Annotated in this window: 52 protein-coding genes (2 of these 52 running past the window's edge); 29 read left to right on the plus strand and 23 right to left on the minus strand. The window is 45.6% G+C overall.

The features are described 5' to 3' along the window. Positions 1 to 298, minus strand: the 5' portion of a protein-coding gene (locus ABD744_RS01460) for an NUDIX hydrolase (RefSeq protein WP_344794711.1). 275 nt of this gene lie to the left of the window's left edge; only the first 298 of its 573 coding nucleotides appear in the window; it begins with the start codon at positions 296 to 298; the stop codon falls past the left edge of the window. A gap of 136 nt (positions 299 to 434) precedes the next feature. On the opposite strand from ABD744_RS01460, the gene ABD744_RS01465 reads away from it, so the two are divergent. The 4 genes from ABD744_RS01465 to purT all read left to right on the plus strand — a co-directional run bounded on the left by ABD744_RS01465 (position 435) and on the right by purT (position 3129). Next, positions 435 to 1052, plus strand: a complete 618-nt coding sequence (locus tag ABD744_RS01465; RefSeq protein ID WP_344794713.1) for a CoA pyrophosphatase — start codon at positions 435 to 437, stop codon at positions 1050 to 1052. Between the two features lie 20 nt (positions 1053 to 1072). Beyond that, positions 1073 to 1597, plus strand: a complete 525-nt coding sequence (locus ABD744_RS01470) for a gamma carbonic anhydrase family protein (RefSeq protein ID WP_344794714.1) — start codon at positions 1073 to 1075, stop codon at positions 1595 to 1597. Between the two features lie 98 nt (positions 1598 to 1695). Continuing rightward, complete coding sequence (locus ABD744_RS01475) at positions 1696 to 1893, plus strand: DUF1289 domain-containing protein (RefSeq protein ID WP_344794716.1); 198 nt, start codon at positions 1696 to 1698, stop codon at positions 1891 to 1893. Between the two features lie 51 nt (positions 1894 to 1944). Beyond that, positions 1945 to 3129 carry a formate-dependent phosphoribosylglycinamide formyltransferase gene (gene purT / locus ABD744_RS01480; protein WP_344794718.1) on the plus strand — a complete coding sequence of 395 codons (1185 nt, stop codon included), beginning with the start codon at positions 1945 to 1947 and terminating at the stop codon, positions 3127 to 3129. A gap of 95 nt (positions 3130 to 3224) precedes the next feature. Here the strand turns inward: purT and ABD744_RS01485 are convergent, their stop codons facing one another. Both ABD744_RS01485 and ABD744_RS01490 read right to left on the minus strand, forming a co-directional pair. Continuing rightward, on the minus strand, positions 3225 to 4064 hold the full coding sequence (locus ABD744_RS01485; protein ID WP_344794720.1) for an SDR family oxidoreductase: 840 nt from the start codon (positions 4062 to 4064) through the stop codon (positions 3225 to 3227). 112 nt (positions 4065 to 4176) lie between these two features. Beyond that, the gene (locus ABD744_RS01490) at positions 4177 to 4599 is read right to left on the minus strand and encodes a CBS domain-containing protein (RefSeq protein ID WP_344794722.1); all 423 of its coding nucleotides are present in this window, start codon (positions 4597 to 4599) and stop codon (positions 4177 to 4179) included. Between the two features lie 180 nt (positions 4600 to 4779). On the opposite strand from ABD744_RS01490, the gene ABD744_RS01495 reads away from it, so the two are divergent. Both ABD744_RS01495 and trmH read left to right on the plus strand, forming a co-directional pair. Next, complete coding sequence (locus ABD744_RS01495; RefSeq protein WP_344794724.1) at positions 4780 to 5514, plus strand: hypothetical protein; 735 nt, start codon at positions 4780 to 4782, stop codon at positions 5512 to 5514. A gap of 114 nt (positions 5515 to 5628) precedes the next feature. After that, positions 5629 to 6321, plus strand: a complete 693-nt coding sequence (gene trmH / locus ABD744_RS01500; RefSeq protein ID WP_344794726.1) for a tRNA (guanosine(18)-2'-O)-methyltransferase TrmH — start codon at positions 5629 to 5631, stop codon at positions 6319 to 6321. Between the two features lie 69 nt (positions 6322 to 6390). Here the strand turns inward: trmH and ABD744_RS01505 are convergent, their stop codons facing one another. The 4 genes from ABD744_RS01505 to ABD744_RS01520 all read right to left on the minus strand — a co-directional run bounded on the left by ABD744_RS01505 (position 6391) and on the right by ABD744_RS01520 (position 9432). Further along, positions 6391 to 7086: an START domain-containing protein gene (locus ABD744_RS01505; RefSeq protein ID WP_344794728.1), complete on the minus strand. Its 696-nt coding sequence runs from the start codon at positions 7084 to 7086 to the stop codon at positions 6391 to 6393. 114 nt (positions 7087 to 7200) lie between these two features. Then, positions 7201 to 7902, minus strand: a complete 702-nt coding sequence (locus tag ABD744_RS01510; RefSeq protein ID WP_344794730.1) for an START domain-containing protein — start codon at positions 7900 to 7902, stop codon at positions 7201 to 7203. A gap of 113 nt (positions 7903 to 8015) precedes the next feature. Next, positions 8016 to 8678: an NUDIX hydrolase gene (locus tag ABD744_RS01515; RefSeq protein WP_344794732.1), complete on the minus strand. Its 663-nt coding sequence runs from the start codon at positions 8676 to 8678 to the stop codon at positions 8016 to 8018. Positions 8679 to 8685: 7 nt separating this feature from the next. Then, positions 8686 to 9432 carry a glycerophosphodiester phosphodiesterase family protein gene (locus tag ABD744_RS01520; RefSeq protein ID WP_344794734.1) on the minus strand — a complete coding sequence of 249 codons (747 nt, stop codon included), beginning with the start codon at positions 9430 to 9432 and terminating at the stop codon, positions 8686 to 8688. Between the two features lie 155 nt (positions 9433 to 9587). On the opposite strand from ABD744_RS01520, the gene ABD744_RS01525 reads away from it, so the two are divergent. Beyond that, a complete protein-coding gene (locus tag ABD744_RS01525; RefSeq protein ID WP_344794736.1) occupies positions 9588 to 10115 on the plus strand; it encodes a sel1 repeat family protein in 528 nt (175 codons plus the stop codon). A 120-nt stretch (positions 10116 to 10235) separates the two neighbouring features. Here the strand turns inward: ABD744_RS01525 and ABD744_RS01530 are convergent, their stop codons facing one another. Beyond that, a complete protein-coding gene (locus tag ABD744_RS01530; protein WP_344794738.1) occupies positions 10236 to 10559 on the minus strand; it encodes a hypothetical protein in 324 nt (107 codons plus the stop codon). Between the two features lie 425 nt (positions 10560 to 10984). Here ABD744_RS01530 and purE point away from each other — a divergent pair, with 425 nt between their 5' ends. Both purE and ABD744_RS01540 read left to right on the plus strand, forming a co-directional pair. Next, positions 10985 to 11476, plus strand: coding sequence for a 5-(carboxyamino)imidazole ribonucleotide mutase (gene purE / locus ABD744_RS01535; protein WP_344794740.1), 492 nt, complete (start codon positions 10985 to 10987; stop codon positions 11474 to 11476). 49 nt (positions 11477 to 11525) lie between these two features. After that, positions 11526 to 12653: a 5-(carboxyamino)imidazole ribonucleotide synthase gene (locus ABD744_RS01540; RefSeq protein ID WP_344794742.1), complete on the plus strand. Its 1128-nt coding sequence runs from the start codon at positions 11526 to 11528 to the stop codon at positions 12651 to 12653. 72 nt (positions 12654 to 12725) lie between these two features. Here ABD744_RS01540 and ABD744_RS01545 read toward each other — a convergent pair whose 3' ends face one another. The 3 genes from ABD744_RS01545 to ABD744_RS01555 all read right to left on the minus strand — a co-directional run bounded on the left by ABD744_RS01545 (position 12726) and on the right by ABD744_RS01555 (position 15621). Then, a complete protein-coding gene (locus ABD744_RS01545) occupies positions 12726 to 13916 on the minus strand; it encodes a GGDEF domain-containing protein (protein ID WP_344794744.1) in 1191 nt (396 codons plus the stop codon). Positions 13917 to 14029: 113 nt separating this feature from the next. Further along, entirely contained in the window at positions 14030 to 14308 is a 279-nt protein-coding gene (locus ABD744_RS01550) for a hypothetical protein (protein WP_344794746.1), read from the minus strand. A 125-nt stretch (positions 14309 to 14433) separates the two neighbouring features. Then, complete coding sequence (locus ABD744_RS01555; RefSeq protein WP_344794748.1) at positions 14434 to 15621, minus strand: DesA family fatty acid desaturase; 1188 nt, start codon at positions 15619 to 15621, stop codon at positions 14434 to 14436. 138 nt (positions 15622 to 15759) lie between these two features. Between ABD744_RS01555 and ABD744_RS01560 the strand changes: the two genes are divergently transcribed. Continuing rightward, positions 15760 to 16497 carry a pseudouridine synthase gene (locus ABD744_RS01560; RefSeq protein WP_344794750.1) on the plus strand — a complete coding sequence of 246 codons (738 nt, stop codon included), beginning with the start codon at positions 15760 to 15762 and terminating at the stop codon, positions 16495 to 16497. Here ABD744_RS01560 and ABD744_RS01565 read toward each other — a convergent pair. Continuing rightward, positions 16406 to 17308 carry an MBL fold metallo-hydrolase gene (locus tag ABD744_RS01565; RefSeq protein WP_344794752.1) on the minus strand — a complete coding sequence of 301 codons (903 nt, stop codon included), beginning with the start codon at positions 17306 to 17308 and terminating at the stop codon, positions 16406 to 16408. The genes ABD744_RS01560 and ABD744_RS01565 overlap by 92 nt on opposite strands. Before the next feature lie 126 nt (positions 17309 to 17434). Between ABD744_RS01565 and ABD744_RS01570 the strand changes: the two genes are divergently transcribed. Next, positions 17435 to 18490, plus strand: coding sequence for a sensor domain-containing diguanylate cyclase (locus ABD744_RS01570; RefSeq protein WP_344794754.1), 1056 nt, complete (start codon positions 17435 to 17437; stop codon positions 18488 to 18490). Between the two features lie 131 nt (positions 18491 to 18621). Here ABD744_RS01570 and ABD744_RS01575 read toward each other — a convergent pair whose 3' ends face one another. From ABD744_RS01575 to ABD744_RS01585, 3 genes are read right to left on the minus strand one after another with little or no spacing between them, the layout of a single operon-like run. Beyond that, on the minus strand, positions 18622 to 21465 hold the full coding sequence (locus ABD744_RS01575) for a hypothetical protein (RefSeq protein ID WP_344794756.1): 2844 nt from the start codon (positions 21463 to 21465) through the stop codon (positions 18622 to 18624). Further along, a complete protein-coding gene (locus ABD744_RS01580; protein ID WP_344794759.1) occupies positions 21465 to 22094 on the minus strand; it encodes a condensin complex protein MksE in 630 nt (209 codons plus the stop codon). Before ABD744_RS01580 ends, ABD744_RS01575 begins: the two co-directional genes overlap by 1 nt. A gap of 46 nt (positions 22095 to 22140) precedes the next feature. Further along, entirely contained in the window at positions 22141 to 23418 is a 1278-nt protein-coding gene (locus ABD744_RS01585; RefSeq protein WP_344794761.1) for a hypothetical protein, read from the minus strand. A gap of 593 nt (positions 23419 to 24011) precedes the next feature. Here ABD744_RS01585 and fadB point away from each other — a divergent pair. The 4 genes from fadB (at position 24012) to yaaA (ending at position 31188) form a co-directional block, all read left to right on the plus strand. Then, the gene (gene fadB / locus ABD744_RS01590) at positions 24012 to 26156 is read left to right on the plus strand and encodes a fatty acid oxidation complex subunit alpha FadB (RefSeq protein WP_344794763.1); all 2145 of its coding nucleotides are present in this window, start codon (positions 24012 to 24014) and stop codon (positions 26154 to 26156) included. A gap of 32 nt (positions 26157 to 26188) precedes the next feature. Continuing rightward, on the plus strand, positions 26189 to 27364 hold the full coding sequence (fadA, locus tag ABD744_RS01595; protein WP_344794765.1) for an acetyl-CoA C-acyltransferase FadA: 1176 nt from the start codon (positions 26189 to 26191) through the stop codon (positions 27362 to 27364). 165 nt (positions 27365 to 27529) lie between these two features. Beyond that, on the plus strand, positions 27530 to 30220 hold the full coding sequence (topA, locus tag ABD744_RS01600) for a type I DNA topoisomerase (protein ID WP_344794767.1): 2691 nt from the start codon (positions 27530 to 27532) through the stop codon (positions 30218 to 30220). A 173-nt stretch (positions 30221 to 30393) separates the two neighbouring features. Next, positions 30394 to 31188: a peroxide stress protein YaaA gene (gene yaaA, locus ABD744_RS01605; RefSeq protein WP_344794769.1), complete on the plus strand. Its 795-nt coding sequence runs from the start codon at positions 30394 to 30396 to the stop codon at positions 31186 to 31188. Between the two features lie 75 nt (positions 31189 to 31263). On the opposite strand, the gene ABD744_RS01610 is transcribed toward yaaA, so the two are convergent. After that, positions 31264 to 33411, minus strand: coding sequence for a carboxy terminal-processing peptidase (locus ABD744_RS01610; RefSeq protein ID WP_344794771.1), 2148 nt, complete (start codon positions 33409 to 33411; stop codon positions 31264 to 31266). 142 nt (positions 33412 to 33553) lie between these two features. On the opposite strand from ABD744_RS01610, the gene ABD744_RS01615 reads away from it, so the two are divergent. The 9 genes from ABD744_RS01615 (at position 33554) to choV (ending at position 42906) form a co-directional block, all read left to right on the plus strand. Continuing rightward, complete coding sequence (locus ABD744_RS01615; RefSeq protein ID WP_344794773.1) at positions 33554 to 33847, plus strand: hypothetical protein; 294 nt, start codon at positions 33554 to 33556, stop codon at positions 33845 to 33847. A gap of 81 nt (positions 33848 to 33928) precedes the next feature. Beyond that, positions 33929 to 34456, plus strand: a complete 528-nt coding sequence (locus tag ABD744_RS01620) for a DUF6586 family protein (protein ID WP_344794775.1) — start codon at positions 33929 to 33931, stop codon at positions 34454 to 34456. 137 nt (positions 34457 to 34593) lie between these two features. Beyond that, entirely contained in the window at positions 34594 to 34830 is a 237-nt protein-coding gene (locus ABD744_RS01625) for a hypothetical protein (RefSeq protein ID WP_344794777.1), read from the plus strand. Between the two features lie 88 nt (positions 34831 to 34918). Further along, positions 34919 to 36316, plus strand: coding sequence for a prephenate-dependent tRNA uridine(34) hydroxylase TrhP (gene trhP / locus ABD744_RS01630; RefSeq protein WP_344794779.1), 1398 nt, complete (start codon positions 34919 to 34921; stop codon positions 36314 to 36316). Positions 36317 to 36635: 319 nt separating this feature from the next. Then, positions 36636 to 38099 carry a betaine-aldehyde dehydrogenase gene (gene betB, locus ABD744_RS01635; protein ID WP_344794781.1) on the plus strand — a complete coding sequence of 488 codons (1464 nt, stop codon included), beginning with the start codon at positions 36636 to 36638 and terminating at the stop codon, positions 38097 to 38099. Between the two features lie 65 nt (positions 38100 to 38164). Continuing rightward, complete coding sequence (gene betA / locus ABD744_RS01640) at positions 38165 to 39850, plus strand: choline dehydrogenase (RefSeq protein WP_344794783.1); 1686 nt, start codon at positions 38165 to 38167, stop codon at positions 39848 to 39850. A gap of 14 nt (positions 39851 to 39864) precedes the next feature. Further along, positions 39865 to 40797: a choline ABC transporter substrate-binding protein gene (locus ABD744_RS01645; RefSeq protein ID WP_344794785.1), complete on the plus strand. Its 933-nt coding sequence runs from the start codon at positions 39865 to 39867 to the stop codon at positions 40795 to 40797. 78 nt (positions 40798 to 40875) lie between these two features. Beyond that, positions 40876 to 41709 (plus strand): choline ABC transporter permease subunit, encoded by an 834-nt coding sequence (choW, locus tag ABD744_RS01650; protein ID WP_344794787.1) that lies wholly within the window; start codon positions 40876 to 40878, stop codon positions 41707 to 41709. Positions 41710 to 41727: 18 nt separating this feature from the next. Continuing rightward, the gene (choV, locus tag ABD744_RS01655; protein WP_344794789.1) at positions 41728 to 42906 is read left to right on the plus strand and encodes a choline ABC transporter ATP-binding protein; all 1179 of its coding nucleotides are present in this window, start codon (positions 41728 to 41730) and stop codon (positions 42904 to 42906) included. 69 nt (positions 42907 to 42975) lie between these two features. Here choV and ABD744_RS01660 read toward each other — a convergent pair whose 3' ends face one another. Together ABD744_RS01660 and ABD744_RS01665 are read right to left on the minus strand one after the other, a co-directional pair. Next, positions 42976 to 46092: an efflux RND transporter permease subunit gene (locus tag ABD744_RS01660; protein WP_344794791.1), complete on the minus strand. Its 3117-nt coding sequence runs from the start codon at positions 46090 to 46092 to the stop codon at positions 42976 to 42978. 15 nt (positions 46093 to 46107) lie between these two features. Further along, on the minus strand, positions 46108 to 47247 hold the full coding sequence (locus ABD744_RS01665) for an efflux RND transporter periplasmic adaptor subunit (RefSeq protein ID WP_344794794.1): 1140 nt from the start codon (positions 47245 to 47247) through the stop codon (positions 46108 to 46110). A gap of 170 nt (positions 47248 to 47417) precedes the next feature. Here ABD744_RS01665 and dinB point away from each other — a divergent pair, with 170 nt between their 5' ends. Beyond that, positions 47418 to 48593 (plus strand): DNA polymerase IV, encoded by a 1176-nt coding sequence (gene dinB, locus ABD744_RS01670; RefSeq protein ID WP_344794796.1) that lies wholly within the window; start codon positions 47418 to 47420, stop codon positions 48591 to 48593. On the opposite strand, the gene ABD744_RS01675 is transcribed toward dinB, so the two are convergent. The 3 genes from ABD744_RS01675 to ABD744_RS01685 all read right to left on the minus strand — a co-directional run bounded on the left by ABD744_RS01675 (position 48590) and on the right by ABD744_RS01685 (position 52592). Beyond that, positions 48590 to 49666 (minus strand): class I SAM-dependent methyltransferase, encoded by a 1077-nt coding sequence (locus ABD744_RS01675; protein WP_344794799.1) that lies wholly within the window; start codon positions 49664 to 49666, stop codon positions 48590 to 48592. The genes dinB and ABD744_RS01675 overlap by 4 nt on opposite strands. Beyond that, a complete protein-coding gene (gene rsuA, locus ABD744_RS01680) occupies positions 49666 to 50355 on the minus strand; it encodes a 16S rRNA pseudouridine(516) synthase RsuA (RefSeq protein ID WP_344794801.1) in 690 nt (229 codons plus the stop codon). Before rsuA ends, ABD744_RS01675 begins: the two co-directional genes overlap by 1 nt. A gap of 149 nt (positions 50356 to 50504) precedes the next feature. Beyond that, complete coding sequence (locus ABD744_RS01685) at positions 50505 to 52592, minus strand: sensor domain-containing diguanylate cyclase (protein ID WP_344794803.1); 2088 nt, start codon at positions 52590 to 52592, stop codon at positions 50505 to 50507. 155 nt (positions 52593 to 52747) lie between these two features. Here ABD744_RS01685 and tcdA point away from each other — a divergent pair, with 155 nt between their 5' ends. Beyond that, complete coding sequence (gene tcdA / locus ABD744_RS01690) at positions 52748 to 53551, plus strand: tRNA cyclic N6-threonylcarbamoyladenosine(37) synthase TcdA (RefSeq protein ID WP_344794805.1); 804 nt, start codon at positions 52748 to 52750, stop codon at positions 53549 to 53551. 33 nt (positions 53552 to 53584) lie between these two features. Then, entirely contained in the window at positions 53585 to 54193 is a 609-nt protein-coding gene (locus ABD744_RS01695; RefSeq protein WP_344794807.1) for a flavin reductase family protein, read from the plus strand. A gap of 168 nt (positions 54194 to 54361) precedes the next feature. Here the strand turns inward: ABD744_RS01695 and ABD744_RS01700 are convergent, their stop codons facing one another. Further along, entirely contained in the window at positions 54362 to 54910 is a 549-nt protein-coding gene (locus ABD744_RS01700) for a hemerythrin domain-containing protein (protein WP_344794809.1), read from the minus strand. Then, complete coding sequence (locus tag ABD744_RS01705; RefSeq protein ID WP_344794811.1) at positions 54910 to 56130, minus strand: methyltransferase; 1221 nt, start codon at positions 56128 to 56130, stop codon at positions 54910 to 54912. Before ABD744_RS01705 ends, ABD744_RS01700 begins: the two co-directional genes overlap by 1 nt. 249 nt (positions 56131 to 56379) lie before the next feature. Here ABD744_RS01705 and ABD744_RS01710 point away from each other — a divergent pair, with 249 nt between their 5' ends. After that, complete coding sequence (locus ABD744_RS01710) at positions 56380 to 56835, plus strand: Tse2 family ADP-ribosyltransferase toxin (protein WP_344794812.1); 456 nt, start codon at positions 56380 to 56382, stop codon at positions 56833 to 56835. Then, on the plus strand, positions 56835 to 56949 hold the 5' portion of the coding sequence (locus ABD744_RS01715; RefSeq protein ID WP_344794813.1) for a hypothetical protein. It continues 101 nt past the right edge of the window; 115 of the gene's 216 nt are visible here — the first part of the coding sequence; its start codon is at positions 56835 to 56837; the stop codon falls past the right edge of the window. Before ABD744_RS01710 ends, ABD744_RS01715 begins: the two co-directional genes overlap by 1 nt.

The following is a 56949-nucleotide window of genomic DNA, read 5'->3' on the forward strand; positions in this document are numbered from 1 at the left end:
ACAAATGACTTAGCTCGACGGAAGCGTTGGCTTCTTCCTGAGTTTCCCTGATTGCAGCCTGAGGCGTGGTTTCTTTGTTTTCCATAAACCCTGCCGGTAGGGTCCAGTATCCAAGCCTGGGTTCGATGGCTCGTTTGCAAAGTAAAACTTTGTTGCCGAACACCGGAAGTGTGCCTGCCACAATTTTAGGGTTCTGATAGTGGATGGTATGGCAAGAGGTGCATACGTCTCTTAGTTTGTTGTCCATGTCAGGGATTAACCGAGTAACCGGTGCACCGCAATCACTGCAAAACTTCATTTGAGAGCCTAGTTATAGTAGTTTGTTTATGGCGTTTACTTTAAAACCTTGGTTTAACGTTAATATATTAATTGTACATGTTGAATGAATACAACGCAGAATTGATGCGAATTTTTATACAGGGTGAGGTTGTCTGTTGTCTGAACTGAATTTATCTCCGGAGTTATGCCAGCGTTTGGCCAGTCATACGCCTTCTGATATGGCGTTAGATTTGCCTGAGGCGGCGGTTTTGGTTGCGGTCACGAACAGCCCGGACGAACCTGAGGTGATTTTGACCCGGCGGGCAAAACATATGAACAGCCATGCAGGGCAGGTGGCTTTCCCTGGCGGTAAAAAAGATGAAACGGACATTGACCTGTACTCCACAGCGTTAAGGGAAGCCGAAGAAGAAATTGCTTTGCCCAGGAATACGGTTAAGCCCATTGGTCGATTAAGTCAGGTGGTTTCCAGGCAAGGCATTCTGGTGACACCTTTTATTGCCTCGGTTTCTAGTAACGTTGAACTGATCCCAAACAAAGAGGAGTTGGATGCCATATTTAATGTGCCGCTTTCCTTTTTTTTAGAAAACCTTCCTGATCGATATGACAGAATCCGGCATCCTAAAGGCAGTTTGTATATCCCCTGTTTCTTTTATGACGATTATGAAATTTGGGGGTTAAGCTCATTGATTTTGGTCGAGCTGTTAAATGTCGGCTTTGACGCCGACTATGATGTTTGGAGCAAGCCTGAAGCTGTTGAAATACGTTATTTATAAAAAAAGGAAAATAAACCGTTATGTTGTATGAGCTTGGTGACTTAAAGCCCGTCTTGAAAGACCCGAATGTGTTTGTGGCAGAGAATGCAACTGTCATTGGTAATGTCGTTCTTGAGGCGAGCTCAAGCGTTTGGTTCAATGTGGTGATTCGTGGCGATAATGAATTGATCCACGTGGGTGAAGAGTCGAATATTCAGGACGGTAGTGTGTTACATACCGATCCAGGGCACCCGATGACATTAGGGCGTGGTGTGACGGTCGGTCATAAGGCGATGCTTCACGGTTGTTCAATTGGCGATTTCAGTTTAATCGGGATTAATGCTGTGGTGCTAAATGGCGCTAAGATTGGGAAACATTGCTTGATTGGTGCAAACGCTCTGGTGCCTGAAGGCATGGTCATTCCAGATAACTCGCTTGTGATTGGTTCGCCTGCAAAAATCAAACGGGAACTTTCCGTCAACCAGCAGAAGATGCTGGAAATCAGTGCTGATCACTACGTTAAGAATGCAGATCGTTACCGTCGTTTTCTTAAGCCCATCGCATAACTGCATTAGTAGCTACCGATCGTCGGGCGTTTTGGCTATCAATTGATCAAAGGGTTCAGTAGAATGCAGCAAAATTTTTCTAATTTTTTGGGTTGTGCATGTCTCAAACTGTAAAAAACGTGGTTACTTCTCCTTGCGTCAGTATCTGTTACCTTGATGAACAGGATATATGTCAGGGATGTTTTCGTTCCGGCGAAGAAATTTCTCACTGGGGTGATTACTCCAACGAACAACGAATGAAGGTTATGGAAAAAGTTCGGGAAAGAGAAAAGTCTTCGTTTAACTTCATTGGTTAAGTATTTTTTTATATTTCTCTTGTCGATTTTCAATTGGTTAAGGAATGAATAATGGTTTCAATCGGAACGCCTTTAAGTCGTCGCCCAACCAGAGTTTTAATGTGCGGTTGTGGGGAGTTAGGTAAAGAAGTAGTGATTGAGCTTCAGCGATACGGGGTTGAGGTCATTGGTGTTGATCGTTATGAAAACGCGCCTGCGATGCAGGTGGCTCATCGGTCTCATGTTATTAACATGTTAGATGCTGATGCATTAAAGTCGGTGATTGAGCTGGAGAAGCCTGATTTAATTGTGCCGGAAATTGAAGCCATTGCAACTCAGGCATTGGTGGAACTAGAGCAGGAAGGTTATCACGTCGTGCCAACAGCGCGAGCGGCTCAACTGACCATGAACCGGGAAGGTATTCGCCGGTTAGCTGCGGAAGAGCTAGGGTTGGCGACATCACCATACCGGTTTGCGGATACCAAAGAAGATTACCTGACTGCGGTGCAGGAAATAGGTATGCCATGCGTGGTGAAACCTATTATGAGTTCCTCAGGCAAAGGCCAGTCTGTGATCAAGACCGCAGATGATGTCGATGAGGCGTGGGATTACGCGCAGGAAGGAGGTCGTGCTGGTAAAGGTCGGATCATCGTTGAAGGGTTTGTTGATTTTGAATACGAAATTACACTGTTGACTGTTCGACATCGTGACGGCGTGAGCTTTTGTGAGCCGGTGGGGCATATTCAGAAAGACGGCGATTATCGTGAATCCTGGCAGCCGCAACAGATGTCAGAAACGGCGTTGTCCGCTTCTAAGCATATTGCAGAGCAAGTAACCGAGGCTTTGGGTGGTCGAGGTGTTTTTGGGGTTGAGCTATTTGTCCAAGGAGATCAGGTTTACTTCAGTGAAGTTTCTCCAAGACCTCATGATACAGGACTGGTCACCTTGATTTCTCAGGATTTATCGCAGTTTGCACTACATGCCAGAGCTATTTTAGGGCTGCCTATCCCTTCCATTCGTCAAAACGGATCTTCCGCCTCTTGTGCGATGCTGGTGGAAGGCGAGTCGGATGCGGTTATGTTCAGTGGGTTGGATAACGCACTGTCAGAACCGGATACGCAACTTCGTTTGTTTGGTAAGCCGGAAGTTTCCGGTAAACGACGGATGGGGGTTACTTTGGCGATGGGCAATGACATTGAACATGCCAGAGAGAAAGCGAGAACCGCTTGCGGAAAAATATCTGCAGAGTTGAACTGATAGGCGTCCTGTGAGTGCTTCGTTACTTGAGTGCTCAGTGGCTGGATTCGGGAAAGAAATCAAAAAGAGGCACTCGCCTCTTTTTTTCGGCCGATTCAGAGTTGGTTAAGTCCGAATTTTTTACATAGGATTTGATCCAATAGTTTCGTGGGCAGTAAACGCTTCATTAATGGAAACGCAGTACTGCCATTGCCAATGTATTGAATTGGTTTGGGAGTGTTGGTGAAGCACCCGTCGATCAACTTATCGCAAAATTCATCCGTTGGCGTTGGGTTGTCTTGGGAAGCATTGGCCCGCTTCATGATTTGTTGGTAAATCGACTGGTATAACTTAAAGTTTTGCTTGTTCTTTTCAGTACCGGCGGCAGCATTATCACCAAAGCTGGACTCGATTGCGCCCGGTCGAACGTCCACGACGTTGATATTGAAGGGGGATAACTCCATTCGCATCGCATCCGTTAAACAGTGCACCGCCGCTTTACTGGCGCAGTAAGCGCCTGAAAAAGGCGTGGTGAGTATGCCGGATACCGAACCTATGTTGACAATCAGCCCTGCTTTTTTGGTGATCATGTCCTTTGAAAAGGCCTGAACCACCCGCACAATTCCCGTGACATTCGTGCTTAACTGTTTTTCCAAGTCTTCCATTGGCAACTCAGCCATTGGTCCCATCGCTGCATACCCTGCGTTATTAATGATGGCTTGAATTTCAGTGTTTTGATCCGACAGGGTTTGCACTAGCTCGTCGATGGATTGTTGGCTTGTGACGTCCAGTGAAAAAGTTGAAATGCCAGTATTTTGTAACTCTGAGAGTTTTTCTTTGTTTCTCGCAGTAGCGAGAACGTTATGCCCTTGCTCATGGAGCTTTTTTGCCAAACAGGCGCCGATACCACTGGAGCAGCCGGTAATTAATACGGTTTGATATGGGTGGCTTGTCATGATTTCTGTCTTCCCTAACTCAAGTCGTGAAAATAAGTGTATGGCTCAATGAAGTGAATCTTATAATGTCCACTGCATTGAGGCCAGTAAAGGAAGTCAGGAAGTCATGTCTTTATATGTGGGTTGATCGCATTTTTTTAATGTGTTGTTTCAGCGCCGTTAATACGTCCGTTCTGCTAATCAATCCCAAGTACTTTTCATTTTCTATGACAGGGTAAATTCGTGGCCGGTTTGCTTTCATCTGTTGGGCAAGATCAATGATACTCATTTCTGGTGAAACGGTAATGGTGTCCGTTTTCATGACGTCTGCGACGCTGGCGTCGGAGTAGCCATAAAAACTTTCATTCAGAATTTTACCGATGCAATCCTGTTCTGACAGAAATCCAATCAAATGCATGTGACTGTCGACCACAGGCAGGCCGGTTAATTTGTTTTTGCATAAAGCCGTGGTGGCGACAATCAATGGAGTATCTTTCGTGAGCGGTAAAATACTTTCATCCATGCAAGATCTGACTTTAATTGATTCGATACTCATGTTGTGTTCCTTGATTACGAGTGTTGGCACTTGTCTACATTTTCAGTATAGACAGCAATTTTTTGAGTCGATTGATATAAGTCGATTTTCTTTACGCTAAATTACTTAATTTGCCTAGATACTTATTAAATCTGGTATAAACTATTGTTATGGCAGCGTTTATTTGAGTGTTTTTTGATAATGAGTTCAGATTTTGAAGTAGTATTTCAGGGGAAAGTACTGATCGGTGCTGATGAGCAGCAGGTCCGAAAGAATATCGCTCGGATGTTCAAAGCGGATGATGCCAAATTGGCGACGTTGTTTTCTGGCCGTACAGTGGTCATTAAAACTGGCTTGGACGAAGCGACGGCTAAGAAGTACATTCAGGCAATGAAAAAAGCGGGCGCAAATGCAGAAATTCGCTCCAAGGTAAAAGAGACTCCGAAACCGGCACCGCAGAATCCCGCGTCATTTGGCGCAAAAGACTTCAGTAAGCCTTCGCTGACGTCAGTGGCTCAAGCCAAAAGTGAGCAGCAGGCTGAGAGAGAGCAAAGAAAGCAGGAAACCCAGCAACCCGAGGAACCGCCTATCGGCATTCCCGTGCCGGAAATCGAAGAAGCTTCCGCAGAAGAAGTGGAAAAAGCAATGGCCAGCTTGGTTGAGTCTCAAAAAGCCAACAGTCAGCCTGCAGAAACGGAAGCATCATCGCTTACTTCTCAATCTTCAGAGCAGAAAGCATCTGCCTCACCTAAAAGTGATGACTTGACGATTGCCCCGGTTGGCAGCCTGATATTACCTGATTCTAAAAAAGAAGCACCGGCACCTCCCAGTACCGACCATTTGAAAATTAATCCAATGGAAGGTTACTTGGTTGAGCCTGAGCCAGAAAAACCCGTGAAAGTGCCAGATACAAGCCACTTGAAAATTAAAGAATAAAGCCTGATCTGAGCTGCTGATCAACTGTCTTTGCTACATATTGTTGCTTAGAGTCGGCAAGGGCTTTTGCTTTCGTTATAATGCGCGCTTTTTTAATGGATAGTGAGCTTTATTATGACGCCAGAACGTTTTGAGAAACTACAAAAGACACTACGTCGTCGCCAACCGGATTTACGAGTTCTCACCGATCACGTGCATAAGCCTCATAATATTGCTGCGATTGTTCGAACTTGTGATGCTATGGGCATTGCGCATTTGCACATGGTTTGGCCTCACGATCAATTTGGCCACTACGGTAAAACCGCATCTGGTAGTGATCGTTGGGTAACGGTTCATCCTCACCAAACCTCTTTGGAAGCCATACAACAACAAAAGAAAGAGGGCCGTAAAGTCATCGCGGCTCATTTCTCCGATCGGGCCATTGATTTCAGAGATTACGATTACACTCAGCCTACGACGCTGCTGTTAGGTCAGGAGCTGTTCGGCGTATCTGATGAGTCGGCTGACTTATGTGATGAACATGTGGTCATTCCGATGCAGGGGATGGTTGAGTCATTCAATGTATCCGTTGCGGCTGCCATTATTTTGAGTGAGGCTCAGCGCCAGCGTCAACAGGCAGGGATGTTTGATGAGCTACGTTTAGATCAAAAAGAATATGAAACAACACTGTTCCAGTGGGCTCACCCTCAGGTGGCCAAATTCTGTGATAAAAAGAACTTACCTTATCCTCCGCTGGATGAAGACGGTGACATTGAAAACGCCGCTCAATGGTCGCAAAGTGTGCGTGAATTACCTCAATCAGAATAGCTTTGGCTGAGTGGATGGATACAAAAAAACGGGCTGATCAGCCCGTTTTTTGTCTGGAAGGGTATTGGTTCAGAAATTCTGAACCGCCCAGTGGCTTGGAACGCCGTTTTGGTCGTAACCGATTTTAGACGTTTGGTACTGTTCTTCTGTGGTTAATTCTCTTAGGCTTTTTAACGTCTCAAACGGTAAGTCGACAATCAAAGAGTTAACCAGCCAAGAAGGCAAAGTTCCGGCCGGGTCTGCGTGTTGAGTCCATAAAATAGAAACTTGTTCATCATTGATTTGTTTCAGTTGGTATGTTCCGTGGGAGTCCGTTACACGCACATTACCTGTTTCTGGCACCATGCCTTCTACGGCGGTGACCTCAATGGTCCATTCCTTGTAGTCTTTGGAATAGCTATAAACGTCGCGAATTACTACGTCCCGGTCACTGACCAGAATGGGCATGTCGCTTACCTGATAAACGAATACGTCCAGAAACGAGTTCTGTTGAATGATTTCTGCGCTTGAGCACTGATGTACCCAGCGAGTGAACGATTTTGGGTCCTGAAAGATGGCCAGTACGGTATCGATTTTGCCATCAATGGTCATTTGGGCCTGAAATTCGCGGAAGTCAGAGTGTGAAACCGCACGCGATAAAATGGAGATCCCGTCTTCTTCTTTTTCCAGAGACCACTCGGATTCATTGGCAAGCAGGTGTTGAGAGAAAAAGATGAAAAGTGTTGCTAGAAAGAACGCTCTGTTTCTTCCGGGTAGAAAGCCCATGCTGTAATCCTTTTATTATTAGACAGGCTAATTTATAGGATTTTCAGGGCGGGTTAAAGTAGAAACCAGACAACTTGAATAAAAACGGGACACTTTGTTCCCGTTTCTTTGTCATTACATAGCGGCGAAACTTTTTGAAAGCGCGCTTTGAGATCGAGATATTTGCTTACGTTGAGCTGATTCGATCAAGCCTCTGACGGATTTAAAAGGAAACTCTTCATGCAGAGATTTTTTCAACCACGCTGGAATTTTTCCACCCGGGTTTAAACGGTGTTCCAGAATGATCGTGGAATGGGTTTGGGAGGTTTTAGTCAGTGTGATACTGGCTTCAAATTGCTCAGGAACGATTAACGTTGTGTCTTCCGGGGTCATTGTTGGCATCAGTTTTAAATTGAGAACAAACTGGCCAAGGTCGTTAAAACTGCGACTGATTTCTATGACGCCATGGCGGTCTTTTAACGGGAAAGGATAATCGCGGATATAATAAGTATATTGGTGCGCGCTTTCTTTTTGATTGATTGTTTTGGCTGTTTGACAGCGGAACAACCAATCGCTGCATGCTTCCGGGTCTTCAATCGCATCAACAATAGCTTCTAACGGTGCAGGTATTACCGCTTCAATTCTGGTCGCATAAGTGTGTTCTGAGTTGTCCGAGGTATAGAGCAGAATATTGTCTTGTTCTTTCGTCAGCTTCCACTCTGAGTCGGCGAAAACGGCGCCGGATAAACTGGCACACATAAGTGTAAAAGGAAGCAGGATTCTTGAAGGGTGGAGGGATAGCAGGGCTGTTGCTCTTTTTATTATTGACTTCAACATGGTTGTGTTCACTTCAACTAAGAATAAAGTATTAGTAATACTAGCACCTAAAAACTGTTAGAACGACATGCGATGAATTTAGTTAAGTTCGTTTTTGTAACAGGTTGAAATACTTAGAAGAAGTATAGACGCAGTTTTTTACGGAAACTAAATTTTCGCTTCCCTTGATGTTGAATAATGTGACACAGCTCATCAATCATCATCAGTGATAGCCCCCATATTTTATTTTTCTTGAAGACGTAGCTGGGCAATCTAATGCTGTATTTAAACTGACCAATAGCAATCAGGGGCCAATGAAAATGGGTTCGATTGTGTTGGGTAAAAAGAGAACAGGGCAACCAATAATATTGTTCGGCTTCGTGATTGAGGCGAATGTTGGTCTTCATTGGGTCATTCGCGGCGATAAAAAACACCCAAGGCTTTATTTTCATTAGTTTTTTTCTTGAGTGGGTGCGAGTTAAAACGTCAGAAAGCCTGCCCAAACATTGATGTTTCGATAACTGGATGCCTGTTTCTTCCGTCGTCTCTCGAATGGCTGTAGTCAAAGAGTTTTGATCTCGGGTGGATTTTTTCCCTCCGGGAAACGCCATGTGGCCCGACCAAGGGTCTTGTTCGTTGACGGAACGTTGGATCATTAATACTTCCAGTTTATGGGATGCTGTTTCCCTGAAAATGATCGCAACTGAAGCCTGGTTAGCGGGCGATATTGGGTGTTTTTTATAGGGATAGTTCTGAAGACCATCCCTCATGTTTTGGGCTGAAAATTCCTGGCTCATAATGGCTCTAATGAATATGTTGAAATAAATCTGCAGGGCAATCTGAGAAAATTCCATCTATTTGCATGGCTTTGAGTTGTCTGGCCCGGAATGGATCATTCACTGTGAAGGCCCGAACATCTAAATGCAGCCTATGGGCGGTGTGAATGAATGCACTGGTAATTTGCTGATGATCAATGTGAACAGCACTGCATCCCAGGCTTTTAGCAAAAACAGACCAACCATAAAATCGCTTTTCAATGTTTAAGGCCCGGTAACAGCTGGGCCACATAAATTGTGCCATCTTAAGAGCCACGACATCAAAACTCGATATAATTAATCGTTCCGGTTTAATAAGGTGTTGCTTTAGATAGTTAATAACAATTCTGGTGGTGCTAATTGAGTTCTTAAAACGGGGCTTGATCTCAATGTTCAGTGTCAGGTCCGGGTGTTTATTAGCAAACTTTACCAAATCGTTAAGGTGGGGAATGCCTTGTCCGGTAAAATCCGGATGAAACCAACTGCCGGCGTCGAGTTGTTTTATTGTGTGCCATTGTTTGTCTGACACTGCGCCCTGGGCAGTTGTGCATCGGTTTAGAGTGTTGTCATGAAAGATGACCGCATGTTGATCCGCCGTTAACATAACGTCTACCTCAATGCATCTCACCCCCAGTTGGTAGGCAAGTTCAATGGATGCCATTGTATTTTCTGGTGCGTAAGCGGCTGCGCCTCGGTGCCCTATGATAAAGGGGGTATAACGTTTGGTGTCGACCATGACGGTTCTGTCCTTTTCTTTGGTGTTTAAGGCAGTGTAAAATTATTAGATTGGCACGTCATTAAAATGTTACCTGAAGGGGTGCTGCCTGAATTATGAATCGCTTGTGTGAGCTTAGTGATTCAATGTTGTTAGGTAAATGAGTAGGTAAACTTATGGGATGTTCTTCTCGCTCTGATTCTCCAGTACCGGATGAACCGTTATCAATGTCGTGGCCTTGGTTGGTTGCTGCCGTGTTTTTTATCGCCAATCAGTTATTCCATTCTGTTTACGCTAAAAGTTCAGAAAAAAGGCACCATAGAGTCATGAGGTTGTTTCGCTTTTGTGCTGACCGGAAGCATACCCAGGCGTGCTCAGTGTATGGCCACCTTTTATTGTTTCGGGGGGAAACCGATTGGCATAAGCAGCACGGGTTGGGTTATTTACAGGTAGCTGCTGGCCAGGGAGAGGAAAAAGCGGCCTTACAGTACGCCTCCGCAATGATCGAACAACAGTACGGAGTGCCCTGTGATGATAAGTTAGTGATTCGGCTGTTAAAGCAGGCGGCATTGAACGCGAATGTACTCGCGGCTCAAAAGTTGTTGGACTTCCTGGCAGATCGAGGTCTGACTGATCAAATCAGTGCTCAGGAAGTCGAACGTATTTCTCTGGTGGCTGATCTGGCCGAACTTAATATCCGTTAACACATTACGAGCGCTTTTAATTCGAATTCATTCTGTTCGGGTTCATGTCGTAACGGTTGATCTAGCAGCGGTTGATCTAGTGCTGGTTGATTTAGCACTGGCTGATGTCATTTAAGCAAATTAAGTGGGTGTTTCTGAAAGTCTTTGCTCTAAATGCTGGGCGGATTTTATATAGCCGGATAAATAGAGAATGTCCGAAATCACCTGATGAATTTCCTTTCGGGACACTTCGGACACTTCCCCCAAATGTTGATGATTAGAAAGTACCAAGAGAACTTGTGTGGTCAGTTGCGTTGCTTCTTTGCCCGTAAATTCACCGGTATGCTTACCTGTGATGTATAAATCCTGAAAGATTAAATCTGCATTAAAAGCTTTAGACTGATTGCCGTCGATGCAAAGCTTGGGGAGCCCTTTCTCAACTATGATTCGAGTTGTCGCCTGCATGGTTTAAGTCCTCGGTGGAAAGATGTATAGAGACGTCGTTTGATCGTAATTACAACTCACTGCTCACTGCTTTCGTTGGTGCTTAACTTAAAGTAAAGGCCACAACGGTTTTGTTGTAGGCTGTTATGTTACCTCTGTCAATGTCTCTGGTCGGTGTTGATCTGCTTTCGGAGTCAGTTTAACCAATGAAAGTGCCTGGATCTTGAGTTAGCGCAATAGATTTAACGGAAATTTGATATTTTTGGATATTGAATAGATGACGATGTGGTCAGCTATTTGGCAAAAGTAAAGATCTTTTTTTCATTTTTCTTGGATAAATGGACGAAAGGCACTCTTTTTCGAGGAAAAGCGGGACATACTAAGAGCTGTTCTCTATAATAGCCCGCCTTATTTTTAGACGACCATTGGTAATAAAGGTAACGTGTATGAAACCTCTAGTAGGCGTCATTATGGGCTCCAAATCGGATTGGAGTACTATGGAGCATACAGTGTCTATGCTTGAACAGCTCAAAGTACCGTACGAAGTAGAAGTCGTTTCTGCTCACCGAACTCCGGACAAACTCATGACGTATGCTGAGACAGCGGAAGGTCGTGGTTTGCGAGTGATCATTGCAGGTGCTGGTGGTGCTGCACATTTACCTGGTATGGCTGCTTCTAAGACTAATTTACCGGTATTGGGTGTTCCGGTTCAGTCTCAGGCTTTAAGTGGTAAAGACTCTCTGTTATCAATCGTTCAAATGCCCGCTGGTGTTCCGGTAGGTACGCTGGCAATCGGAAAGGCTGGCGCTGCCAACTCTGCAATTTTGGCTGCACAAATGCTTCAGTTTGAAAATGAAGAAATTCGAACGGCTGTAGCTGAGTTTCGTAAGACTCAAACAGAAACTGTGTTAGCAAACCCAGATCCTCGACCTGAATAGTTCAGGTTGTTTGCCGGGTTATTTGAATCGAGTGAGTGAGGCATAGGTAATGAAGATTGGTGTTCTTGGTGGTGGCCAACTGGGTAGGATGATGGCGTTGGCCGGATATCCTATGGGGTTAGAGTTCGGTCTTTATGACCCTACTGAGGATTCATGCGGTGGTCAGGTTGCACCATTGTATACGTCACCTTTTGAAATCACTGACACATTGAAAAAATTCGTTGATGAGCACGATGTGTTCACTTATGAGTTTGAAAATGTACCGCTTGAATTGGCTGAATACATTGCTCAGCGTAAACCCTTGTTTCCAGGTAAAGACGCGCTTTTTTACAGTCAGCATCGTTTGACTGAAAAAAATCTGTTTAAGTCGCTTGATATTCCGGTCACTGCGTTCAGTAAAGTGGATGACAGAGCGTCGTTATTGGCTGCGGGAGACATCGTTGGTATTCCGTTCATTTTGAAGACTACGACACTGGGTTATGACGGAAAAGGTCAATATCGGGTGATGTCTCAGGGTGAGTTAAATGAACTGGCGGATAAGTTGTTTCCTGAAGAAGGGGATGCTTGCCAGGATACGGTTTACGGTGGCGTCAGCGAATACATTGCTGAGGCGTTTGTAAATTTCACCCGAGAACTGTCCATCGTATGTGTACGTGATCAGAAGGGGGATTGTAAATATTACTCACCGGCTGAAAATGATCACAGAGACGGAATTTTACATCTGAGCGTTGCTCCTGCAGAAGGTCTTTCTGATGAGCACTTAGAGTGTCTTCAGGGTTATGCTAAAAAATTACTGGAAAAACTCAATTATGTTGGCGTTCTTTCCATCGAGTTTTTCGATACACCGGAGGGATTGGTGGTGAATGAGTTTGCTCCGCGTGTGCATAACTCAGGCCATTGGTCGATGGAAGGCTCCATTACCGGTCAGTTCGAGAACCATATTCGCGCAATCGCTGGTCTGCCTTTAGGTGATACTGACAATCGCTCAGTCAGTGCTATGTATAATTTGGTGGGTCATGATATTGACCGTGCAGCGCTGAACCTGTCGGATGTCCATGTGCACTGGTATGGCAAAGAGATCAAGCCTAAGCGTAAGGTCGGTCATGTGAATATTTTGGCAGAGAGTTATTCGGCGCTGAAGAACAAAATCACTGAGGTTGATAAGCTGGTTAAGTGATGGTCTTATCTTTCCGTGACAAAAAAGAGAGCCGCTGCTCTCTTTTTTTGTTTTCGTTATTTTAGAGAAGGGTTAGCAAGTCCGGTTTCTGCCGCTTTTTTTTGCTTCATATAACTTTTCATCCGCTTTATGCACGATGTCATAGCAGTCCAGCGTGTTGTCCGGTGTCATGGTGGCCACGCCGGCGCTGATTGTTACTTTGTCAAAGGGGCTGTCCTCTGCGTGTTTAAAGTTCTTTTCAGTAATGGCTTTACGGGTTCTTTCGGCAAGCATTACAGCGTCGTCGTGAGAGGCGTTGCTGAGAATAACTACAAACTCTTCTCCCCCGTAGCGAGCGACCAGGTCTTCCGCCCGGGTTGCTTGACTGGAGATGGTATTTGAGATTTCTTGAAGTAAGGCGTCGCCCATCTGATGGCCAAACTGGTCGTTGTATTTTTTAAAGTGATCTACGTCGATCAAAATACAGGATAAGGGGTGTTGTCGCCGCAGGCAGCGGTTCCACTCACGTATTAGGGTGTTATCAAAACTTCTTCGGTTAGCAATTCCGGTTAACGGATCGCTTAGCGTCTGTTGTGTTAAAAACTCTTTGGTGCGAGTAAGTTCGAGATTACTCTCTTCCAAACGAGCGTTTTTTTGTTGCAGCGATAAAAGCAGTTCCTGATTGGTGTTTTCCAGGTTTAAAGCGTCATTCACCAAATTGGAGAAGTTGTTTCCGAGAATAATCAATACGGCCAAAAACATGATGCATAACAACCCCAGCGTAATATTGAACTCGTTCCCGGATAAAATGTTCATCACAATGGCAGGAATAAAAATCAAACATACGAAAATTTTTTGAGCGTATTTGGAAGGGGATAAACTCAAACTCCCGCCCATAGCAATGGCAGAGGCAATCCAGATCATTAACAAACTGTATGCTTCGTCGGTGTACAGGCAAAACAGTAAGAAGCTGGCACCCCAAACTGCCGCCGTGAAGGAGGAGCCGAAAATGAACTGTCTCATGCTGTCTTTATGGTCTTTCTGTAAATAACTCTTGGTAGCCAGAGCCTGTCTGACGTTGTGATATCTGATTAATGAGGCTGAAAACACTATAGAGAACCAAATAAGGATGGTTTCCCAAGGCACTTTCGTCCACAGTAAAACCAATAAAATACTGCTGGTTAATATGGTTGCGGGGATGGACTTGAGTGAGTTGCTGTAGAGCTGATAAATGCGTTTGTATTCTGGTGCGTTTTCATTATCTGAGAGACTATCAGCATTCATGATTTACATCCTGTAATCATCTGATGAAGTTCAACATCAAGTTGAGACTGCCCGGCTTGAATTATTATTTTAGGTCGGGTGGAACCTGTTGATAACCAAGCAATCTGTTAATTTTATTCGCCGTGATCTGTTTTTTCCTTAAACTGATCCAGTGGGCCATGCTTTCTTTCGAAGATTTTCCAAGAGACATAGTAGGGGATGAAGTATGCCGCAAGCAAGGCTACAAAAGCACGAGAAGCGATTGGCTTCAGGTCGTCTTCGGTCAGGCCTGCTAACGAGGGCAGTAAAACTGCACCTATAAGAAAAAGTCCCCATAAAATAATGCCGTATATCTTAAAGAACTTTAATAGTTTTGCTCGAAGTATGTGTGCTTCGGCGCGTTCGTTTGTCATGGTTTTGTCCTATGCCTTATCTGCAGTAGGGATATTACCAGAAAACGAGCGGGAGTTTTATCCAGGAGAGAGCGGAAAGCTGTCTTAGTAGACCGCTTTCCATGGAGGGTTGTGTTATTACCGGGTCAGGCGGTTTTAAGTGTGTACAGGCGAAGCTGGTCTGCAAACTCTTTTAAGCCATCAATGCCGGATTGCTCAGCTTCGTGGCACCACTGTTTTAAGGCCTGAAGCAGTTCTTCACCACCGGCGGATCTTCTGGCCCAAACGGCCTGAAGTTCTTGCTTCTTTTTATAAATTTCATTTAATAAGTCGTGGGAGTCGAGTAAAGAGTCTCTTTGTTTGATTGCCTTATCGGACAGTAAGGCTTCATCGCGGCAAAGAATTTTTTTGGCTTTGCGGAACGCTTGATGCAATTCGGCATGTGCTTTGGCTTTTTCTTCTTTGATCGCAGGACGAATGACGTTTTTGGTATAGGACGACATGATCTGGAATCGGTTGTGCACTGCTGCTTTGGCAGCATCAAGATCCAGAGCTTGTTTACTCTTGTCTTTGACGGGAACAGGCGCTACTTTTCTGACGTTGGCTAAACCAAAAAACTCGAACGTTTTGATCCACATCCAGCCGATGTCGAACTCCCACTTTTTGACGGAAAGTTTTGCTGAGTTTGGATACGTATGATGGTTGTTATGAAGCTCCTCGCCGCCGATTAAAATTCCCCAGGGAGAAATGTTGGTGGCTGCATCGGAGCACTCAAAGTTGCGATAGCCCCAGAAGTGGCCAAGACCGTTGATCACGCCAGCGGCAAACACGGGCATCCACATCATTTGAATGGCCCACAGGGTGATGCCAATCGGGCCAAAAGCAAGCAGGTCAATGGCAAGCATCAGGAACACGCCTTTTAGCTTGTGTGGCGTGTAAACCTTACGTTCCAGCCAGTCATCGGGCGTTCCGTTGCCGTATCGTGCCAGAGTTTCCGGCGTTGCTGCCTGTTTATACAGTTCAGCGCCCTGAAGAAGTACTGTTTTAAGGCCTTTCACGACGGGGCTGTGAGGATCGTCTTTGGTTTCACATTTGGCGTGATGTTTGCGATGAATCGCAGTCCATTCTTTGGTACTCTGTGCTGTTGTTAACCAAATCCAGAAGCGGAAAAAATGTTGAAGGGCGGGATGCAATTCCAGTGATCTGTGTGCCGAAAAACGATGCAGGTAGACGGTGACACTGATAATGGTGATGTGGGTCATGACCAACATCGCGATAAGGAATTGCCAAACATTCGTACCTAGCAACCCTTGTTGCCAAACTTGCTCCCACATTGAATACGTCTCCAAAGAATTTTGGGGTTATTAATAATTATAAGTTATTTGCATTAATCAAAGGCAGTCTAACGATAATTATGCCTTATTTGAACCCCGTTTTAGCTTACTCGTGTACGTTTATTATTTAGGTTTAATATGTCAGAAAAAACACATTTAGACATTGTTTATCAGGATGAGCACTTAGTGGTGATTGATAAACCATCCGGACTGTTGGTTCACCGGTCAAAGATGGCGCATGGGGTGAAAGAGTTTGCACTGCAATTATTGCGGGATCAGCTAGGTCAAAAAGTCTATCCTGCCCATCGTTTGGATCGGCCAACGTCTGGTTTGCTTATTTTTGCTTTAAGTGAACAGGTTTTAGCTGAAATGACTCGCCAGTTTACCGAGTTTCAAATCACTAAAACATACCAATGTGTGGTACGTGGTTTTACTGGCGAGGGCGTCATCGATCATCCGCTTAAAGACCCGGTTGATGACCGTCGTTTGTTAAGAAAAGGCGTGACTCATGAGGCAAAAGACTCGTTGAGTGAATATCAAACACTTGAGCATTACGAAATGCCCTGGGAAATTGGCAAGTTCTCTACGTCGCGATATTCGTTAGTGTCGGTTCAGCCTAAAACCGGCCGCCGGCATCAGATCAGAAAACATATGGATCATATTGCACACCCTATCATTGGGGATACTCGTTATGGGCAGGGAGTCCATAACCGTTTGTTCCGCGACAAACTGGAATGCAACCGGTTGTTGTTGGCGGCCACCGAGCTAAACATGCTTCACCCGGTTACAGGGCAGCCTCTGCAACTGACGATTCCTCCTGCAAAGGAAATGACAGCTGTGATTCAGGCGCTTCGGGCGTTTCAGGTTGAGTGCTGAAACGGTATTGATGAAAGCAATCCGGATCTAAACTGCATACGAACTGAACGTCCTGCTCATTAGATGCCAGGGTTGCTAATTTCTGAAGGGTATGAAGGCGGTCGGCCCGACAGCAATCCATGGCGGCACTTAACAGCTTGGTCAGTGATAAACCGCCGTTATTCAGGGTGCTGCTGTCGAGTATTGCGTCCCCGCAATGAAGAAGCCAGCCTTGCTGTTTCCGGATGGCCACACCAATATGATCTCTGCTGTGGCCGGGCAGGCTGATCATCAAGACCTCATCCGACTCTGGAAAGACCGGTGAAAACTCCAGCCCTTTCCATAAACCACCAGTAAAAGAATGGAGAACCCACTTGGCGCTGTGTTGCCAGTGTTGTTTGGAGTAACGCCACTTTTCCTGAACGGTTTGTGGTGTATTGGCAGCCTCAAATTCTTTACGCATCGTATGGATGGAGGCGTTGGGAAAATCGGAGAGCCCGCCTGTTTGCAGAAAGTCCATGTGGGTTAACACGATATGGCGAACGTCATCTCGGCTGTAACCCAAACGTTCGACCTGGTTAATAGCACATTCGACTTTCAACAGAGCAGGCTGAGTGACCAGCGTTCGGTGTTTGCCGAGAGATATGTCCGTTCGTTCTATGTCTTTCCGGCCCAGGCCAGAGTCTATGAGGATCAGCCCTTTCGCCGTTTCAATCAGTAAACAGTGGGTGACTAAAAAGCGGGTTTCAGATAAACCGGCGGAAGGGTATAACAGACGCGAACTGAAAGGGTTGAGCGTGCCACAGTTCAGGTGGTGGATTTGACCAGTCATATCGAGCCTTCTCTGATTGTGCCAACATCGGCAAGAGTGTTTTCTTGAATTTATACTGCGACAGTTGAATGTTCATACTAGATTTAATAAGTAAATCTTTATTTGGATTCATACTGGGAAAGGCTGATGCGGAAAAAAAATAAAGTGGCTGAGCGGATTTCAAAGGACATTGTCAAATCCTGGCATCAAACGGTGGATATGGTGGCCCAGCTGCTGCAAGTGCCTGTTTGTATGGTGTGTTTGGTGGAAGAAGACGCATGTTCACCCATGGTGGTGAATAAATCGGAAGAAAATCCTTTTTCTCATCGTAACGTTTTTTCTTTTGATCAGGAATTTTTATGTGAGTGGGTGGTAACTAATAATAAAGAACTAATGGTTGCTGATCTCAGAAGTGAGGAGCCTTGGTCTAAGTCGATCATGAAAGATCATGATCTGGTGAGCTTCATGGGCTATCCATTGCATGCACCTAGCGGTGAAGTGGTGGGGGTTTTTTGTGTCTTAGACCGAAGCCCGAGGAAGTTTGAAGAGGCCTTGGTGGAAATATTTGCTCACTTCCATCAGCTTACCGAGTTTCAACTGGACTTGGCGTTTGAGCGACATCAACTATCCCACGCTCAGACGGTGCTGGAAAAAACCGAAGAGCTGAACAACGAATTGTCATCGAGAGACAGTCTTACCGGGGCATACAACCGAAGAACGTTACATGAGTTAGCGGTTTCCGAACTGTCCAGAACTACCCGTAAAACGGGGTGCTTTGCCCTGGTGTTACTGGATGTGGATCACTTTAAATTAATAAATGATGAGTACGGGCACCTGGCGGGTGACGCCGTATTGAAGCACCTGGTTGTGAGTCTTTCGACAATGCTGCGGCAAAGTGATTTTATTGCCCGGTTTGGTGGTGAGGAGTTTTGCCTACTTATGCCTGAGATGGACCCGTCCATGGCCTTTAATATTATTGATCGTGTTCGTAGAGAAGTTGCCAAGCAGCCTGTGTCGTATAACGGCGAAACCATATACTGCACCATCAGTCTGGGTTGTGCATTGTTTGAGTCGGGAATGATTACCACCGTAGAAGAGCTTCTGAATATGGCGGACAACGCATTGAATGAGGCGAAGCGGACAGGCAGAAACCGAGTGTGTATGGCTTCTGAAAATCAGTTTTCCGAAGCGCACAGTGCTTGATAGGTTTTCTGTTCCCGTTTTTTTAATGGTCTTTATGAAAGAAAAAAGCGCAGTGGTTGAGTACTGCGCTTTTATGAGCTGAATTGACTGAGCTTCGTGAATGAAGTTAAACGAGTAATCGTTTACTTCATTCAGGTCACTAAGTCGGCTTCTTTTGTTTGCTCTTTGTTTTCATCGTCCGGTTTGGAGTGCAGACACTCAATCCAGTCTTTTTCGTCCACTAGGTTAAGCTTACCGTCTTTGGTCGTCCGAATTGGCACTATGTAATGGCAAGAGGTCTGCGGCTTAACGCTGGCAAAGATCGGAATGAAACCAAAGTTCACTGCCATTTCAATGATTGATTTTTGGTTTTCCGGATCGATGTCAGCCGCTTCGTCGATGTAAATCGGAATTTTATACAACCCTTGTTCTTTCTCAGCCAGCAGTTGTCGAATGAAGAGCATACCGCACAACAGCTTGATGGTGATTCGGGTGCCGTTGGAGCCGGCGGAATCAATTCGGTCAAAAAATTCTGTTTCGTCGTTGCGGTTAACAACTTTGAATCGTACATCAAACAGGTCAGAAAGGGTTAGGCCGCCTTTTTCTGAGCCGGCTTTGATCAGGTAGTCTTTGGCTTCTTCAAGTTGCAGATCCGATACTTCAGAATTCTCGGACAGTCCCAGGTCGAATACAGACAGGGTGTCACCGGCTTCATAAGACTCGGACGTAGACAAAATAGTGTCGATGGCTTCCACAATATGACGACGTTCGATGATGTCAATTCGGAAGTCTTTCAGGTTGGAAATGTGCTTTTTGCCCACGCGTCGATTGAAACCGTTCATTTCATTTTTCAGGCGATCGAGGTCTTGCCGCAGTCCTTTAATGGTCGAGGCCACTTCGGTCAGTGCGACGCGAGACTGCCTTTCTACCGCTTCCCGCTCGTTGTCGAGGTTATGGAAAGCCGAGATCAATTTGTCGAGGCGGGTGTCTTCATCTTCTTCAACATCAAACTTGGTCACGCCTGAATTGAAGACCATTTTGTAGCTGTTTTCGATGTTGATGTTGGTCAGGTTCAGCTCGCGGCAGTCTTCGTTAAACTGATCCAAAGTATCGCTCAGGCTGTCCATGTCGATCTGTATGTCTTCCGGGTAGGGAATGACATAGCCGTGCCGAAGGTCGAACTGATCATCAATGCGTCGGCGAGAAGAGCTTCGCATTCTTTCCTGCTGGCGAAACAGTTGTTCGCTTTTTAATCGGATTTGGCTGCGTTGATCTGCGATCTGGCTGGATTGAACGGTAATGTCTTGCTGCTTCAGTTCAATGATGGCTTTTTCTTCTTCCAGTTGCTCTCTCAGTGAAAGCTGGTCGTCATACTGAGATACGGCGGCCTGGTAAAGTTTGAATTGTTCCAGATCTTTTTCATTTTGCTTCAGTTCTTCGTACAGTACTTCGCGTTCGGCGAGCTTGCTTTCCAAATCCTTAGCAATTTCTTCCTGCACTTCAAGTTCTTCAAGTGAGTGGCGTAATGCTTCAATTTGCTGAACGAGCGCCACTTTGTCTTCAGTGGAAGACATGTCAGGGACGGATAAATCGCTGATGTCGATGGTTGCACCAGGCAATACAATCTGATTGCCTTTGATGGATTCTGCAATTTGCTCAATGAATTGGCTGAACGCGTGCTCATCTTCCACTTGAACTTCGCCTTGAGCGGTGGTCGCAAGGCTTAGAACGTCTTGGTTGAAAAGACGGCTGATGGTGTCAACTTCATTCACGGACAGGTCTTCACGTATTCGGGAATAAAGGTTGTACTCGATGTTCTTGAGTTGACGTTCCTGCGTTTTTAATTGTCTTGCAATTTCTCGGCGGCGACTGACGATGGTGGCCAGGTTTTGACCTTTAATGCCTTGAATGCCGTGTGAAAGCTGGTCGTATTCAGCTCGGCTCTCCCGCAGGCGGCTTTCCAGCGTGGATAAACTGGTCAGCGTGAACTGTTGATCCAGGCGGGCATAATCAGCAAACCACCGTTCCAGATCCACCTGGTCAATGGCAATTTTACTCAGTTGCGAGGTAAATAACTGGTTCTGATCGGTGAGGCTGGCTTGTGTCCTGTCCAAACCGATTAACTGTTGATCAAACTCTGCTTTCGAGGTTTGAATGTGTTCGTCCCACTCGGTAAGCGCAATGTCCAGTTTAGGTTGAAGTAAGCTCAGCTTGCCCTTCAATTCAGCTCGCTTCAAACGAAGGGCTTCCAGTGACTCTACCGCATCCTGTTGAGACTCAAGCAATTCGAGCTGTTTACGGGCCCGGTTAACCTGTTCAAAAGAGGATTGCCATACTTCGTAGAAGTCGATTGAGCCGGCACTGATGGAGCGATCGAATACTCTCAGAATGAAGCGCTTAACGTCATTGGCGGACAGGTTGTGCAAGTTCAGGATTTTTCTGAAAATCTCTTTATAGATAGGGGCATCGCTGCTGTTGTTCAGGGGCACCATTCTGAGGTTGATGCGGCCGTCGTAGCGGGTTGCGCCGCCCGTTAATAACGAGTTGAGCTCTCCGGGTTTCAGCTCAATGGGGTTTAATCCCTGGTTGTTCAAATCAATGAACACTTTGCTGTATTTTTTCAGTTTGCGGTCGTCGAAATAGTCTTCTAAGTTCAGTGCCCCCTGATAAGTAAAGAACTGGTGCTCGTAGCCAGATGCAGGGCCTAATCCGGCCACACCGATAACCACTTTTCCTTCTGGTAGGTTGGCTTCCAGTAACACGAATGAACGGTCGGAACCAAAGTAGAACTTACGCGTTTCATCAATGGAGTGCCCATCCCACTCGGTTAATCGTAAGTCGTTGATCAGAGGAAATTGCAATGCATTAATGACTGACGATTTACCCGTGTTATTGGGTGCACAGATAGAAGCGGGCTGATCCAAAGGGATAACGCATTTGGTGTAACCTGCCGTATTTAATAACGCCAGTTTGGTGAGACCATAGTGTTGAGTCATTATTCGGCGTCCTCAAAAGTGGCTTGTTCGTCTTGTTTATAGGCGTCGGACAGTTCCATGACGGCATCGATGTATCGATAACAAGAGGGCAGTAAACGATGTTCTTTGCCTTGTTCTTTGGCGAAGCCCAGTCGGGCCATACGTTTTAATATTTCATTCTGAATGTCGGCGGCGCTGTTAATGTCGATTTGTTCGAACACGTTGATGTTTTTGTCGTAGAGCTGACGGCAGACGTCTTTATTCAGTGGTTGATCGAATAGGGCGCCAATCGGGTCGTAGCCTTTGTCTGCCCAATGTTCGATCAGGGTGTAAACAAGGAGGGCGATGCGTCGGGAGGTTTTGGTCATAGTGACCGTGGTATCCGGGCTGGAAAAATAAAAGTAACCGCGTGCGTCCTTAATTAAGGTATACCCAAGGCCTTTGAAGAGTTGTTCGTACTCAACATTGAACTGATCCAGCTCTTGCCATAGGGTCAGGTTGGCTTCGGTGATATGAAAGCCGGACATCAGTTTTTGGTAGATCGGGGTCATTGATCGCATCTTCGAAAGATCAATGTTGATCGCTGGTCGGGTAAATGTGTCAGTCGACTCTCGTTCGACGGAGGGTGTTTCTAATAAATCTTGATTCATACTACTGATCCGAAAGTTGCTCGGTGGCTGTATTTATTTTATATGGCTAGGAAGTTTGGCTGTTCTGCTGGTTGGCTTCGAGCGTATTGACTTCTAATTTATTGCCACCAAGGGAATGAGCAATGATTTTCATTTGCTCAAAGGTGTATTCTTTTTTGTCCGCAGGGTCTGTGAGTTCCAGCTCATCCGACTCAATCACCTGAAGGTATAAATAAAGCAGTTCGTCGGCGGGCAGCGCCGAGTACTCTTTTTTCAACCATTCAAAGTAATCCGATGTTTGAGTGGCCGGAAGCTTTTTGAAAACCTCCCTGAATTCTGGAATTTCCACTGGATTAAAGGGGGCGATTTGCTCTTCGTCCGGCAACACCACATCTTCGTCTTTAATATCAATGACATCGGCCAGGTAACTGACGATGTTTCGGTGCAAACCGAGGTTGTGCCTTGCTGCATCAGTGGAAATGACCGGCATCGCCGCATGAATCCGCTGGTCAATTCCCCGCTTACGAACGTTCGCTAAAAGTTTTGAAACGGCGCGGGTCACTTCGGTGTTTTTTCTGAGTTCATCCCGCAGTGGCATCAATAAATCGGTGCTTTTGCGCAGACAGTGCTGGCCAATTTGGTATAGCTCAAGAATTCGGGTTCGTAAATGAATGCAGGTGTTTTGTTCCCGTTTCATTTGTCCTGTGGTGTCCGCGTGCTGAATGATTTGTCGCAGCGCTTCTTCGATGTAATCCAGTGTTAACCGGAATTTACCGTAAATGTCGAGCATATCAAGCATGGGCTCGATGTATTGATCGAAGGCTTCAAGCACGGACGCATATCGCGTTTCGAGGCGAATGGATGATTTCTGTGATTTTGCTTTTTCCACCAGATTCGCAATGGCAATTTCGTTGTAGCGGAAGTGTTTAATGACGGCTCGAATTCGGTCGTCCAAACGATGAAGGTAGCGACGAACCTCGTATGCGTCTTTATCTTCTGCTGACGCCTGTACTTTTTTGATCAGGCGTTCCATGTCGTCAATTAATACTGAAATCTCTTCTGCCAGGCCCAGCTCATGTTCGTCCAGCAGGCTTTGACCAAATTCCAGAATGGGCTGGCTCAATTCATATTCACTGGACTTGGCCAGAGGAATTGCAATTTCAGATGAGACGATGCGTTGTGCTTCTTTGAATGCCTGGTCTGTGGTGAACGAAGGGTTTTGTTGTCGGATCAACCCTTGCAGCACTTGGAAAGTAAAACTGCCCGTTTCACTTCTGATGATCAAAGCCTGAATGGTCGGCCAGTGATCGTATAAACATTGAATAATTCGTTTTGGCGGTATCATGCAATCCGGTGCTTCATTTGTGTCGGTACGAATTCCGAAGTTAAGAGTTTTGTATTTGACCTGCCTATTGTTGGGGTTAATTAAAAAATTTCAATCCTCAAATCAATGGTTTTGTGTGAACGGGCATATTCAGCCATTAGCTTCGGATGAATGGTTGTTTCTGAAATGGCTGAATAGTAATCACTCGACTATGCTGATGGCACTTAAATCAGGGTTGGTTGTCTTATCAAGAGCATGATGCTGTGAAAAAAATAGTTGTTGAATAAATGGTTGATATGTCAATAAAAACCGGGGTTCAGTGATTATTTCAGGAATTGTCACCAAACCTAAAATGCGAACAAAGCATTGACATTCCGTTCGAATTTACTCATCGTGTGCCCACCAAGAATCAAACGAGCGTATGAATTGTACGGTTTTTAAGCGGTTCAGTTCGGTTGATAACACCCTGGTAAGGGAGCTGGAACTCATTGATTATCTTGAGTTTCAGCATAGAGAAGTGCTGGAGGCGGTGGTTTAACTACACGGCTTAGGTCGGTTTTACCTGCTTTCCAGTTTCGACCAAAATAGCTAAAACATAGCGTGGAGATCAGTTGATGATTTACGAAGGTAAAGCCATCACGGTTAAAGAAATCGAAGGCGGCATTTTGCAGCTAAATTTCGATCTTGAAGGTGAGTCGGTTAACAAATTCAACCGTCAAACAATTGAAGATTTGAAAGCTGCGGTAGAAGCAATCCAAGGTCAGAGCGACGTTAAAGGTGTTGTTCTAACAAGTTCAAAAGATGTCTTTATCGTAGGTGCAGACATCACCGAATTTACTGATACTTTCAAGTTGCCAGAAGAAGAATTGGTAGCTGCGAACGTTCAGGTAAACAAGATTTTCTCTTCTGTTGAAGATCTACCTTTCCCAACCGTTGCTGCAATTAACGGCATCGCGCTTGGTGGTGGCTTTGAAGTCTGTCTGACGTGTGACTATCGCGTTATGTCTGAGAAGGCAAAAGTAGGTTTGCCTGAAGTTAAGCTAGGTATCTACCCAGGTTGGGGTGGTACTGTACGTCTTCCTCGTCTGATCGGTGCGGACAACGCAATCGAATGGATCTGTGCAACGAAAGAAAAGAAAGCTGCAGTTGCATTGAAAGAAGGTGCTGTAGACGCTGTTGTTTCTCAGGACAAGCTGCTTGACGCTGCTGTTGACTTGATCAACCGCGCTGCTGAAGGCGAGCTGGACTATAAAGCACGTCGTGCTGAGAAGACTGGCAAGTTGCTTCTGAACCCAATGGAAAGCATGATGGTATTTGAAACTGCTAAAGGTTTCATTGCTGGCCAGACTAAAGGTCAATACCCTGCTCCTATCGAAGCAATCAAGGCGATGCAAAAGCACGCTGGCATGACTCGTGACAAGGCTCTTGAAGTGGAAGCAAAAGGCTTCGCTAAGATGGCTAAGACGAGCATTGCAGAATCTCTAATCGGTTTGTTCTTGAACGATCAGTTGTTGAAGAAGAAAGCGAAAGAAATGCCTAAGACTGAGCCTGTTAAGAAGGCAGCAGTACTTGGTGCAGGCATCATGGGTGGCGGTATCGCTTACCAGTCTGCATTGAAAGGCACGCCAATCATCATGAAAGATATTAACCAAGCGGGTATCGACTTGGGTCTTTCTGAAGCGAACAAGTTGCTTTCTAAGCGCGTTGACAAAGGCCGTATGAAGGCTGACGCGGCTGGTAAAGTACTTAACAACATCATCCCGGCTCTTACTTATTCTGAGTTTGGTGAAGTTGATCTTATCGTTGAAGCGGTTGTTGAAAACCCTAACGTTAAGAAAGCGGTATTGGCTGAAGTTGAAGGTCTTGTATCTGAAGACACTATCATCACTTCAAACACTTCTACTATTTCTATCGATCTTTTGGCTGCTGATCTTAAGCGTCCAGAGAACTTCTGTGGTATGCACTTCTTCAACCCAGTGCACATGATGCCTCTAGTAGAAATTATCCGTGGTGCTAAGACGTCTGACGAAACTGTTGCGAAAGTTGTTGCTTACGCACAGGCAATGGGTAAAACCCCTGTTGTTGTTAACGACTGCCCTGGCTTCTTGGTTAACCGTGTATTGTTCCCATACTTTGGTGGCTTCACTGCGCTAGTGCGCGATGGTGCTGACTTCCAGAAAGTTGACAAAGTAATGGAGAAATTCGGCTGGCCTATGGGTCCTGCTTACTTGCTGGACGTTGTTGGTTTGGACACTGGTGTTCACGCGAACGAAGTGATGGCTGAAGGCTTCCCGGACCGTATGAAGGCTGATTACAAGTCTGCTTTGGAAGTATTGTTCGAAAATGACCGTTACGGTCAGAAGAACGACTCTGGCTTCTACAAGTATGAATTGGACCGTAAAGGCAAGCAAAAGAAAGTTGTTGATGAAACAACTTACGAACTGCTGAAGCCGGTTGTTGCTGATTCTAAAGATTTCTCTGATGAAGAAATCATCGAGCGCGTAATGGTTCCGATGTGTATCGAGACTGTTCGTTGTTTGGAAGAAGGTATTGTTGAAGATCCTGCTGAAGCAGATATGGGTCTAATCTTCGGTATTGGTTTCCCTCCATTCCGTGGCGGTGCATTGCGCTATATCGACTCTTTGGGTCTAGATAAGTTCTGTGAAATCGCTGACAAGTACGCTGACCTAGGCAAGCTGTATCACCCAACTGAAAAGATGCGTGAAATGGCTAAGAAAGGCCAGAAGTACTTCGGCTAATAGACGACCTGGAAATTAATAGGAGAAAATCAATGGGTTATAATCCTAATGATGTAGTAGTAGTCGATTGCGTACGTACGCCTATGGGTCGCTCTAAGGGCGGTGCTTTCCGTAACGTTCGTGCTGAGACTTTGTCTGCTTCACTAATCAACGCTCTTTTCGAGCGTAACCCTAACGCTAACCCGGCTGACGTTGAAGACGTAATCTGGGGTTGTGTTAACCAAACTAAAGAACAAGGCTTTAACGTAGCTCGTCAAATTTCTTTGATGACTTCTGTGCCTAAAGAAGCAGGTGCTTTGACGGTTAACCGTCTGTGTGGTTCTGCAATGTCTGCAATCCATACTGCGGCTCAGGCAATTATGACTGGTAACGGCGATACGTTCGTTGTTGGTGGTGTTGAGCACATGGGTCACGTTGACATGCAGCACGGTTTCGATCACAACCCTGAAGCTTCTAAGTACTCTGCAAAAGCATCGAACATGATGGGTCTTACTGCTGAAATGCTAGGTAAGATGCACGGTATTTCTCGTGAAGCTCAGGACGCGTTTGGTGCTCGTTCACACCGTCTTGCTCACGAAGCTACAGTTGAAGGTCGTTTCGCGAACGAAATCGTTCCTATCGAAGGTCACAATGCTGATGGTTTCAAAGCATTGATCACTGAAGATGAGACAATTCGTCCAGAAACAACAGCAGAGAGCCTAGGCAAGCTGCGTCCTGTATTTAACCCGAAAGGTGGTACTGTGACTGCGGGTACTTCATCTCAGTTGTCTGACGGCGCGTCAGCTATGTTGATGATGTCTTACGCGAAAGCGAAAGAGCTGGGTCTTGAGCCAATGGCTCGCGTTAAGTCTATGGCTGTTGCTGGCTGTGACGCTGCGATCATGGGTTACGGCCCGGTTCCTGCAACTAAGAAAGCACTTAAGCGTGCAGGTCTTACTACTCAAGATATCGACTTCTGGGAATTGAACGAAGCGTTCGCTGCTCAGTCTCTGCCTTGTGTTAAAGATCTTAAGTTGCAAGACGTTGCAGAAGAGAAGATTAACCTGAATGGTGGTGCGATCGCGCTTGGTCACCCACTAGGTTGTTCAGGTGCTCGTATCTCTACAACCCTTCTTCATATCATGAATCAGAAGGGCGGTGCATTAGGTGTTTCTACTATGTGTATCGGTATGGGTCAGGGTGTAGCTACCGTTTGGGAGCGCCTATAATTTAGGTCCTGACTAGCAAAAAAGCCGAGGTCATCCTCGGCTTTTTTGTTTTCGGTTTTTATAATCTTTTCTTGACCCTGCGGTTATTTACCCCTATATATTCGACCAAATAATAATTTTCTGGCCACTTTGTATGCTGGCTGATAGGTGATGAGTAAGGAATTTATGGCGAAATCTCTGGTTATTGTGGAGTCTCCAGCTAAGGCAAAAACGATCAATAAGTATCTGGGCAATGATTACATTGTTAAGTCCAGTGTTGGTCACATCAGGGACTTGCCTACCGGTGCGGGAAATAAAAAGCCGGTTGATACGAAAGCGCGTGCAGCCGAAGCTGCTAAGACGCGTAAGATGGCGCCTGAAGAAAAAGCGATTTACAAAAAGCAAAAATCTCATAACCAATTAATTCAGAAAATGGGAATTAATCCTGAAAAGGATTGGGCAGCGACGTATCAGGTGTTGCCGGGTAAAGAGAAAGTTGTTGATGAATTACAGAAGTTGGCCAAAAACGCTGACCATATCTATCTCGCAACCGATTTGGATAGAGAGGGAGAGGCGATTGCCTGGCATCTTCGAGAAGTGATTGGCGGTGATGAAGACCGTTACAGCCGTGTTACTTTTAACGAAATTACCAAAAGTGCAATTCAGGAGGCCTTTAAAGAGCCGGATGAATTGAATATGGCTCGGGTCAATGCGCAGCAAGCACGACGTTTTCTGGATCGTGTCGTTGGCTTTATGGTGTCGCCATTGTTGTGGAGCAAAATTACCCGAGGATTGTCTGCCGGCCGTGTTCAATCGGTGGCTGTGCGTCTGGTGGTTGAGCGTGAGCGAGAGATTCGGGCGTTTAACCCAGAAGAGTACTGGGATGCGTTTGCTTTGCTGAATAAGCCGTCGGAAGATAATGTTAAATTTCAGGTGGCCAAAGAAAATGGCGAAACCTTCCGGCCGACTAACAAGACGCAGGCTGAAGCCGCAGTTGCCAAGTTGAATAGTTACAACTACCAGGTAACGAAGCGTGAAGATAAGCCGACTAAGTCCAAGCCGAGTGCGCCTTTTATTACCTCAACATTGCAACAGGCTGCGAGTACGCGTCTTGGCTTTGGTGTGAAGAAGACAATGATGATGGCTCAGAGGCTCTATGAGGCGGGTTACATCACTTATATGCGTACTGACTCCACCGCATTGAGCAAAGACGCTGTAGAGGCTTGTCGAGGCTACGTTGAAGATAACTTTGGTAGCAAATACCTGCCGGAAGCACCTAATACATATTCTTCAAAAGAAGGCGCTCAGGAAGCGCACGAAGCAATTCGTCCTTCGGATGTGAATAAAATCGGTTCTTCATTATCCGATATGGAGCGAGATGCTCAGCGATTGTATGAATTAATCTGGCGTCAGTTTGTGGCTTGTCAGATGGTGCCGGCCGAATACACGTCTACTACGATTACTGTCACGGCTGGCGAGTTTGAGTTGAAGACCCGTGGTCGAGTGGTACGTTTTGATGGCTACACCAAAGTGATGCCTCAAATTGCGAAAAAAGATGAAGACATTACGCTTCCGGATCTGAAAAAAGGCGATGATCTGAATCTGGATTCAATTGATGCTAAGCAGCATTTTACCAAGCCAACGGCACGTTTCAGTGAAGCTGCGCTCGTCAAAGAGCTTGAAAAGCAAGGCATTGGTCGACCGTCAACGTATGCCTCTATTATTTCAACGATTCAGGATCGCGGTTATGTTCGCTTAGAGAACAAGCGGTTTTATGCTGAAAAAATGGGCGAAATCGTTACCGACCGCTTGATGGACAGTTTTAACAACCTGATGGATTATGGCTTCACCGCTGGCATGGAAGAACAGTTGGATGATGTGGCCGAAGGCGAGAAGGAGTGGAAAGCGCTTCTCAATGAGTTCTACGGTGATTTCCGTAAGAAACTTGAACATGCTGAGTCTGAAGACGGCATGCGTCCGAATAACCCGACCGAGACTGACATTAAGTGCCCCGATTGTGAGCGAAATATGTTGATCCGAAATGCCACGACCGGAGTGTTTTTGGCGTGTTCAGGTTATGCATTGAAGAAAGATGAACAATGCAAGAAGACGTTAAATCTCGCACCGGGTGATGACGCTGTCGCGGTTTCAGTGGGTGATGAAGACGAAGCCGAATCGTTGGCCTTACGTCAGAAAGAGCGTTGTCCGGTGTGTGACAACGCGATGGAAAGTTACTTAATTGATGAATCTCGTAAGCTTCATATTTGTGGTAATAATCCGGCTTGTTCAGGCTATAAGCTAGAGGCAGGCACTTTTAAAATTAAAGGCTACGATGGGCCGGTACTGGAGTGCGATAAGTGTGCCTCTGAAATGCAATTGAAGACGGGCCGGTTTGGTAAGTACTTTGGTTGTACCAATGAAGAGTGTAAGAACACTCGCAAGCTGCTGAAAAGCGGTGAGCCTGCGCCACCGAAGATGGACCCGGTACCAATGCCAGAATTGAAGTGTCTGAAGGTTGAAGACCATTATATTCTGCGCGACGGTGCGACCGGGATGTTCCTGGCGGCCAGTCAGTTCCCTAAAAATCGTGAAACCCGAGCACCAAAAGTGGTTGAGTTGTTGCCCCATAAATCTGAAATTGATCCTAAGTATCATTTCTTGTTGGAAGGCGAAACCCACGATGAAAATGGAAACGAAGCTCAAATTCGCTTCAGTCGTAAAACCAAACAACAGTATTTGATGACCGAAAATGCAGAAGGTAAAGCCACAGGCTGGACGGCATTTTTCGATCAGGATACTAAGAAATGGACTTACACCGAAACGAAGAAGCCTAAGGCCAAGGCCGCGCCTAAAAAGAAAGCAGCTGCCAAGAAGTAACTGTTGGCTGTGACGGCTAAAAACCAGGGTGGGTGACACTCTGGTTTTTTTTTGCCTGCGGAATCCGGTTTAAAGAAATCTATCCAGTTAATAACAATAACCAAATACTTAAATTGTCGTATTTTGGTATCATTAAACTCATAAGAATTCAGACTGACTATAAGGCTCTGTCAATGTTGATGTTAATCTCTCCGGCGAAGACGCTGGATTATGAAAACCAACCAGTTACTCAAAAGTTCACTCAACCGTTGTTTTTGGAAGATTCAGCTGAATTGATTGATGTACTCAAGCATAAGTCGCCAAATGATATTTCAGAATTGATGAAAATCAGTGCAAAACTGGGCGAGTTGAATGCGAATCGTTATCAGGCCTGGAAAGCGCCATTTAACGATGTTGATTTTGAGACCTTAGAAGCCAAGCAGGCAGTGTTTGCGTTTAAGGGCGATGTCTACACGGGTCTGGATGCCGAAACCCTTGATGCGGCTCAGCAGGCGTTTGCTCAAAAGCATTTACGGATATTGTCCGGCTTATACGGTGTGCTTCGCCCTCTGGATCTGATGCGAGCTTATCGCTTGGAAATGGGCACTAAACTGGATAATGGCCGGGGCAAAAATTTATATGAGTTCTGGGCTGATAAGCCGGTTGAGTACATTAATGGTCAGCTGGCTGAATTGGGCTCGGAAGAACTGGTCAATCTGGCCTCCAATGAATATTTTAAATCGGTGAATACCAAGAAACTGGCAGGTAAATTGATCACGCCGACGTTTAAAGATGAAAAGAACGGTAAATATAAAATTATCAGTTTCTATGCAAAGAAAGCACGAGGGTTGATGGTACGTTATGCCATTGATCATCAAGTGACTAAAGCAGAAGAGCTGAAGCGCTTTGATTATCAGGGCTATCAATACGCGCCGGAAGAATCGTCCGATAAAGAATGGGTGTTTAAGAGAGCTGAGTCTGCGCAGTGATTTTTTCACCGTGATTCGTTAAAACAAAAAAAGAGGCCGTTGCGGCCTCTTTTTTGTTGAGCTTACTGAAAACTTTTAAAGTTTCAGTGCCCGACCGTTATCTGCAACCTGTGGGGTTAGGCTCAATATGTCGATTAATATTTCACTGGATTCAACCAAAGCGGCATCATCCTGAGCTGGTTTCTTATCCGTGCTTTCTTGGTTGCTATTGAACTCATTCATTTCTTCCACGGTTTTAAAGGCAGCTTCTCCTTTCGCTTTTCTTCGTTGATTTTCCAGTTCAAGCGAAGTCAGCTCGAGTGACTCACGTTCTGCTTTTCGCTCTTGTTCGTTCAGCGATACATGCTCTTTTTCACGTTGTTCGTTGATTCGCTCAATCTGTTTGTTGAGGTACTGGAAGTCCGGGTTGCTTTCAATACGGCGCTGATGGCGAGCATCCAGAGTGCTGATCAAGCCTGAGAAGTCACCGTATTTTTTGTGGTGAATCGGACGAATAGTATCCCATGGCAAAGCATTTTCCAGAGAACTTTCACCAACTACGTCCTTGTCATACAGGCTTGGGTAGATGATGTCAGGAATGACCCCTTGCTCTTGCGTGCTTTGACCGGAGATTCGGTAGAACTTCGCCTGAGTAAGTTTGAGCTCACCATGACGTAGACGCTGAAGAGACTGAACGGTTCCTTTACCGAAGGTTTGGCCGCCGACAATAATTGCTCGTTTGTAGTCTTGCATGGCGCCAGCGAAAATTTCAGACGCCGATGCGCTCAAACGGTTAACCAGCACGGTCATTGGCCCGTTGTAATAAACATTCGGGTCGTCGTTGGTGTGTACTTCCACTTTTTGATCGGTGTAGCGTACCTGAACGGCCGGGCCTTGTTTAATGAACAAACCCGTCAACTCTCTGGCTTCAAACAGTGAACCACCGCCGTTGTTTCTGAGATCGATCACTAAACCGTCGATGCCTTCCTGCTCAAGTTCACCAATCAGACGTTTAACATCACGGGAGGTACTTTTGTAGTTCGGGTCGCGCTTTCGGTAGGCTTCAAAATCCATATAAAAAGTGGGGATGTTAATGACGCCGATTTTATAGCTTTCACCGTTTCTGGTTAACTCGATGATGTCTTTTTGAGCGGATTGCTCTTCTAATTTAACCTTGTTACGAACAATTGAAATCGTTTTGGTTTGGGTAATGTCGCTGGCACTGGCGGGAATGATTTCAAGGCGTACTGTGGTATCACGTTTTCCTCGGATTTTTTTAACCACGTCGTCCAGTCGTTCACCGACAACGTCAACCATTTCTCCGGTTTCATCCTGTCCAACACTGACAATGCGGTCGCCAGGCTTTAACTCACCGGCTTTGTCTGCCGGACCCGCCGCAATCAGGCGAACAACCTTGGTGAATTCATTGTCACTTTGTAACACGGCGCCGATTCCCTCCAGAGACAAACTCATGTTGATGTCGAAGTTTTCAGCATCACGAGGGGAAAGGTAGTTTGTGTGAGGATCAAACGTCATGGTAAAGGCGTTCATGTAGAGCTCGAACACATCTTCTGATTTGGTTTGACCTGCTCGATGCAGTTGGTTCTTAAAGCGCTTTTGAAGTGTTTCGGTGGCTTCTTCTACCGTTTTACCGGCCAGCTTTAACCCCAATAATGAGTTTTTAATTCGCTTTTTCCAGAGTTCGTCCAACTCTTCATCCGTTTCTGCCCACTTTGCGTCTTCGCGATCTATGACTAGGCTTTCTTTTTTCTCAAAGTCCCAGATGCTGGCTTCTTTTGCGAGTAACTCCTGCACCCAAACCATGCGATGAATCATTTTATTCTGATACTGATTGAATATATCAAACGCAGCACTGAGATCATTTGTCAGTAGGGCGTTGTCCAGGTTTAAGCGATACTTTTGGAAAGCTTTAATCTCGGACTTAGTCCAGTAAAGTTTATTGGGGTCCAGGCTTTTCAGATAACTGTCAAACATGTGGCTGGACAACGTATCGTCAATCGTAGGGCTGCTGTAATGGCCTTTTAACAGGCTTAAAACAATTTCACGATTGGTTTTAGGGTGAATATTGTCTGGGGATAATGTGGTTAAGTAGTCTTTAACTTCAATACTGTCGCTGATGGCTGCGGTAGTGGTTTCGCTGTACGAAGCCGCGCCAAGTGCAAAAGAAAGCATCAAAGCCGAGAGGGTGGAACGTCTGATCAATGTGCCAAATTTCAAAGTCATTTAATAATACCGGTATTTTTTACTTGTTGTGTCCATATTACAGATAGATTAGACGAGGGCAAATAAAGTTCCTGTTTTTCATCGCAATTATCGTTTGCTGTCTAAACTTGAGGTATAGATCGTTGCTTTTTAGGGGGGAGATATGCCGTGGTTTGAACTGACTTTGACGGAAGAAGAGATTGCAAAACGCGCTGACCTGAACTTAGAACGTGAGTTTAATGTGGTGTTGGCAGAAATTGAAGCGAACCGTTGTTTGGCTATGTATCGGGATGCCCAACATCAAAACGTCTTTTATATCGGTTGCGATACGGCTTGTCAGTTATTGCATGGTTTGATTGTTTTTTATCATGGTAAACCCTGTGAAAAGCCAAATTTAGTTGATCTGCATTCAGTCACAGGGCATTTTGATGATCATCTGGTCGAACAGATTCTCTAATCAACTTATAATGGCCAGAAGTCGTATCAGAAAGTAAGGCATTTATTTTCTGAGTTCCGGGTCAACTATGGGTAGAAATGTATGGCGGATAAAGCATCAAATTGGATTCCACTTACCAATGAAAAATTATTCTTTGCTCAAGTGATTTTATCTTATTACCAAACCGAGCAACAAAAGCAGTCGACGTTTGGTAAGAACACATTAGCCGGGCTGGCAGAGAGTGCTATTGCTCATTTGTATAATGCTTATACCGGGCTTCTGTGTGAATTGGCAGCTGAGCACAATCTGGTTTTTCAGCCAGAGTCGATTACACTCAATGAATTGAATGAATCATTGATGACCAGAGATAACGGGCGCAGAGACATTGCAGAGTTATTGGCACTGGTTGAAGATCAAAACTCCTGGCTTTCCGGCTTACTGAGCCGATATCGCAATCGCTTTATTTCGAAGCAGCAGAAATCGGAATACAAAGCTGAGGAGCCTCAGTTGATTAATGCAATATCGGTACAGTCGGTTGAAGATGCTCATAGCGAATTTGACATACAGGCTGCGTATCAATCATTAAAAGCGTTGGTGGAGTCGATCAGAAGCTATCGGATTGAAGATTAACCATGGACTTTTTCCTGGTTCATACCGGAACTCTTATTAAAGCTAGATTACTAAAATGATGTTTGATATCAATCTGAGCTGCTGAGAAAACAACCAAAAGCTGGTATCATCCGCCCATAAATGACTAGGAGCCAGATATGACCACCTCTTTTTTAGAAATTATTGAGCTTTCAGATGGTGATGTTGCTCTTCAAAAAGCAGACAGTGAAGATGAGCAGTTAGTGACAATCCACTTTTCTGACGAAGCCAAAGCCATGCTCCAGGGCGATTATGTTCAAATTGCCAAAGGTATGATTCAGGCAGGCTTACAGATTGTCGGTCGCATGCAGGAAGAAGCAGAACAGTTGGAAGAAGCTCCAAAGATTGTGCATTAATTGCTCATCTTTTTAATTTAAAACAGCCAATTCAAAGCCTTTTGATTTGGCTTAAATCCCGTACCCATTTCGATTGCCGTATCCCTATATGAAAACTGAATTACTCTCCCCAGCAGGTTCATTAAAAGCCATGCGTAATGCATACGCGTATGGTGCTGACGCTGTGTATGCCGGCCAGCCTCGGTACAGTTTGCGCGTCCGAAATAATGATTTCTCCACCCTTGATGCGTTGAAACAAGGCATTGATGAAGCGCATGCGCTGAATAAGAAATTTTATTTGGCGGCGAATATTGCTCCGCATAATTCCAAAGTGAAAACTTTCCTGAGGGACATTCAGCCTGTTATTGAGCTGAATCCGGATGCCCTGATTATGTCTGACCCTGGCTTAATCATGATGGTGAGAGAGCATTTCCCGGACATGCCTGTCCATTTGTCGGTTCAGGCGAACGTTGTGAATTATGCGGGAGTTAAGTTTTGGCATAAGCAAGGGATTGAGCGCGTTATTTTGTCTCGTGAGCTTTCACTGGATGAAATTGAAGAGATACGGATGCAATGCCCGGAAATGGAACTGGAGGTGTTTGTTCACGGCGCTTTGTGCATTGCTTATTCCGGTCGCTGTTTGTTGTCGGGATATTTCAACAAACGAGACCCAAACCAAGGTTCTTGCACGAATGCGTGTCGTTGGAAGTATCAGCTTCATGATGCCAAAGAAACGGACACCGGTGATATCATTGCCAGTGATGCAGCGGTTCAGCAACATGCCGAAGAGTCTGCGGTGAATGAAGTTGATCCTGCTGCGTTTAAGCCATCATTGTCTTCCGATTTTGATCCGCACGTGGACGGCCTGGAAAATGAAACCTTCTTACTGCAAGAAGCGTCCCGACCTGGTGAGTACATGCCCATTTATGAGGATGAGCATGGCACTTATATTATGAACTCCCGAGACTTGCGCGCAGTTCAGCACGTTGAGCGTCTGGTTAAAATGGGCATTCATTCTTTAAAAATTGAAGGTCGTACTAAATCCCCTTATTACGCAGCAAGAACCGCTCAGGCTTATCGTAAAGCCATTGATGATGCAGAGGCGGGCCGCTCGTTTGATATGGGGCTGATGGATGAACTGGAAGGTTTGGCCAGTAGAGGTTACACCGAGGGTTTCTATCGACGCCATGTTCATGATCAGTATCAAAACTATGAAACCGGAAACTCAGTGGGTGATAAACAGCAATTTGTGGGTGAAATTGCCAGCGCTGAAAATGGTCAATTGAAAATCAATGTTAAGAATAAATTCAGTGTGGGCGATAAGCTGGAGGTGGTTAAGCCTTCCGGTAATGTGCCGTTTGATTTAACTGAGATTCTCAATAAGAAGGGGGAGTCGGTAGACTCTGCACCAGGTTCTGGCCATGTGGTGGACATTCCTGTGCCGGAAGGGGTCAATCAAGAAGACCCTCAACTGGAAGAGTTTGGTATGTTAATCCGCTATCTCTGATTGTTTTGTAAACGCTCAGAAATTCCTGAAAAAGCCTATGCTTTTAACAAAGCGTAGGCTTTTTTTTGGGGTTTTGGGAGCTCGGAATGCCTCGTCCTGAGAGTGTTTCGTTCGTCTTGTTTAAGAAAATATTAATAAATTATTTATCTTTTAAAACAATTAGTTAGTTGGTTGTTTTGGGGGTGGGTCGGGAAGGTCGGTTTGCGGAAATACTCAGAAAATCGTATTATGTTTTTAATTGAACGGTTAATTAAAAATAAATTTAGCGGCTGAATTTATGCATTCGGCCCTGAGTGTTTTACGTTATGGAGTGTAGTAAATGGCCTTAAATCGTTACCAGAATTTTGTCGACGGCCGTTATCTCCGAAATCAAAGTGGCGAGTTTTTCGAAGTCATTAATCCGGCCACAGGTAAGGTAGAATACGAAGCCGAAGTTGCGGATTGTTTAATTCAGGATTTAGCGATTGCCAGTGCCCAAAAGGGGTTCCAGACTTGGTCTGCAATGACGGCTACGGAGCGCAGCCGTATTTTATTAAATGCAGTGCGTTTGTTGCGGGAAAGAAACGATCAGCTTGCAGAAATCGAAGTTATTGATACCGGCAAGCCCTGGCAGGAAGCCTCTGAGGTGGATGTTGTCACAGGGGCCGATTCCATTGAGTTTTTCGCAGGTATTGCTCCGTCCTTAGAAGGCAATCAACAAACTCTGGGCGATGATTTTTATTATACCCGCAGAGAACCGTTGGGCATTTGTGCCGGCATCGGGGCTTGGAATTACCCTCTTCAAATTGCGTGTTGGAAGGCCGCTCCGGCATTGGCTTCTGGCAATGTGATGATTTTTAAACCTTCTGAAGAAACACCATTAGGTGCATTAAAACTGGCTGAAATTTTCATTGAAGCCGGCGTACCGGCAGGCGTGTTCAATGTGGTACTGGGCGCGGCGGATGTCGGTATTTGGTTAACCCACCATCCCGACATTGCGAAAGTTTCTTTTACCGGTGAAGTGGGCACGGGCAAAAAAGTGATGGCCGCTGCGGCTTCTTCATTAAAAGATGTCACGATGGAACTTGGCGGTAAGTCGCCTTTGATTGTTTTTGAAGATGCCGACCTGGATCAGGCGGTTTCCGGGGCCATGCTAGGTAACTTCTATACTCAGGGTGAGGTGTGCACTAACGGTACTCGGGTGTTTGTGCACCAAAGTATTTACGATGAGTTTATTAAAAAGCTGGTGGATCGCATCCAACGAAATATCATTGCTGGTGACCCGATGAATCCGGAGACAAACTTTGGTGCATTAATCTCGTCAAAGCATCGCCAGCTGGTGCTTGATTATATTGAGAAAGCCAAAGAAGAAGGGGCTACCTTGTTAACCGGAGGGGCTGCGCTGTCACCGGAGTCGGCACCGGATGGCTTTTTTGTCGCTCCGACTGTGTTTACGGACTGTCATGATGATATGACCATCGTAAAAGAAGAAATTTTTGGTCCTGTGATGTCTGTGCTTACCTTTACCGAAGAGGATGAGGTCATTGCCCGAGCCAATGATACGGAGCTGGGCCTGGCGGCTGGCGTTTTCACTCAGAATATTACCCGTGCTCACCGGGTTGTTCATAAAATTCAGGCAGGCATTTGTTGGATCAACAATTACGGTGCTTCACCTGCTGAAATGCCGGTAGGTGGTTACAAATTATCTGGAATTGGTCGTGAAAACGGGACCGAAACATTGAAGCATTATACTCAGCTGAAATCTGTCTATGTGGGATTAAGCCCATTGGAGAGCCCGTTTTAAGTAGCCTGGTTGTTATTTGAAGCTATTTTTAAGATATTTTATTTTAAAGTTATGTCGTAAAAATTATGTCCTTAAAAGAAAGATACGATTACATCATTGTTGGTGCTGGTTCTGCTGGTTGTGTTCTGGCAAACAGACTGACGGAAGATCCAAGTGTTGAGGTTTTGCTGCTGGAAACCGGAGGCAGTGATAAGAGCATTTTTATTCAGATGCCAACAGCCTTGTCCATTCCAATGAATACCAAGAAATACAATTGGCAATTCGAAACGGAACCGGAACCTTTCTTAAACGACCGTAAGATGCACTGTCCGCGAGGGAAAGTGTTGGGTGGCTCTTCTTCCATCAATGGCATGGTGTACGTCAGAGGGCATGCCAAAGATTTTGACGAATGGCAGCAAGAGGGCGCTGAAGGATGGGATTACGCTCACTGTTTACCTTACTTTAAAAAAGCTGAAACCTGGTCATTTGGTGGCAATGTTTATCGAGGCGGCGAAGGGCCGCTGGCGGTGAATAACGGCAATGAAATGGAAAATCCGCTGTATCAGGCATTTATTGATGCCGGAGTTGAAGCTGGGTACTTTCATACCGAAGACTACAACGCCAAGTTGCAGGAAGGCTTCGGGCCAATGCACATGACCATCAAAGACGGTGTTCGCTGGTCTACGGCCAATGCTTACTTAAAACCAGCACTGAAGCGACCGAACTTAACGGTGGTGACTCATGCGTTGGTTCATAAGGTTTTGCTGGAGGGCAAGCGTGCAGTTGGTATTCAGTTTGAAAAGCAAGGCCAGACACAGCAAGTTCTAACTAAGAAAGAAGTAATTCTATCTGCAGGGCCTATTGGTTCGCCTCATTTGCTGCAACTTTCAGGCATCGGCTCAAAAGACGTGTTACAAAAAGCCGGCATTGAGCTGAAACATGAGTTACCGGGCGTCGGCGAGAACCTGCAAGACCATCTGGAGTTTTACTTCCAGTTCAAATGCAAACAACCGATCACCCTGAATGGTAAATTGGACCTTTGGAACAAGTTTTGGATTGGCGCCCGTTGGTTCTTTACCCGTAAAGGCTTGGGGGCGACCAATCATTTTGAATCCTGCGGGTTTATTCGTTCTAAGAAGGGCGTTGAGTGGCCAGACCTTCAATACCACTTTCTGCCTGCTGCGATGCGCTATGACGGTCAGAGTGCCTTCGCCGGCCATGGGTTTCAGGTTCATATCGGCCATAATAAGCCCAAGAGTCGTGGCTATGTCCATGTTATGAGTGCCGACCCGAAACAAAGTCCGGCCATTCGATTTAATTACCTGGAACACGAAGAGGATCGGGAAGGTTTTCGAGATTGCGTACGATTAACGCGCGAAATCATCAATCAACCTGCTTTTGATGCTTTCCGTGACGGAGAAATCCAGCCGGGAGAGCAAATTCAAACAAATGATCAAATAGACGACTTTATTCGTGATACAGTAGAAAGCGCTTATCATCCAAGCTGTTCATGCAAAATGGGAAGTGATGAGATGGCGGTGGTCGACTCGCAAACACGAGTGCACGGAATCGAACAATTACGTGTTGTTGACTCGTCCATTTTTCCGACCATTACTAACGGGAATCTGAATGCACCCACCATCATGGTGGCCGAACGAGCCGCTGACTTGATCAAAGGGTGTGACACGCTTGCGCCACTTAACGAAGAGGTTGGTATGGAAGCCGATTGGAAATCAAAACAAAAAACGAATAACCCAACACGGGCGATCTAAGGATTAAGAGGAAAATGAAAAAACTACATAAGTTGTTTTTGTCAGCGGTTTTGGCTGCTCCACTTTCAGTATCTGCAAACCAATGTGAAACCGTCCGCTTTTCAGACGTAGGTTGGACCGACATTACAGCAACCACTGCAATTGCATCCGTTGTGTTAGAAAATATTGGTTACAAGACAAAAACTCAGTTGTTGTCTGTGCCTGTGACGTACAAGTCATTAGAGAATAAAGACATTGATGTATTTCTTGGTAACTGGATGCCAACCATGGAAGGAGACATCAAGGCGTATCGTGAGAAAGGCACCGTAGAAACCATCCATAAAAATCTGGATGGTGCTAAGTACACACTGGCAGTTCCTAAGCATGTATACGACGCAGGCGTTAAAACCTTTGCTGATATTGCGAAGCATGCCGATAAGTTTGATAGCAAAATTTATGGTATTGAGCCAGGCAACGATGGCAATCGCCTGATTCAGGACATGATTGATCAAGACGCATTTGGCCTGAAAGGCTTCAAAGTGGTTGAGTCCAGTGAAGCGGGTATGTTGTCTCAGGTGAAGCGTAAGCAGCGTCGTAATAAGTGGATCGTATTTTTAGGTTGGGAGCCGCATCCAATGAACGCGAATTTTGAATTGGCGTATCTGGAAGGTGGTGATGACTTTTTTGGTCCGAACCTGGGCGGTGCAACGGTACACACCAACGTGCGTAAAAACTACGTTCAGGAATGCGCCAACGTAGGCCAGTTCCTGCAGAACCTGACGTTTTCGCTTCAAATGGAAAATGATGTCATGTCAGCCATTATGGACGAAGGCAAAGCCCCTAAAGCGGCCGCTACTGAGTGGTTAAAAGAGAACCCACAAGTATTGGAGAACTGGTTAGAGAACGTTAAAGACATTAAAGATCAGCCAGCACTGGCAACGTTGAAGAAAAACCTGAAGTTGAACTAATCTGACTTCATTCATTTAATAATAAGCCGGACATTGATCCGGCTTATTATTATTAAATTCATCCAAATCAGGAATCTTATGAGTTGGATCACCGAGAATAAACTGCCCATTGGCGATTGGGCAGAAACTGCGATTGATAGTTTAATCGAACACAGCGGAGCATTTTTTGATTTTATAGCGATGTCTCTTGAGTTTTTAATTCAAGGGGTAATAGACGGTTTGTCTGCTTTGCATCCTTTGTTATTCATAGCATTGGTTGCTGTATTTTCTTTATGGCGGCAACGGCATTGGGGAACCGCGCTGTTTTGCGCTTTGTCTCTTGGCTTAATTTGGAATTTGGGGTATTGGCAACAAACCATAGAAACCCTGTCACTGGTGCTCTTTGCCACCGGCTTTTGTGTTTTGATCGGTGTGCCTATTGGTATTGCTGCCGCGCACAGACCTATGCTGTACCGAGTGCTTCGGCCGATCCTTGATTTAATGCAGACGATCCCAACGTTTGTCTATCTGATTCCGACCCTGACATTGTTTGGCTTAGGCGTGGTACCTGGCCTGATCTCTACTATTGTGTTTGCCATTGCCGCGCCCATCCGACTGACTTATCTGGGTATTTCTGAAGTGCCTAAAGAGTTGCTTGAAGCAGGAAAAGCCTTTGGTTGTACTAACCAAAATCTCTTGGTGAAAATTGAAGTCCCGGCAGCGATGTCGAGCATTCGTGCCGGCGTTACCCAGTGCATCATGTTGTCTTTATCAATGGTTGTGATTGCTGCACTGGTGGGTGCGGACGGGTTGGGTAAACCCGTGGTGAGAGCACTGAATACCGTGGACATTGCCATGGGGTTTGAAGCGGGTTTGGCCATTGTATTGATCGCCATCATGCTAGATCGTTTGTCCAGAAGTCATCAAAAATAAATACGGGTTGTTAGCGAAATGATTGAGTTTAAAAACGTCGATGTGGTATTTGGCAAACAACCTGAGCGGGCTTTAACCTTGTTGGATCAAGGGCTGAGCCGCAATGAGATTCTGACTCAGACGGGTTTGACGGCTGCTGTTCGTAATGCCAGCTTATCTGTGGATAAGGGCGAAATTTGTGTGCTGATGGGGTTGTCTGGTTCGGGTAAATCCAGTTTGTTGCGTGCGGCCAATGGCCTTAACTCGATTACTCGGGGTGAGGTTCAGATCAAAACGGATCAAGGTATGCAGGACTTTCTGGCGCTGGACGAAGCCGAGAAGCGTAAAGTTCGGATGGAACGCATAACTATGGTGTTTCAGAAGTTTGCGTTGATGCCTTGGCTGACGGTGTATCAGAACGTGGCATTTGGCCTGGAGCAGAAAGGCTTAGGTAAGCGTGAAATTCGTGAAAAAGTCATGCATCAGCTGGACTTGGTTGGCTTGTCTCAGTGGGCTAAAAAGCGACCATCGGAGTTGTCCGGAGGTATGCAGCAACGCGTTGGTTTGTCTCGGGCGTTGGCCATGGAAACAGACATCATCCTGATGGATGAACCATTTTCTGCGCTGGACCCCTTGATTCGAAATCAGCTTCAGGATGAATTACTTCGACTGCAAGAACAGTTGAATAAAACCGTATTGTTTGTCAGTCACGATCTGGACGAAGCGCTCAAGCTGGGTAATCATATTGCCATTATGAAGGACGGTCAGATCGTTCAGCATGACACGCCCGAGAATATTATTCTTAATCCGGCGGATGAATATGTTCGTAACTTTGTAGCACACACTAACCCAGTGGACGTGCTGAAGGCCCATGCGATTCAACGACCGTTGAGTGCTTTGGATAAAACCGGTGAAAGCTATTGTTTAAGTCATCGCTACGACTACTGGTTGGACTCAGGTCATTCCATTGAAACCAGCAAAGTGCGTTATGGTCAAACGGAGTTAGCCATTCAGTCTTGGATTCCAGGTCGATCCATTGAAGAGCTAGCCAAATCACCTACAGTGGTGCCGCTGGACTCTTCAATGAAAGATGTGATGGAGATCCGGTATCACACAGGACATGGCGTATTTACAACCAATAACCAACAGATTGTCGGTTATGTAGGGGATAAAGACATTTATCATGCATTGCTGGGTAAGCTGTTGGAAGACGACTAGCGTTTAAGTTTTTTTAGTCGGGATAAAAAACGGAGCCAATTGGCTCCGTTTTTTCGTTCAGGCTGCCCGTTAGCTTTGGGGCGTGCCTTTTACTTTTTCACGTAATGATTGAATCATCACATAAAACGCCGGAATCAGCAGTGTCCCTATCACGGTAGCGGCCATCATACCGCCGAACACGGTGAAGCCGATGGAGTGACGGCTGGCTGCGCCTGCGCCGACCGCTAAGATCAGAGGCAAGATGCCGAGGACGAATGACAGCGCGGTCATAAGTACCGCCCGGAAACGCATGGTAGCGGCCGTTAAAGCGGCCTCTTTGATAGAGACTTTATCGTCTTCCCGCTTGGACTTGGCAAACTCGACAATCAAAATGGCGTTCTTGGTGGCTAAGCCGATTAATAACACCATCCCCACTTGAGCGTATAAGTCGAATGGGTTGTTCATCGCAAACAGCATGCCGATGGCGCCCAGAATTGCGATCGGAACAGAAAGCATTACCGGAATCGGAACACTCCAGCTTTCGTATTGAGCGACCAGGAATAAGTACACAAAAATCAACGCTAAACTGAACAGAATCGGTGCCAGGTTACCTGCAATGATTTGCTGGTAAGCCATCCCCGTCCATTGAGAGTCGTAGCCGTCCGGTAAAGACGTTTTGGCAAGTCGCTCGGCAGCGGCCATGGCTTCACCGGTGCTGTAACCCGGTGCCGGAATGATGTTAACGGTCACTGAGTTGAACATGTTGTAACGATTGATCACGTCCGGGCCAAGCACTGAGCTGGTGGTCAGCAGGGTACTTAGCGGAACCATTTCACCTTCAGAGGTCCTTACGTGAAGTTTGGCTAAATCACTTTCGTCGTCACGAAACTCTGCTTCTGCCTGAATCATTACGCGATAGACCTGACCAAATTTATTAAAGTCGTTTACATAGAGCGAACCTAGCTGAGCCTGTAACGTCATGAAGACTTCTGATAATGGAATTTCCAGATTCTTGGTTTTAACGCGGTCGACATCAACGAACAGTTGAGGAATGTCTGCGGTAAACGTACTGAAAGCAAAGCGAATTTCCGGTGCCTGGTTCGCGGCCAGAATAAAACTGCGCATAGCGGCCGCCAATGACTGTGCATCTCGGCCCTGAAGGTCGGTAAGCACTAACTCAAGACCGCTGGTACCGCCTAAACCAGGAATGGCTGGTGTCGAGAAGGCTCGGATGTTGGCGCTTGAAATAGACGCTAATTTGGCCTGTACTTTCTGCAAAATAGCTTGCTGATGAAGGGCCGGGTCTTTTCGTTCATCCCAGTGATCCAGAGTAACAATGGCCAGACCGGCATTGGAAGAAACAGCTCCGGAAATCAGGCTGAAACCACTAACCGTCATCACATTACTGATGCCCGCTTCTTTATTGATGGCATCCGTTACTTCTTTCATGACTTCACCGGTCCGGTTAAGTGCTGAACCGTCCGGTAGCTGAATATCCACCATGAAATAGCCTTTATCTTCGTTCGGGATGAAGCCTTTCGGAAGAATATTCATTAAACCACCGATGGATACGAACACCACGGCCAAGGTAATAACCACAAGTGAGATACGCTTAATACTGAAACTGACGGCTCGACTGTAAGACGCAGTGATGCGATCAAAGACATTATTAAACGCAGTAAAGAATCGGTTGGGTTTGAACTTGCCAGGCTTCAACAAAGAGGCACACAAGGCAGGACTTAAAGTCAGTGCATTAATTGAGGAAATCAGTACAGCGATTGAAATGGTGACCGCAAATTGGTTGTACATTTGGCCTGTGATGCCGGGCATCAAAGAGACGGGTACAAAAACAGCCAATAATACTAAGGTGGTTGCAACCACAGGGCCGCTCACTTCTTTCATGGAAACACGTGTGGCTTCAACAGGAGAGAGCCCTTCTTCCAAGTGCCTTTGAACGTTTTCTACCACGACAATGGCATCATCCACCACGATACCCACAGCGAGAATTAGCCCGAACAAACTGACCGTGTTAATGGAGAAACCAAGCGCCAGCATGACCGCAAAGGTACCCACCAAAGATACCGGAATAGCAATGGCAGGAATAAGTGTTGAGCGCCAATCCTGCAAAAAGATAAATACCACCAGAATGACCAGGAACACGGCCTGGAACAGGGCAAGTACTACTTCATCAATGGAGGTTTTAATGAACTTGGTGGTGTCGTAAAGAATTTCATATTCAATGTCTTCCGGGAATCGGGCGGAAAGCTCATCCATTAATTTGTAAACGTCTTCCGCCACTTGCAATGCATTGGCATCCGGAGACTGGTAAATAGCAAGTAACACACCGGGTTGATTATTTAATTCGCCGTACCAACTGTAACTTGCGGAACCCAATTGAATTCGGGCAATGTCTTTCAAAAAGACACTGGAACCGTCTGAGCGAGACCTTACGATGAGGTTGTTAAATTCTTCTTCTGACGTTAATCGACCTTTCGCTTTTAAGGTGTACTGGAATTGCTGCTCAGGAGGTGAAGGCGCAGCGCCTAACTGGCCCGCAGCGACTTGTACATTTTGCTCTGAAATGACTGACTGTACATCGGCTGTGGTTACCCCCAGCGATGCCATGCGCTCTGGGTCCAGCCAGATACGCATGCCGTAGTCCATTTCACCCATAATGGTCGCATCACTGATGCCGTTAATACGAGAAATGTCATTCTTTACGTTAATGCTGGTGAAGTTGGACAGGAAGAGGCCGTCGTAGGTTTCTTTAGGGGAATATAAATTTACGATCAATAACATGTCGGTGGATTTTTTCTCCACCGCAACGCCTTGCTTCACTACATCGGAAGGCAGTTTTGGGTTGGCCCGGCTGACTCGGTTTTGCACATCGATTTGTGCCATGTCCGGATCGGTACCAATTTCAAACGTAACGCTGAGTGTGTAGCTGCCATCATTGGCGCTCTTCGAAGACATGTACAACATGCCTTCAACTCCGTTGACTTCTTCTTCAATGGGGGCAGCAACGGTTTCTTGGACCACTTGTGCATCAGCACCAGGGTAAGATGCAGTCACCTGGATGACCGGAGGCGATATTTTCGGGAATTCTGCGATGGGCAGAACCTGCATAGCGATCAAACCCGCCAACGAAATTACAATAGCAATTACGAAGGCAAATTTGGGTCGGCTAATAAAAAACTGGCTAAACATGGCAAAAATCCTTTTTTATTTTGCGGCCGGTAACGTCGCAGTTTGCGAAGTCGCTTTACCACCGATGCGGACTTTTTGAAGACCGTCAACGATGACTTGTTCACCGACTTCAAGCCCTGATTTTACGGCGTAATTGATGCCTTTCTTGGAACCCAATTCAACAGGGCGTTTTTCGACCAGGTTGTCTTCGCCGAGAATGAGTACAAACTTACCGGATTGATCTTCTTGAATGGATTTTTGAGGAATGACTAACTGATCGACGCCTTCGCCTCGTTCAACCAACATAGTGACGTGTTGGCCTGGTAACAGGAAGTTATCCGGGTTTGGAAACTGTGCTCGTATCTTAATGGTGCCTGTGGTTTGATCCACTCGATTGTCCAGAAAATCGAACGCCCCTTCATGTGGATAAATCGTACCTGTTGGCAGCTTTAATTTTGCGATCAGTTCTGGCATCGGTTTACCAGCTTGCTTCGCAGCCATTCTTTCTTCTCGGAACGTAATTAGCTCTCGTTCACTGATTTGGAAGCTGACGTACATAGGGTCAGTTTTTACTAAGGTCGCGAGCGTTGTGCTTGGGGTAATTAAATCGCCAATACTGACTTTTGCCTGGCTCATGCTGCCGTCGGTTGAGGCATGGATTTTGGTGTAGCTTAAATTTAACTCTGCTGTTTTCAGGGCCGCTTTAGAGACTTTAATGGCTGCGTCGGCTTGCAGTTTTTTGCTGGTTAACTGATCCATCTGAGATTCACTGATCGCCCCTTTGACGATTAACTCTTTGCCCCGCTTGTAGTTACGCTGTGCTTCGTCTTCGGCGGCTTTGTCCTGAGCCACTTTCGCTTGAGCTTTGGTGACTTCGGCGTCGTAGGTATCGCTGTCCAGTTCAAACAAAAGGTCGCCTTTTTTCACGTTTACGCCATCGCCTACGTGTTGTTTGACTAAGTAACCTTGCACTCGGGCCTGAATATTGACGTCTTCTTTGGCTTCGGTTTTACCAACGAATTCTTTGCTTGGGTTTACTTTTTCAGACGTGACTTGAATAACGCTTACTTTAGGCGCTGGCATGTTAGCTTGGTTTTGGGTTGCAGGGTCATCCGAACAAGCGATCAGGAATAAACTGGAAAGTGTCAGTGTGGGTATGAGTAAGCGTTTTTTCATTGGGGGGATTGTCCATAACATTATGATTAAGAATAAAAATTATCATAATGGAATTTAATGAATAAGTTCACCATTGGTTTACAATTTCGTAACTGTTTATATATCCAGTGGTGTGCTATTGTTTGATTGCTGTTATTGATCGTATTCGTCGTAATTGGTTCCTTTTATTTATGGCAGAACATTTCTTGGCTGCTGAACGCAGCTTTACTGTTGAACATCACGCCACAGTTGATAAGCGTTCCGGGACTGAGCCTGGTGCCCGAAAAATAATACACGTAGATTGCGATTGCTTTTTTGCGGCGGTGGAAGTCCGGGATAATCCTGCGTTACTGAATAAACCCATCGTAGTGGGGGGGAGTCCCAACGGCCGGGGTGTGGTTGCTACGGCCAGTTATGAAGCGCGCAAATTTGGTGTTCGGTCAGCCATGTCATCCGCTCAGGCACTCAAGTTGTGTCCGCACCTGATTTTTGTAAAACCCAGAATGGACGTTTATCGAACCGTTTCTCAACAGATCCACACCATTTTTTCAGATTACACCGACTTGATTGAACCCTTGTCTTTGGATGAAGCATACCTTGATGTTTCTGAAAGTACGGACTGTAAAGGCAGTGCAACTTTGATGGCGGAAGAAATCCGGGCTCGTATTGAACAGGTGACCGGGATTACTGCCTCGGCTGGTGTAGCACCGAATAAGTTTTTAGCCAAAATCGCGAGTGACTGGAATAAACCCAACGGCGTGTTTGTGGTTACGCCTGCTCAGGTTGAGGCATTTGTGGTGGGTTTACCTGTGGGTAAAATACACGGCGTTGGTAAAGTCATGCAAAAAAAACTGTCAGACTTAGGCATTAAAACCTGCGGTGATCTACGAGCGTTGGATTTACTGACTATGGTGGAACGTTTTGGCAGTTTTGGGCCAAGACTTTATGATTTGGCTCGCGGTAAAGATAACCGGGAAGTCCGGGCAGAACGCAGGCGAAAATCTTTAAGCGTCGAACATACCTTTGAGCGGGATTTAGATACGTTTGCTCAGCTGGAAGCCGAAGTACCGGCCTTATTAAACCAGCTGGAAACACGGTTACAGAAGCGATTGAAAGACGATTATCTGATCAATAAGTTGTTCGTGAAAGTGAAATTCAATGATTTTGTACAGACCACACTGGACTCGGCGCAAGAGCAATTGCGGTCCTGCGCTGGTTCTCAGCATGAATACATTGAACTATTAAAAGTGGCGTGTGAAAGGAAGGATAAGCCGATCCGCTTGATCGGCTTAGGTGTCGGTTTAAAAGATATGCGCAGTGACGGGGAGCTGACTCAGTTAGACCTCTTTGATTCGGACTGCGATTAATCTTTGAAAACTGGCCTTTTGCCGCTTAACCGAATGACTTTGAAGCTTTTGTTATGCGCCAGCAGGTCGATTCGTTTGAAGTATTTCTTTGCTTTTTCTTCCAGTGGAATGAAGGCGTTCACTACAAACAGTGCTGCACCGCCCGATACCAGCAGTCGCCGGGTAGTAGCAAGAAAGCGATCAGTCATCTCATTTTCCACTGAAAACCCCTGATGAAATGGCGGGTTGCAAACGATGGCATCAAAAGGGTCTGTGATGGTGTCTGCGCAGTTGGCTGGAATGATATCGGCTTCCATGTCATTGGCCGCCAGCGTTGCCTGAATGGCTGCAATGGCGGAGGCGTTATTGTCGGTGCCAACAAAGGTGGAGAAGCCATAAGGTTTCATATTGGCTAACAGGTAACCGTAGCCACAGCCCAAATCCAGTACCCGACCTGTTTTGAGGTCGTCTGAAATGTTTTGTCGCTTAATGAACTCAGGCATTTGTTCTATCAACAAATCACTGCCCTGATCAATTTTGTTCCAACCGAACACACCGGGTTTGCTGATAAAGGTTAAGCCGTTATTTGTTCCGATGGTGGTCAGCTCTGAATAGTTTTTATCGTCCAGTTTGGTTTGATCCGAATGGTGGTTATGGAGACTGGCGAGCCATAAGTCTTTGTTGAGCTTTTCTATTTGCTTGTCGCAATTCAGGTATTTAGCGGCTTTGTCTGTGTAGGTTTTAATGCCTTCGTGTTTCCCTCCGGCAAGGTATAAAAGGCCACCTTCTTTTAGCACACTGGCTGACTGGTTTATGATGTGGTGAACCACCGCTTTTTCTTTGGACACTCGGTACAGGATGGCTTCAAACAAGCTGCGATCAAACACTGAAAAATCGAAATCACTGAATAAACACTCAATTCCGGACTTTTTCAGTGCATTGACCTGATCAATCCGGTTCGACAGGAAAGTGATTTGCAGGTGTTTAGGCAGTAATGACGGATGTAAGTCGAAGGGGTGTTCATCTAATACCCAAAGTACCGGCCCAGTACAGTTTTGAATTTGGTCGAGAAAAGTTTGGTTCAATGTATGCACTAGCGGATACTCTCAATTTCTTGTTGGGTTAAGGGGCGGTATTCGCCGGGTTCCAGCGTCGGGTCCAGAATAATGTCGCCAATTTGGCTGCGATGCAAATCAATCACTTCGTTACCTGTGGCAGCAAACATGCGCTTCACCTGATGAAACATGCCTTCCGAAATGGTCAGTTCCACCAATGTCGACTCTATGACCTTGACGGCGGCAGGGCGGGTTTTACGTTCTTCACTTTTGAAATAAATGCCAGCCGTTAACATTTCAATGGCTTTGTCGGTAATTTCTTTGTCTAAACTGACCAGATACTGCTTTTTGCACTCGTGATTTGGGCTGGTGACTTTATGAGCCCATTGACCGTCGTTGGTTAGCAATACCAAACCTGTGGTATCTACATCCAACCGGCCTGCTGGGTGAAGGCCTCTGGCGGGTTCGTCAATTAAGTCGATCACGGTTGGGTACTGACCGTCTTCGGTGGAAGAAATAAAACCGGACGGTTTATGCAGCATCAGATATTGGGTGCCCAAGTGTCGAATGGGTGTGTCATTAATGCAGACCTCATCGTCAATGGATATATGCAGGGACGGGTCGGTGATGATGGACTCATTGACCGTCACTTGTTTCTTTTTAATGGCTTTTTTAGCTTCACTGCGAGTAATGCTCGCATTGTGACAAAGGTATTTATCTAGGCGCATGACTGTAACTTGAGTAACTGTAACTTGAATAAATAATACTTAATTAAGCATAACGTGATTAACTGTTTTTGAACGAATCAGCTTGAACGAAAAGGCTTGAGTGTAATTAATAACAACGGAATCTATTGTAACAGACCCGTCTGTCATGGTTAGGAAGAATTTGAGCTGAATTTAGGTTGTTCGGCAACGGCAAGTGCTCCGCGCCCGGATTTTTTTACTTGGTACATGGCGTGATCCGCCGAGATGATCAATTGGTCTATGTCATTGCCGTGCTCCGGATACAGAGAAATGCCAATGCTGCAGCCGATTCGAATGACCTGATTATTGATTTCGAAAGGGCGGTTGATCACGGCGATTAATTCGGTAGCGACCAGTTCGGCATCCGGTCGGTTGTCTGTGTCATCCAATAACACTAAAAACTCATCCCCGCCAATTCTTGCCAAGGTATCGGACTCCCGAAGTCGCTCAATGATGCGTTTGGTTACCTGAATAAGAAGCTGATCGCCAGTTGAATGACCGAAGCGGTCATTGACCGGTTTGAATTTGTCCAGATCAATGTAAAGCAAAGAAAAGCCACGGCTTTCCCGCTTGGCTCGTGCAATGGATTTTTCCAGCAGAACATTAAAGAAGCTCCGGTTAGGAATTCCGGTTAATGAATCGTGATGCGCCATGTGAGAAAGCTGCTCTTGAAGCTGCTTTCGTTCGTTGGCGTAAATGCTGTTGCTGCACAGCTCGGACACCGAGGCCAAGAACAGTTCGTTGCCCGAGATGTCTGATTTATTCTCTGGCTTGAATTCTGAAATGAGGGCCCCTTGCACTTGTTTACCGACAATGATTGGGCAAATAACTGCGTTGTCGTAAACATCGATCCCCAATAACTCCTTAGTCCGGTTGGTGTCGAGATCGGTAATGAAAGTTCGTTGTTTGATCAGTTTCTTTAACAGACTTTGAGTGAGTACGTTGGTGGATACTTTGGTGTTGGTTTCTACATTGTCGCCTGATTTGGAATAGCAGGCATAACATTGGGCGGTATCCAGGTCTTGGTTAAGCAGCCAGATGGAGCTGCGTTCGCTCTCGGTATTTGTGACTAATGACGCCAGTATTTTATAGAAGGATTGGTGCAAATGCCCTTCGTTTAAATCTTTATCGTTAGCGAGTTCAAACAACAGTTTGTTTTGTTTCATGCTTCTTTGCTGAATCTCATGTTCGTAATTCAGGCTTTGCCTTAATTTTTCGATGGCTTCTCTGAGGATGTTGGTTAAACGGCCGATTTCATCTTTGCGTGTTTTTTCTTTCGGTATATGAACGTCCTCCAAAGAGGCTGTGTTTTCGAAGGTATTAATTAAGCGAGATAAAGGCAGCGATATCCAGCGTCGTAAATACAAAAATGAAATCAAGCCAATGATTGCCGCAGTAATTAACTGGTTATAAAGAACCTGGTTGAAAGTGGATTGGCTTTGGTTGATGAATTCTCGTGGCATCTCAGTACTCAGGGCGATATTCAGTTTACCGTAGATATCGGTCAGGTATTTTGAAGCAACCAGTTTATTGGGTTGTTTCTCAATGATGATCGATTCCTGAGACAAACTTTCTTGGCTGTGATTTGTGAAAAACGCCAAGGTGGATATGGTGGTTTTGGTATTCAGTGTGGATTGACGGGATTCGAATAATTTTGGGGTCGCCAACCGAAACATGATTAACCAACCAGCAGAAGGGCCGCTGTAGTCGCCTCGCAGAATGCTGTGCACTGACACAAAATAGATTTTCTCATTAAATACCAACATTCCGGTTTTTGAATAGTTGATGTCTTCGACTAAATCAATAATGTGGCCGTGTTGCTGAACAAATTCATTTAATAAATGTGGTGTTATCGAATACCGCGCGTCTGACATAATCCCGGCTTTCAGGGTTTTATCCGGTTTAAGCAAAATAATGCCATGAGCCTTGAGTGCCTCTAAGCTGGGCGAATGGATGTTCGAGCGAACAAAGTCGTTGTTTTCGCCCCTCATAAAATCGTAGTTTTCATCCCAAATGGACCAATCAACGGTGGTGGTTTCCAGCTGATTCAACTGGCTGTTCAGAAACTGCTGGCTGTGTTCCAGCTCGCGCAAAGAAAACGCGGTTTCCAGCGTTTCCAGGTTTTTATTGACGAGCAATTGATGGCTTAATAACTGAATCAGTAAAAAAGCGACGAAGGCCGAAATCGCAACGGCCGCGATTTTAGATACAAGACTCATGAAGCTAGACGACTCGTTGGCTTATGGGTATTTGTTATTTTGTGTTTTTGGGTATTGATAACCGATTCCTTTCATCTTCTGTTAGAATTGCGGCCTTATTGGGTTTTAGACCAAATTTTCTATAAGTGTAGACCGAAATTGAGGTGATAAAAGCAGTGACGTACCAGGATCGTTTTGGCGGCATTGGCAGGCTTTACGGCGTTGATCAGTTATCCATCTATCAGACTGCGCATGCTTGTGTGGTTGGGATAGGCGGTGTGGGTTCCTGGGCGGCGGAAGGGTTGGCGCGCTCAGGGGTTGGTAAGATTACTCTGATTGATCTGGACGACATCTGTGTCACCAATGTAAATCGACAGGTGCATGCGTTGACTGAAACGGTTGGCCAGTTAAAAATTGATGTCATGGCGGATCGCATTCGATCCATCAACCCGGATTGTGAAGTGGTTACTGTGATGGATTTTGTCGATGCCAAAAATGTGGCTGACTTGATTCATAAGGATTTTGACTGCGTTGTTGATTGCATTGATAGTCTGAAACCCAAAGCGGCATTACTAAATCATTGTAAGCGTTCTAAGATTCCAATGATTTCAACCGGAGCGGCCGGTGGCCAGACTGATCCGACCAAAATTGAAATAGCGGACTTGAATAAAACGTTCAATGACCCGTTGATTCGTCGGGTTCGTTCCTGGTTACGACGCAATTACGGATATTCCCGTAACCCTAAGCGAACTTATAGCATTCCTGTTGTCTACTCTACAGAACAATTAGTGTATCCGCAGCCGGATGGCTCTGTCTGCCAGCAAAAAGCGCTGGATGACGGTTCTACCAAGTTGGACTGTAATACCGGTTTTGGTGCAGTCACTATGGTGACTGCATCGTTTGGTTTTATGGCCGCCAACAAAGCGCTGGAACTGATGACCAAGCATATTTTAAAAAAACGTCATAAAGCCGAAGCATAAAAGCGGCTTAATTATGAAGATAAGGAGATTGTCATGATTATTGATTTTAACGACGTCAATGGAACACAGGCCTATCATTTGTTGACTCAAACAGTGATCCCAAGGCCGGTTGCCTGGATTTTAACGGAGAATGAATCAGGCAATTACAACCTGGCCCCATACTCTTTCTTTACCGCAATTTGCAGCACACCACCGATTGTGATGTTTTCTGTGGGTAAGAAGCCATCGGGTGAAGTGAAAGATACGCGCCGAAATATAGAGCGAACTCAAGAATTCGTGATTCACATCGCCGGTATGGACTTAGCGAACGACATGACTGAAAGCTCAAGAACGCTTGATTACGGTGTTTCGGAAGTGGACCACTCCAACCTTGCACTGAATACCGACTGGCCTTCATCATTGCCGCGATTAGAGCAATGTCAGGTGGCCATGCACTGTGTTTTGCACAAAGTGGATGAGATCGGCGACAACAAACAAGGTGTGGTTTACGGCGAAGTCAAACATATGTACTTGTCTGAATCGGTGATCAAAACATCTGAAAGGTTGCAAGTGAATGCTGTGGGTGTTGACCCTATTGCCCGTTTAGGTGGCAGTGAATATGCAGGGCTTGGCTCGGTCATCACCATTTCAAGACCAGAATAAAGCAATCAATAACTGAGTCAGCATGGGAGTATCGTGCTTAGGTATTTTAAGATGCTGACTTGGTTTCTTTGGGCGTCATGATGTCTGTCAATTTAAAAGACTCCTCACTCAGTTGGCTACACATATGAAAAAGTGGTCAAATAATTAGAACTAATTTAACCCCCTCAACTAACCCAGTGCTTTTAGCCATTCAGGTTTCAATGCCTCGATGGCTTCTCGGGCCGAACGGGTTTGAGCGGTAAGCTGCTCGCAAAGGTGGCTTAACGTTTCCTGTGATAATGCGTTATCCAGTTCATTTAACATGCCTTGCTCTTCTCGTTGTTCGTGATGTTCGAGCACGTTTTTAAGTTGTTTCTGTCGATCCAGTAGTTCAATGACCCAACGGCGGTAAGCTGTATTTGATGGCGCACCTTCTTTGATAATCAATGCGCCTTCCTCCAGCTCTGAAGCGGATTTTGCCAGCATTTTTTCTACTTTATTATGTTCATGTTCGTAGAGGGTATGGGGCCAGCGAATGTCTTCGATTTTCTCCAATTCAGGCAGTAGGTGCTCATTCTCAAAGGTTAAATGTGCCACTTGATATTGTTGGTAGGCATTAAAAATCGTTAACGCTAGTTGAGGTTTTTGTACGAGCAGTGCCTCTTGATGCAATAAGAAGGCGTCACCAAGATACTGATGCTGTGTATCAATGGCTTCAAACAGGGAATAATGACTCATTAAGCGACCTCGAATTCTGCGTTAATTAAGATGTTTCTGGGGGTTAGTTTTCGATCGCAAAACGTGCCAACCTGGACGTTGTAACCTTGCTCTGAAAGGTACATTGCCCGATCATAAACGAGCCATAGCTCCAGTAATCGTCGAAAACTGTGTCTGGCCAGCTCCAGGCGTTCGATTTGCGCTAAGCGGCGAACGGCTTTTTCCAAATACGCTGCATAATCCAGATCTTTCGGAAGGGAGATTTGCAGGTGCAGTGCAAACTTTTGTACTAGGGCTTCAAACCCAAGTTTTATGATGGATGCGGGCGTCGATGGACAAGGCTGATAGGTGTTTTGCTCGTTATGATCCCGTTGAATTAAGTCAAAGGCGACACGCCATAGTTTCAATGTATGTCTGCTGATTTGGTCTCGCCCCGGTGCGGTTACGGTTTCTTGTACCGCCAGCGCCAAGTCTTTTTGAGACAGCTTCAACTCGCTTGATAAACCCGACATCAATTCGTATTCCCGGTGTGCGGTTTTTTGATAACAGCAAGGCGAAATACTTAACGATGGCGCGCCATGCAAGCATGATTGACGGATCACCGTTTGATGTAAATCGCCACAGGCGTGCAATGCCACCTGGTGAGCGTCAAAAATTGATGGGTTCTCAATTGGAGTCATAACATCGTGATTCAAAATGGAGACTTGAGCTAATAACTTTTCGGATACATGATTTCCGGTGTCACATAACGATGAGTCCCATTCTAACCCAATGACAGGACGTGCCGTATTGCTGTAGATCAATCGAGCCAGATGGCCTTTACCGCAACACCAGTCAGTGTATTTTGCTTTACGTGGTAAACACTGGATGAATTTTTCGATTTGGTTCAGTTTTCGTCCCGGTATCCCAGTATTGTAATGAGGGTTTCGGGTTAACGGAGTCGGCTGTTGATAACTTGGCAGAGCACTTAATTCGCTGAGCTGGCCAGTAAGGTTCAGAGCTTGCTCCGTGAAGGTGAGTAGCGACTCTGGTTCGGTTTGGAGTGTCTTGAATTCGGCATCACCCAGGTGGAGCAGAGCGTTTGCGAACTTGGGATATTGGTCCGTCCACTCGAGTGACAGGTGCTGAAAAGGCTCTGGCCGCCAAATGGATTGGTATTGAGTTAATACCTTGTCTATCGCTGAAAACCGCTGGTGGATTTGATCTCGGCTAAGTTGAGTATCACTGTTGTTCGAAACCATGAGTGAGCAAACCGTATTGCGGGAAGAAGCTGGCGAAGTGTACTGAATGTGGTGGATGACGCAAGCCCAAAGGTGACGAAGAGTGAGCTGTTTGAAATTTGCTCAGAAAAATGAAGTGTTGTGTCCTTGATCACCTTATATATTTTCAGAAGCTATAGGATTACTCTGGCGTAGTTAACCTATGTTGTTTTTTTCTGGATAGTAATCCTGTTGATTTTGATTAAAGTACTGAAAGCAAAGGGAAACATTATGGATAATATAGAGTTGCTTGAAGATGTGTTGCTAGAGTCAGGAAGCATTGATAGATATTTTGGTCGTAGGATTCCGGTGGATCTTTGGCGAGCCAAAAAGGTAAAAAGCCAAGAGCCTTTATTTAACTTGGTTGAAACGGAAATAGAAAGAAAAAGAGGTGCTCCAAGAAGACCTGATATTACGATTAAAAATGACAGGGTCTTTGTTCGGGATAGACCTAGAGGTATAAGTACCTTTGATCGCCCAAATACATTTAAAGGGCAGTGGGAATATTATAAGTTACCAGCTGGTACATTATTACCAAAAGGGTTAGTTATCGTAAAAGATTCTTATAACCCTGTTTTCGATGCAACGCACCATACTATAGCGCCTGAAATGGATATGTCGTTAGCAAAATTTAAACTTCTGCTAAATCAGTTGGCAGGAATGATAGAAAAAGATGAGATAGCTTAATGCAAGTAAAAGATGATTGGTTGGCAACCATTATATGTGCCCTTAATGATGCAATAAAATTTAATGATGCTTTAAGGAGCAGTGAAACTGTATCTGATTTAGAAGATATAGAAG

It is taken from the genome of Litoribacillus peritrichatus (assembly GCF_039537985.1).
Classification (GTDB): domain Bacteria; phylum Pseudomonadota; class Gammaproteobacteria; order Pseudomonadales; family Litoribrevibacteraceae; genus Litoribacillus; species Litoribacillus peritrichatus.

What these genes read in the sequence shown, in the direction of transcription:
- fadB (WP_344794763.1), top strand. Translation starts at nt 24,012, where the DNA reads ATGATTTACGAAGGTAAAGCCATCACGGTTAAAGAAATCGAAGGCGGC.
- ABD744_RS01710 (WP_344794812.1), top strand. Translation starts at nt 56,380, where the DNA reads ATGGATAATATAGAGTTGCTTGAAGATGTGTTGCTAGAGTCAGGAAGC.
- ABD744_RS01565 (WP_344794752.1), bottom strand. Translation starts at nt 17,308, where the DNA reads ATGACTGGTCAAATCCACCACCTGAACTGTGGCACGCTCAACCCTTTC.
- purE (WP_344794740.1), top strand. Translation starts at nt 10,985, where the DNA reads ATGAAACCTCTAGTAGGCGTCATTATGGGCTCCAAATCGGATTGGAGT.
- ABD744_RS01470 (WP_344794714.1), top strand. Translation starts at nt 1,073, where the DNA reads ATGTTGTATGAGCTTGGTGACTTAAAGCCCGTCTTGAAAGACCCGAAT.
- fadA (WP_344794765.1), top strand. Translation starts at nt 26,189, where the DNA reads ATGGGTTATAATCCTAATGATGTAGTAGTAGTCGATTGCGTACGTACG.
- ABD744_RS01495 (WP_344794724.1), top strand. Translation starts at nt 4,780, where the DNA reads ATGAGTTCAGATTTTGAAGTAGTATTTCAGGGGAAAGTACTGATCGGT.
- ABD744_RS01625 (WP_344794777.1), top strand. Translation starts at nt 34,594, where the DNA reads ATGACCACCTCTTTTTTAGAAATTATTGAGCTTTCAGATGGTGATGTT.
- ABD744_RS01700 (WP_344794809.1), bottom strand. Translation starts at nt 54,910, where the DNA reads ATGAGTCATTATTCCCTGTTTGAAGCCATTGATACACAGCATCAGTAT.
- ABD744_RS01665 (WP_344794794.1), bottom strand. Translation starts at nt 47,247, where the DNA reads ATGAAAAAACGCTTACTCATACCCACACTGACACTTTCCAGTTTATTC.
- ABD744_RS01490 (WP_344794722.1), bottom strand. Translation starts at nt 4,599, where the DNA reads ATGAGTATCGAATCAATTAAAGTCAGATCTTGCATGGATGAAAGTATT.
- ABD744_RS01485 (WP_344794720.1), bottom strand. Translation starts at nt 4,064, where the DNA reads ATGACAAGCCACCCATATCAAACCGTATTAATTACCGGCTGCTCCAGT.
- ABD744_RS01475 (WP_344794716.1), top strand. Translation starts at nt 1,696, where the DNA reads ATGTCTCAAACTGTAAAAAACGTGGTTACTTCTCCTTGCGTCAGTATC.
- topA (WP_344794767.1), top strand. Translation starts at nt 27,530, where the DNA reads ATGGCGAAATCTCTGGTTATTGTGGAGTCTCCAGCTAAGGCAAAAACG.
- ABD744_RS01610 (WP_344794771.1), bottom strand. Translation starts at nt 33,411, where the DNA reads ATGACTTTGAAATTTGGCACATTGATCAGACGTTCCACCCTCTCGGCT.
- ABD744_RS01580 (WP_344794759.1), bottom strand. Translation starts at nt 22,094, where the DNA reads ATGAATCAAGATTTATTAGAAACACCCTCCGTCGAACGAGAGTCGACT.
- ABD744_RS01555 (WP_344794748.1), bottom strand. Translation starts at nt 15,621, where the DNA reads ATGTGGGAGCAAGTTTGGCAACAAGGGTTGCTAGGTACGAATGTTTGG.
- ABD744_RS01550 (WP_344794746.1), bottom strand. Translation starts at nt 14,308, where the DNA reads ATGACAAACGAACGCGCCGAAGCACACATACTTCGAGCAAAACTATTA.
- ABD744_RS01505 (WP_344794728.1), bottom strand. Translation starts at nt 7,086, where the DNA reads ATGGGCTTTCTACCCGGAAGAAACAGAGCGTTCTTTCTAGCAACACTT.
- betA (WP_344794783.1), top strand. Translation starts at nt 38,165, where the DNA reads ATGTCCTTAAAAGAAAGATACGATTACATCATTGTTGGTGCTGGTTCT.
- ABD744_RS01685 (WP_344794803.1), bottom strand. Translation starts at nt 52,592, where the DNA reads ATGAGTCTTGTATCTAAAATCGCGGCCGTTGCGATTTCGGCCTTCGTC.
- purT (WP_344794718.1), top strand. Translation starts at nt 1,945, where the DNA reads ATGGTTTCAATCGGAACGCCTTTAAGTCGTCGCCCAACCAGAGTTTTA.
- choW (WP_344794787.1), top strand. Translation starts at nt 40,876, where the DNA reads ATGAGTTGGATCACCGAGAATAAACTGCCCATTGGCGATTGGGCAGAA.
- ABD744_RS01515 (WP_344794732.1), bottom strand. Translation starts at nt 8,678, where the DNA reads ATGAGCCAGGAATTTTCAGCCCAAAACATGAGGGATGGTCTTCAGAAC.
- ABD744_RS01545 (WP_344794744.1), bottom strand. Translation starts at nt 13,916, where the DNA reads ATGAATGCTGATAGTCTCTCAGATAATGAAAACGCACCAGAATACAAA.
- ABD744_RS01705 (WP_344794811.1), bottom strand. Translation starts at nt 56,130, where the DNA reads ATGGTTTCGAACAACAGTGATACTCAACTTAGCCGAGATCAAATCCAC.
- ABD744_RS01575 (WP_344794756.1), bottom strand. Translation starts at nt 21,465, where the DNA reads ATGACTCAACACTATGGTCTCACCAAACTGGCGTTATTAAATACGGCA.
- ABD744_RS01620 (WP_344794775.1), top strand. Translation starts at nt 33,929, where the DNA reads ATGGCGGATAAAGCATCAAATTGGATTCCACTTACCAATGAAAAATTA.
- ABD744_RS01660 (WP_344794791.1), bottom strand. Translation starts at nt 46,092, where the DNA reads ATGTTTAGCCAGTTTTTTATTAGCCGACCCAAATTTGCCTTCGTAATT.
- yaaA (WP_344794769.1), top strand. Translation starts at nt 30,394, where the DNA reads ATGTTGATGTTAATCTCTCCGGCGAAGACGCTGGATTATGAAAACCAA.
- trhP (WP_344794779.1), top strand. Translation starts at nt 34,919, where the DNA reads ATGAAAACTGAATTACTCTCCCCAGCAGGTTCATTAAAAGCCATGCGT.
- ABD744_RS01560 (WP_344794750.1), top strand. Translation starts at nt 15,760, where the DNA reads ATGTCAGAAAAAACACATTTAGACATTGTTTATCAGGATGAGCACTTA.
- ABD744_RS01520 (WP_344794734.1), bottom strand. Translation starts at nt 9,432, where the DNA reads ATGGTCGACACCAAACGTTATACCCCCTTTATCATAGGGCACCGAGGC.
- trmH (WP_344794726.1), top strand. Translation starts at nt 5,629, where the DNA reads ATGACGCCAGAACGTTTTGAGAAACTACAAAAGACACTACGTCGTCGC.
- ABD744_RS01525 (WP_344794736.1), top strand. Translation starts at nt 9,588, where the DNA reads ATGGGATGTTCTTCTCGCTCTGATTCTCCAGTACCGGATGAACCGTTA.
- ABD744_RS01530 (WP_344794738.1), bottom strand. Translation starts at nt 10,559, where the DNA reads ATGCAGGCGACAACTCGAATCATAGTTGAGAAAGGGCTCCCCAAGCTT.
- ABD744_RS01695 (WP_344794807.1), top strand. Translation starts at nt 53,585, where the DNA reads ATGATTATTGATTTTAACGACGTCAATGGAACACAGGCCTATCATTTG.
- ABD744_RS01510 (WP_344794730.1), bottom strand. Translation starts at nt 7,902, where the DNA reads ATGTTGAAGTCAATAATAAAAAGAGCAACAGCCCTGCTATCCCTCCAC.
- ABD744_RS01540 (WP_344794742.1), top strand. Translation starts at nt 11,526, where the DNA reads ATGAAGATTGGTGTTCTTGGTGGTGGCCAACTGGGTAGGATGATGGCG.
- ABD744_RS01645 (WP_344794785.1), top strand. Translation starts at nt 39,865, where the DNA reads ATGAAAAAACTACATAAGTTGTTTTTGTCAGCGGTTTTGGCTGCTCCA.
- ABD744_RS01570 (WP_344794754.1), top strand. Translation starts at nt 17,435, where the DNA reads ATGCGGAAAAAAAATAAAGTGGCTGAGCGGATTTCAAAGGACATTGTC.
- ABD744_RS01615 (WP_344794773.1), top strand. Translation starts at nt 33,554, where the DNA reads ATGCCGTGGTTTGAACTGACTTTGACGGAAGAAGAGATTGCAAAACGC.
- betB (WP_344794781.1), top strand. Translation starts at nt 36,636, where the DNA reads ATGGCCTTAAATCGTTACCAGAATTTTGTCGACGGCCGTTATCTCCGA.
- dinB (WP_344794796.1), top strand. Translation starts at nt 47,418, where the DNA reads ATGGCAGAACATTTCTTGGCTGCTGAACGCAGCTTTACTGTTGAACAT.
- ABD744_RS01585 (WP_344794761.1), bottom strand. Translation starts at nt 23,418, where the DNA reads ATGATACCGCCAAAACGAATTATTCAATGTTTATACGATCACTGGCCG.
- choV (WP_344794789.1), top strand. Translation starts at nt 41,728, where the DNA reads ATGATTGAGTTTAAAAACGTCGATGTGGTATTTGGCAAACAACCTGAG.
- rsuA (WP_344794801.1), bottom strand. Translation starts at nt 50,355, where the DNA reads ATGCGCCTAGATAAATACCTTTGTCACAATGCGAGCATTACTCGCAGT.